Annotated in this window: 52 protein-coding genes and 1 rRNA gene (1 of these 53 running past the window's edge); 27 read left to right on the forward strand and 26 right to left on the reverse strand. The window is 54.2% G+C overall.

Annotated elements, in window-relative coordinates:
* Positions 1-101 precede the first annotated feature (101 nt).
* Positions 102-217 (forward strand): 5S ribosomal RNA (gene rrf / locus RW65_RS10700).
* A gap of 200 nt (positions 218-417) precedes the next feature.
* Here rrf and RW65_RS10705 read toward each other — a convergent pair.
* From RW65_RS10705 to msrP, 17 genes are all read right to left on the reverse strand, one after another.
* Positions 418-1,176: an amino acid ABC transporter ATP-binding protein gene (locus RW65_RS10705; protein WP_039056729.1), complete on the reverse strand. Its 759-nt coding sequence runs from the start codon at positions 1,174-1,176 to the stop codon at positions 418-420.
* Positions 1,177-1,184: 8 nt separating this feature from the next.
* Entirely contained in the window at positions 1,185-2,288 is a 1,104-nt protein-coding gene (locus tag RW65_RS10710) for an amino acid ABC transporter permease (RefSeq protein ID WP_039056730.1), read from the reverse strand.
* A gap of 9 nt (positions 2,289-2,297) precedes the next feature.
* Positions 2,298-3,479, reverse strand: coding sequence for an amino acid ABC transporter permease (locus RW65_RS10715; RefSeq protein ID WP_039056731.1), 1,182 nt, complete (start codon positions 3,477-3,479; stop codon positions 2,298-2,300).
* Between the two features lie 73 nt (positions 3,480-3,552).
* Complete coding sequence (locus RW65_RS10720) at positions 3,553-4,578, reverse strand: amino acid ABC transporter substrate-binding protein (RefSeq protein ID WP_039056732.1); 1,026 nt, start codon at positions 4,576-4,578, stop codon at positions 3,553-3,555.
* A 476-nt stretch (positions 4,579-5,054) separates the two neighbouring features.
* Complete coding sequence (locus tag RW65_RS10730) at positions 5,055-5,276, reverse strand: hypothetical protein (RefSeq protein ID WP_039056734.1); 222 nt, start codon at positions 5,274-5,276, stop codon at positions 5,055-5,057.
* Between the two features lie 329 nt (positions 5,277-5,605).
* A complete protein-coding gene (locus RW65_RS10735) occupies positions 5,606-7,684 on the reverse strand; it encodes a putative bifunctional diguanylate cyclase/phosphodiesterase (protein ID WP_039056735.1) in 2,079 nt (692 codons plus the stop codon).
* 165 nt (positions 7,685-7,849) lie between these two features.
* The gene (locus RW65_RS21885; RefSeq protein WP_039056736.1) at positions 7,850-8,011 is read right to left on the reverse strand and encodes a DUF2556 family protein; all 162 of its coding nucleotides are present in this window, start codon (positions 8,009-8,011) and stop codon (positions 7,850-7,852) included.
* Between the two features lie 164 nt (positions 8,012-8,175).
* Positions 8,176-8,472 (reverse strand): DNA-binding transcriptional regulator Fis, encoded by a 297-nt coding sequence (gene fis, locus RW65_RS10745; RefSeq protein WP_000462905.1) that lies wholly within the window; start codon positions 8,470-8,472, stop codon positions 8,176-8,178.
* Between the two features lie 25 nt (positions 8,473-8,497).
* Positions 8,498-9,463 carry a tRNA dihydrouridine synthase DusB gene (gene dusB, locus RW65_RS10750; protein WP_039056738.1) on the reverse strand — a complete coding sequence of 322 codons (966 nt, stop codon included), beginning with the start codon at positions 9,461-9,463 and terminating at the stop codon, positions 8,498-8,500.
* 367 nt (positions 9,464-9,830) lie between these two features.
* The gene (prmA, locus tag RW65_RS10755; RefSeq protein ID WP_039056739.1) at positions 9,831-10,712 is read right to left on the reverse strand and encodes a 50S ribosomal protein L11 methyltransferase; all 882 of its coding nucleotides are present in this window, start codon (positions 10,710-10,712) and stop codon (positions 9,831-9,833) included.
* Between the two features lie 11 nt (positions 10,713-10,723).
* The gene (panF, locus tag RW65_RS10760) at positions 10,724-12,175 is read right to left on the reverse strand and encodes a sodium/pantothenate symporter (protein WP_039056740.1); all 1,452 of its coding nucleotides are present in this window, start codon (positions 12,173-12,175) and stop codon (positions 10,724-10,726) included.
* Positions 12,165-12,407 (reverse strand): YhdT family protein, encoded by a 243-nt coding sequence (locus RW65_RS10765; RefSeq protein WP_039056741.1) that lies wholly within the window; start codon positions 12,405-12,407, stop codon positions 12,165-12,167. Before RW65_RS10765 ends, panF begins: the two co-directional genes overlap by 11 nt.
* Positions 12,408-12,515: 108 nt before the next feature.
* The gene (accC, locus tag RW65_RS10770) at positions 12,516-13,865 is read right to left on the reverse strand and encodes an acetyl-CoA carboxylase biotin carboxylase subunit (RefSeq protein ID WP_039056742.1); all 1,350 of its coding nucleotides are present in this window, start codon (positions 13,863-13,865) and stop codon (positions 12,516-12,518) included.
* 11 nt (positions 13,866-13,876) lie between these two features.
* Complete coding sequence (gene accB / locus RW65_RS10775; protein ID WP_039056743.1) at positions 13,877-14,347, reverse strand: acetyl-CoA carboxylase biotin carboxyl carrier protein; 471 nt, start codon at positions 14,345-14,347, stop codon at positions 13,877-13,879.
* A 21-nt stretch (positions 14,348-14,368) separates the two neighbouring features.
* Positions 14,369-14,821: a type II 3-dehydroquinate dehydratase gene (aroQ, locus tag RW65_RS10780; protein ID WP_039056744.1), complete on the reverse strand. Its 453-nt coding sequence runs from the start codon at positions 14,819-14,821 to the stop codon at positions 14,369-14,371.
* Positions 14,822-15,045: 224 nt separating this feature from the next.
* Positions 15,046-15,645, reverse strand: a complete 600-nt coding sequence (gene msrQ, locus RW65_RS10785; protein WP_039056745.1) for a protein-methionine-sulfoxide reductase heme-binding subunit MsrQ — start codon at positions 15,643-15,645, stop codon at positions 15,046-15,048.
* Positions 15,646-16,644 (reverse strand): protein-methionine-sulfoxide reductase catalytic subunit MsrP, encoded by a 999-nt coding sequence (msrP, locus tag RW65_RS10790; RefSeq protein WP_039056747.1) that lies wholly within the window; start codon positions 16,642-16,644, stop codon positions 15,646-15,648.
* Between the two features lie 294 nt (positions 16,645-16,938).
* On the opposite strand from msrP, the gene csrD reads away from it, so the two are divergent.
* From csrD to tldD, 8 genes are all read left to right on the forward strand, one after another.
* Positions 16,939-18,876: an RNase E specificity factor CsrD gene (gene csrD / locus RW65_RS10795; protein WP_039056748.1), complete on the forward strand. Its 1,938-nt coding sequence runs from the start codon at positions 16,939-16,941 to the stop codon at positions 18,874-18,876.
* Positions 18,877-19,180: 304 nt separating this feature from the next.
* Entirely contained in the window at positions 19,181-20,224 is a 1,044-nt protein-coding gene (mreB, locus tag RW65_RS10800) for a rod shape-determining protein MreB (protein WP_006818047.1), read from the forward strand.
* A 64-nt stretch (positions 20,225-20,288) separates the two neighbouring features.
* Positions 20,289-21,287: a rod shape-determining protein MreC gene (gene mreC / locus RW65_RS10805; RefSeq protein ID WP_039056749.1), complete on the forward strand. Its 999-nt coding sequence runs from the start codon at positions 20,289-20,291 to the stop codon at positions 21,285-21,287.
* A complete protein-coding gene (mreD, locus tag RW65_RS10810) occupies positions 21,287-21,775 on the forward strand; it encodes a rod shape-determining protein MreD (RefSeq protein WP_039056750.1) in 489 nt (162 codons plus the stop codon). The genes mreC and mreD overlap by 1 nt, the downstream gene beginning before the upstream one ends.
* A 7-nt stretch (positions 21,776-21,782) precedes the next feature.
* A complete protein-coding gene (locus RW65_RS10815) occupies positions 21,783-22,376 on the forward strand; it encodes a Maf family protein (RefSeq protein ID WP_039056751.1) in 594 nt (197 codons plus the stop codon).
* Positions 22,366-23,835, forward strand: a complete 1,470-nt coding sequence (gene rng, locus RW65_RS10820) for a ribonuclease G (protein WP_039056752.1) — start codon at positions 22,366-22,368, stop codon at positions 23,833-23,835. Before RW65_RS10815 ends, rng begins: the two co-directional genes overlap by 11 nt.
* 55 nt (positions 23,836-23,890) lie before the next feature.
* Positions 23,891-27,700, forward strand: a complete 3,810-nt coding sequence (yhdP, locus tag RW65_RS10825) for an AsmA2 domain-containing protein YhdP (protein WP_039056753.1) — start codon at positions 23,891-23,893, stop codon at positions 27,698-27,700.
* 83 nt (positions 27,701-27,783) lie between these two features.
* Complete coding sequence (tldD, locus tag RW65_RS10830) at positions 27,784-29,229, forward strand: metalloprotease TldD (protein ID WP_039056911.1); 1,446 nt, start codon at positions 27,784-27,786, stop codon at positions 29,227-29,229.
* A gap of 38 nt (positions 29,230-29,267) precedes the next feature.
* Here the strand turns inward: tldD and aaeR are convergent, their stop codons facing one another.
* Complete coding sequence (gene aaeR / locus RW65_RS10835; RefSeq protein ID WP_039056754.1) at positions 29,268-30,191, reverse strand: HTH-type transcriptional activator AaeR; 924 nt, start codon at positions 30,189-30,191, stop codon at positions 29,268-29,270.
* A 179-nt stretch (positions 30,192-30,370) separates the two neighbouring features.
* Between aaeR and aaeX the strand changes: the two genes are divergently transcribed.
* The 5 genes from aaeX to RW65_RS10860 all read left to right on the forward strand — a co-directional run bounded on the left by aaeX (position 30,371) and on the right by RW65_RS10860 (position 35,334).
* Positions 30,371-30,574 carry a p-hydroxybenzoic acid efflux pump operon protein AaeX gene (aaeX, locus tag RW65_RS10840; RefSeq protein WP_007369870.1) on the forward strand — a complete coding sequence of 68 codons (204 nt, stop codon included), beginning with the start codon at positions 30,371-30,373 and terminating at the stop codon, positions 30,572-30,574.
* A gap of 7 nt (positions 30,575-30,581) precedes the next feature.
* Positions 30,582-31,514 (forward strand): p-hydroxybenzoic acid efflux pump subunit AaeA, encoded by a 933-nt coding sequence (gene aaeA, locus RW65_RS10845; RefSeq protein WP_039056755.1) that lies wholly within the window; start codon positions 30,582-30,584, stop codon positions 31,512-31,514.
* 5 nt (positions 31,515-31,519) lie between these two features.
* Entirely contained in the window at positions 31,520-33,487 is a 1,968-nt protein-coding gene (aaeB, locus tag RW65_RS10850) for a p-hydroxybenzoic acid efflux pump subunit AaeB (RefSeq protein WP_039056756.1), read from the forward strand.
* An 82-nt stretch (positions 33,488-33,569) separates the two neighbouring features.
* Positions 33,570-35,024, forward strand: a complete 1,455-nt coding sequence (locus RW65_RS10855; RefSeq protein ID WP_039056757.1) for an NAD-dependent succinate-semialdehyde dehydrogenase — start codon at positions 33,570-33,572, stop codon at positions 35,022-35,024.
* 40 nt (positions 35,025-35,064) lie between these two features.
* On the forward strand, positions 35,065-35,334 hold the full coding sequence (locus RW65_RS10860; RefSeq protein ID WP_039056912.1) for a barstar family protein: 270 nt from the start codon (positions 35,065-35,067) through the stop codon (positions 35,332-35,334).
* Between the two features lie 61 nt (positions 35,335-35,395).
* Here RW65_RS10860 and yhcN (RW65_RS10865) read toward each other — a convergent pair whose 3' ends face one another.
* The 3 genes from yhcN (RW65_RS10865) to argR all read right to left on the reverse strand — a co-directional run bounded on the left by yhcN (RW65_RS10865) (position 35,396) and on the right by argR (position 36,874).
* A complete protein-coding gene (gene yhcN / locus RW65_RS10865) occupies positions 35,396-35,659 on the reverse strand; it encodes a peroxide/acid stress response protein YhcN (RefSeq protein ID WP_039056758.1) in 264 nt (87 codons plus the stop codon).
* Between the two features lie 100 nt (positions 35,660-35,759).
* On the reverse strand, positions 35,760-36,023 hold the full coding sequence (gene yhcN / locus RW65_RS10870) for a peroxide/acid stress response protein YhcN (RefSeq protein WP_039056759.1): 264 nt from the start codon (positions 36,021-36,023) through the stop codon (positions 35,760-35,762).
* 380 nt (positions 36,024-36,403) lie between these two features.
* Positions 36,404-36,874, reverse strand: a complete 471-nt coding sequence (gene argR / locus RW65_RS10875; RefSeq protein ID WP_039056760.1) for a transcriptional regulator ArgR — start codon at positions 36,872-36,874, stop codon at positions 36,404-36,406.
* Positions 36,875-37,281: 407 nt separating this feature from the next.
* Between argR and mdh the strand changes: the two genes are divergently transcribed.
* Positions 37,282-38,220: a malate dehydrogenase gene (gene mdh / locus RW65_RS10880; protein WP_039056761.1), complete on the forward strand. Its 939-nt coding sequence runs from the start codon at positions 37,282-37,284 to the stop codon at positions 38,218-38,220.
* 67 nt (positions 38,221-38,287) lie between these two features.
* Here mdh and degS read toward each other — a convergent pair whose 3' ends face one another.
* From degS to zapG, 3 genes are all read right to left on the reverse strand, one after another.
* Positions 38,288-39,355: an outer membrane-stress sensor serine endopeptidase DegS gene (degS, locus tag RW65_RS10885; protein WP_039056762.1), complete on the reverse strand. Its 1,068-nt coding sequence runs from the start codon at positions 39,353-39,355 to the stop codon at positions 38,288-38,290.
* 88 nt (positions 39,356-39,443) lie between these two features.
* The gene (gene degQ / locus RW65_RS10890) at positions 39,444-40,823 is read right to left on the reverse strand and encodes a serine endoprotease DegQ (protein ID WP_039056763.1); all 1,380 of its coding nucleotides are present in this window, start codon (positions 40,821-40,823) and stop codon (positions 39,444-39,446) included.
* 170 nt (positions 40,824-40,993) lie between these two features.
* Entirely contained in the window at positions 40,994-41,392 is a 399-nt protein-coding gene (zapG, locus tag RW65_RS10895; protein ID WP_039056764.1) for a Z-ring associated protein ZapG, read from the reverse strand.
* Between the two features lie 190 nt (positions 41,393-41,582).
* Here zapG and zapE point away from each other — a divergent pair, with 190 nt between their 5' ends.
* The 11 genes from zapE (at position 41,583) to nanQ (ending at position 50,732) form a co-directional block, all read left to right on the forward strand.
* Positions 41,583-42,707 (forward strand): cell division protein ZapE, encoded by a 1,125-nt coding sequence (gene zapE, locus RW65_RS10900; RefSeq protein WP_039056765.1) that lies wholly within the window; start codon positions 41,583-41,585, stop codon positions 42,705-42,707.
* Between the two features lie 261 nt (positions 42,708-42,968).
* A complete protein-coding gene (gene rplM, locus RW65_RS10905) occupies positions 42,969-43,397 on the forward strand; it encodes a 50S ribosomal protein L13 (RefSeq protein ID WP_004868222.1) in 429 nt (142 codons plus the stop codon).
* Positions 43,398-43,412: 15 nt separating this feature from the next.
* The gene (rpsI, locus tag RW65_RS10910) at positions 43,413-43,805 is read left to right on the forward strand and encodes a 30S ribosomal protein S9 (RefSeq protein ID WP_000829818.1); all 393 of its coding nucleotides are present in this window, start codon (positions 43,413-43,415) and stop codon (positions 43,803-43,805) included.
* Positions 43,806-44,115: 310 nt separating this feature from the next.
* Positions 44,116-44,754 (forward strand): stringent starvation protein SspA, encoded by a 639-nt coding sequence (gene sspA / locus RW65_RS10915; RefSeq protein ID WP_039056766.1) that lies wholly within the window; start codon positions 44,116-44,118, stop codon positions 44,752-44,754.
* A gap of 4 nt (positions 44,755-44,758) precedes the next feature.
* A complete protein-coding gene (gene sspB / locus RW65_RS10920; RefSeq protein WP_039056768.1) occupies positions 44,759-45,262 on the forward strand; it encodes a ClpXP protease specificity-enhancing factor in 504 nt (167 codons plus the stop codon).
* Between the two features lie 102 nt (positions 45,263-45,364).
* Complete coding sequence (nanR, locus tag RW65_RS10925) at positions 45,365-46,147, forward strand: transcriptional regulator NanR (protein ID WP_039056769.1); 783 nt, start codon at positions 45,365-45,367, stop codon at positions 46,145-46,147.
* Positions 46,148-46,269: 122 nt separating this feature from the next.
* The gene (gene nanA / locus RW65_RS10930) at positions 46,270-47,163 is read left to right on the forward strand and encodes an N-acetylneuraminate lyase (protein WP_039056770.1); all 894 of its coding nucleotides are present in this window, start codon (positions 46,270-46,272) and stop codon (positions 47,161-47,163) included.
* Between the two features lie 55 nt (positions 47,164-47,218).
* Positions 47,219-48,709, forward strand: a complete 1,491-nt coding sequence (locus RW65_RS10935; RefSeq protein WP_039056771.1) for an MFS transporter — start codon at positions 47,219-47,221, stop codon at positions 48,707-48,709.
* Positions 48,710-48,713: 4 nt separating this feature from the next.
* Positions 48,714-49,418, forward strand: coding sequence for an N-acetylmannosamine-6-phosphate 2-epimerase (locus RW65_RS10940; protein ID WP_039056772.1), 705 nt, complete (start codon positions 48,714-48,716; stop codon positions 49,416-49,418).
* Positions 49,399-50,268, forward strand: coding sequence for an N-acetylmannosamine kinase (nanK, locus tag RW65_RS10945; RefSeq protein ID WP_039056773.1), 870 nt, complete (start codon positions 49,399-49,401; stop codon positions 50,266-50,268). The genes RW65_RS10940 and nanK overlap by 20 nt, the downstream gene beginning before the upstream one ends.
* A complete protein-coding gene (nanQ, locus tag RW65_RS10950) occupies positions 50,265-50,732 on the forward strand; it encodes an N-acetylneuraminate anomerase (protein ID WP_039056774.1) in 468 nt (155 codons plus the stop codon). Before nanK ends, nanQ begins: the two co-directional genes overlap by 4 nt.
* Positions 50,733-50,768: 36 nt before the next feature.
* Here the strand turns inward: nanQ and RW65_RS10955 are convergent, their stop codons facing one another.
* Positions 50,769-52,187, reverse strand: a complete 1,419-nt coding sequence (locus RW65_RS10955) for a glutamate synthase small subunit (RefSeq protein WP_039056775.1) — start codon at positions 52,185-52,187, stop codon at positions 50,769-50,771.
* A gap of 9 nt (positions 52,188-52,196) precedes the next feature.
* Entirely contained in the window at positions 52,197-56,657 is a 4,461-nt protein-coding gene (gltB, locus tag RW65_RS10960) for a glutamate synthase large subunit (RefSeq protein WP_072037746.1), read from the reverse strand.
* 670 nt (positions 56,658-57,327) lie between these two features.
* Between gltB and mnmL the strand changes: the two genes are divergently transcribed.
* On the forward strand, positions 57,328-57,671 hold the 5' portion of the coding sequence (gene mnmL / locus RW65_RS10965; protein ID WP_039056777.1) for a tRNA modification radical SAM protein MnmL/YtqA. The gene runs 583 nt beyond the window's last position; the window shows 344 of its 927 coding nt (coding positions 1-344); it begins with the start codon at positions 57,328-57,330; the stop codon falls past the right edge of the window.

Below are 57,671 nucleotides of genomic sequence, written 5' to 3' on the forward strand. Positions count from 1 at the left end.
AGTTGGTAGAGCGCACCCTTGGTAAGGGTGAGGTCCCCAGTTCGACTCTGGGTATCAGCACCAGTTATAACGGTTAAAGTTCGGCATTTAAAAAGAATTTGCCTGGCGGCACTAGCGCGGTGGTCCCACCTGACCCCATGCCGAACTCAGAAGTGAAACGYCGTAGCGCCGATGGTAGTGTGGGGTCTCCCCATGCGAGAGTAGGGAACTGCCAGGCATCAAATAAAGCAAAAGGCCCAGTCGAAAGACTGGGCCTTTTGCTTTTCTACTCTCCAGCAATACAAACCACCGGTAACGTACGTGCACATTCACTAGCGGTAATTCGCCACCTAAAAGTCAAAAACCTTAAAAGACAAAGCAGTAACAAAAGCGATAAAAAAAGCCACTCCGAAGAGTGGCCCTGAATAGCGTTAAGGATCAATGAATAACCTGAGAGAGAAATGCGCGGGTACGTTCTGATTTCGGGTGCGCAAAGAACTCATCCGGCGCGGCCTGCTCAACGATTTCACCGCGATCCATAAAGATCACCCGGTCGGCAACGGTGCGTGCGAAACCCATTTCGTGGGTAACGCAGAGCATGGTCATCCCGGACTGCGCAAGGCCGATCATGGTATCCAGCACCTCTTTCACCATCTCCGGATCCAGCGCTGACGTTGGCTCATCAAATAACATGATCTTCGGTTTCATACACAGTGAACGGGCGATCGCCACACGCTGCTGCTGACCACCGGAGATTTGTCCGGGAAACTTATGGGCATGTTCGGCAATGCGCACACGCTCAAGATAGTGCATCGCCAGCGCTTCAGCCTCCTTCTTCGGCATCTTGCGTACCCAGATCGGGGCCAGCGTACAGTTTTGCAAAACCGTCAGATGGGGGAACAAGTTGAAATGCTGGAACACCATTCCCACTTCCTGACGGATCTTTTCGATATTGCGGATATCTTCGTTAAGCTCAATTCCATCAACGACAATCCGCCCCTGCTGATGCTCTTCGAGATGATTAATACAGCGGATGGTTGTCGATTTTCCGGAGCCGGATGGCCCGCAAAGCACGATACGTTCGCCCTGTTTCACATCAAGGTTAATATCCTTCAGGACATGAAACTGCCCGTACCACTTGTTCACATTTTCGAGCGTAATCATCGCGTCGCCAGTTTGCATAGTTGTATTACTCATGGGGATCCTCAGTGCGGTGTACGCCCGGTGTTAAAGCGCTTCTCCAGATGCTGGCTATAGCGCGACATGCTAAAACAGAATATCCAGTAAATTAAAGCAGCGAAAACATAGCCTTCCGTAGACATGCCAAGCCATGCGGGATCGACCGTGGCCTGCTGCACGCTGCTGAAAAGATCAAACAGGCCGATAATGATCACAAGGCTGGTGTCTTTAAACAGAGCAATAATGGTATTCACCAGCCCCGGGATCACCATCTTCAATGCCTGGGGTAAGATCACCAGACCTTGAGTTTTCCAGTACCCCAGCGCCAATGATTCTGCCGCTTCATATTGCCCCTTCGGTAGCGCCTGCAAGCCGCCACGAACTACTTCAGCAACGTAGGCCGACTGGAACAAAATTACCCCAACCAGCGCACGAATCAGCTTATCGATGCTGGTCCCTTCCGACATAAACAGCGGCAGCATTACCGACGACATAAACAGGACGGTAATCAGCGGGACACCGCGCCAGAATTCGATGAAAATCACCGATAACACGCGAACCACCGGCATTTTCGACCGTCGGCCCAGTGCCAGCAAAATCCCCAGCGGCAGCGCACCGGCAATACCCACCGAGGCAATAATTAACGTCAGCGTTAAACCGCCCCACTGACGGGTTTCAACACGTTCCAGCCCAAGAAACCCGCCAAACAGTAACCACCACACCACAATCGGGTAGATCACAGCCCAACAGGCAATGTAACGCCCGCGGCGCGGCAACCCTTTCCAGAACATCGGAACGATAGAAAGCAGACCTATAATCAGCGCCAGATTAATGCGCCAGCGCTGATCGTGCGGGTAAAGGCCATACATAAACTGGCCAAAACGTTCGTGGATAAATACCCAGCAGGCACCGGCTTTTGTACAATCGGCGCGGGTAGAACCTACCCAGTTCGCCTGGAATAGCGTCCAGTCGAGCAGCGGCGGTAGCAGTTCGTACATCAGCCACAGGCTAAACAGGGTTAGCAGCGAGTTTGACCAACTGGAAAACAGGTTTTTTCGTACCCAAAGCACGGCGCCATTGCTGCCTGCAGGCGTTGGGCGCGTGGCGGGAGACAGAATCGCTTTTGTCATCAGAGTTCCTTAGCGCTCAACCAGGGCAATACGGCGGTTATAGATGTTCATCAGCAGCGAAATAGAGAGGCTGATCAGCAAGTAAACCGACATAGTAATAGCGATAGTCTCAATTGCCTGGCCGGTCTGATTAAGCACCGTCCCGGCAAATAGCGACACCATATCCGGGTAACCAATCGCTGCTGCCAGCGACGAGTTTTTGGCGATATTTAAATACTGGCTGGTTAAGGGCGGAATAATCACTCGCAGCGCCTGGGGGATAATGACCTGTCGCAGCGTGACGGGATGAGGCAGGCCAAGAGATCGCGCGGCCTCATGTTGACCATAGGGCACCGACTGAATACCTGAACGGATAATCTCGGCAATAAACGCGGACGTGTAGACCGACAGGGCAAGCGTGAGCGCGGCAAGTTCAGGGATCAGCACCATTCCGCCCTGGAAGTTGAAACCGCGTAAATGTGGAATCTCCCAGTGCAGCGCTGCACCAAATATCCAGTGCGCCAGCAAGGGTAAGCCAATAATCAGCCCGAGGGCGGCAGGCCATGTACGGCGCAGCTGACCGGTTTTCATCTGGTGGGCTTTATTAAAGCGAAACAGACCGATGATAGTCACCACAGCGACAACGATCGCCCCGACAAACGCCAGCGCGCCTTCGCCCATTTGCGGGGAGGGGATATACAATCCGCGGTTACTCAAAAACACCAGTTCCATTGCGCTAACGGCCTGGCGAGGGCCCGGCAGGTTGCGCAGCACAGCAAAATACCAGAAGAAAATCTGTAGCAGCGGCGGGATATTACGAAACGTTTCGATATAGATAGTCGATAACTTCCGCAGCAGCCAGTTTTCCGATAGCCGTGCAAGCCCAAGAAAAAACCCCAGGAAGGAGGCGAATACAATACACAGCGCAGAAACCAGCAGGGTATTGAGCAAGCCAACAACGAACACGCGACCGTACGTGTCGCCTTGCTCATAATCAATCAGATGTTGAACAATGCCGAAACCTGCCGCGCGATCGAGAAAGGCAAAGCCGGAGGTAATTCCACGGTTGTTCAGGTTAGTAATCGTATTGTGTATCAAATAAATCGCGACGACGACCACGGCGATAATCGCAATTATTTGAAACAGCCAGGCACGAACCGCAGGGTTAGAAAGGGAGAGCGAGCCTTTCACGGTTGGGCGGCGATGGGACATAGAGAAAACCTCAGTAACCAGGACTCTGGGCTGGGCGCTACACACGCGTAGCGCCCGTTACAGCACTTACGGATTAGCGCACTGGCGGAGCGTATTGAATGCCGCCGTTATTCCAGAGATTATTCTGGCCGCGCTTAATTTTCAGCGGGCTTTCTGAACCGACGTTGCGTTCAAAAATTTCTGAATAGTTACCGACTTTCTTAATGATGTTATAAGCCCATTTATTATCGAGTTTCAGATCTTTACCAAAATCACCCTCTTTACCTAACAAATGTGCCATATCCGGTGTAGCAGGATTTGCGGCTTTCTCGTCGACGTTCTTCGAATTAACGCCCATCTCTTCGGCGTTCAGCATGGCAAACAGCGTCCAGCGAACAATCGAGAACCACTCTTCATCGCCACGGCGAACTACCGGGCCCAGCGGCTCTTTCGAGATCACTTCCGGCAGCACAATCCACTCAGCCGGATTACTCAACTTGATACGCAGCGCATACAGCTGCGACTGGTCAGAAGCGAGGGTATCGCAACGCCCGGATTCCAGCGCTTTTGCAGACTCATCGGAACGGTCAAATGTCACCGGGGTATATTTCATGTTGTTGGATTTGAAGTAATCCGCCACGTTTAGCTCGGTATCGGTACCCGCCTGAATACAGACGGTTGCGCCGTCCAGCTCTTTCGCGCTTTTCAGGCCCGCTTTGTTATGTGTCAGGAAGCCGATGCCGTCGTAATAGGTTACGCCGGTGAATGACAGGCCCATACCGCCGTCACGGGAAGAGGTCCAGGTGGTGTTGCGGGAAAGCATATCCACTTCGCCAGACTGCAGCGCGGTGAAACGCTCTTTGGCGGTAAGCGGGGTATATTTTACTTTCGTGTCGTCACCAAATACGGCGGCGGCAACACCACGGCATACATCCACGTCAATACCGGTGAATTTACCGTTCGCGTCCGCGTAGGAAAAGCCAGGCAGGCCGTCGCTGATACCGCATTGTACGAAACCTTTCTTTTTAACGGCATCCAGCGTTGTTCCCGCATGCGCCTGGTTTGCGACAGCAAACAGTACGCCGGCAGCGGCCAGGCTGGCGATCATCATCTTTTTCATAATGCATCCTGTGTGGCGAAAATTTATCGTTATAGAAGGCGTTCGGGAAACGCCTGAACCTGTCTGTGGCGATGGCCATACTCTTTAAAGCAAAGGGAGTGCCAGTTTTGCGCATGGCTATATTTGGCAGCCGGCGGCGCAATATTCAGAGTGTAGACAGGAAAAAATAAAACCATTGCCCCTTGTTGGTGCAAAAATACAACCTGCGCCACAAAATGGAGCAAAAAGATCGCCGCCATGACGTCGTTTAATCAATAAGTTGCCGCCGTGAATATAAGCAATATATTGAACGCGATAACATTGTGAAATGGGTCACGCAATAAAACGGAAGTGTTAAAATGAAGAGCGTCAAAAGAAGGATAAAACGTGTTTATTTTTAATTTTGCCCGTCTGCAGGGCCAAAATTTTACTTATGCTAAATTCACTGCACTTTAATAAAGCAAAAGCGCGGCGAACCGCGCTTTTAAAACGCTTCGCTATTTGGTCAGCGCGACAATACCCAGCGTCAGACCGGCCAACGCCGCTGCGCCGCCGGCAATAGCACCCGCAGTTTCCCAGTTATCCTGAGTCGTGCCTTTCATGCAGGTATTGGTATGTACCAGCCGACCCTGATCATCGTATACCGGGACACAAGGAGAATCGTGGGCACAACCGGCAAGAAAAGCCGAAAGCAATACTACGGACATGAACTTATTCATACTCTTACCTCGAAATAATAACGATCCCCGATATCAATAATGGCGATAGCTGGTCAGAATCGATAGGCGATATTTTATCATTCGCCGTCAGGGTTTCTTGCGGTGAATAATCTCAAAGTATGTGGTTTGTAAAAATGATGGAGATAAGGCAACTACACAGGATAGAAAATGCAGAAAAGATGGAGAGTAAAATAAAAAACGGCGGGCCCATTTACTAAGCCATTGATTAAATGAAAAAGTCTGTGATGATTATTTTTACAAGAATAATCTTATTTATCTCCGGGGTAAACTAAAAGCGTCCGTAGACGCTTTATTTACATGTTTATTCTTCAGGGAAGAGGCTCAGAAACCGCCAGACTTTCTCCATAAGCGGTAATAGACTCTGCGCTTACCGGTTTGCCAAGCAGATATCCCTGAAGCGTATTACAGCCCAGCTCGGTGAGAAACGTTTGTTGTTCCACGGTTTCTACGCCTTCCGCCACCACTTTCAGATTCAGCGTTTTTGCCAGCGCTACAATAGCCGACACAATGGTGGCATCTTCGCCCTCTTTACTCAATTCCCGGACAAAGGCGCGATCGATCTTTAACTCGCAGGCCGGTAGGCGTTTCAGGTAGAGCAGACTGGAGTAGCCGGTACCAAAATCATCAATCGAAGCCTGCACGCCCGCATTCGTTAGCTGTGTCAGCACGCGCACGCTCTCATCAGGATTGTTCATTGCGGTGGTTTCCGTCACTTCCAGAATCAAATTTTGCGGCGGCACGTCATGTTTTTTCAGCGCCTGAAGAATCGTTTGCACCAACGAACTCTGTTCAAACTGCAGGGTAGAAAGATTGACCGCAATTGACCACTCAAGATAGCCCATGCTGCGCCAGACGCTGAGCTGGCGGCAGGCTTCATCCACCACCCAATTCCCCAGCGGCACAATCAGGCCGGTTTTCTCCGCCAGCGGTAGAAAAACATCCGGCGATAACACACCTTTCGAAGGATGATGCCAGCGAAGCAGCGCTTCAAAGCCGATAACCGGTCCCGACGGCGCGTTAAATTTGGGCTGGTAGACCAGCCGGAACTCCTGGCGCTCCAGCGCCATCCATAAGTCGTTCAGCAGCTGTAGCTGGGTTTGCGCCAGCGCGTTCATTGATGGCTGAAAGAAGTGATAACCGTTACGACCCATATGTTTGGTGTGGTACATCGCCGCATCGGCATTGAACATCATTTCGCGCTCGTTCTTGCCATCGTGGGGATAGATAGCAATACCGACGCTCAACGTCACCATTACGTCATAGGGATCGATAGTGAAGGGTTTATCAATTGCCCGCACCAGCGAACTGGCAAGGGTCGCCGCTTCGTCCGGTGCGCTGATTTCTGCCAGCAGGACGAACTCATCCCCGCCAATGCGCGCTAAGGTATATTGCCCTTTTAATTTCTGCGTCAAACGTTCGGTGACGGCGACCAACAACTTATCGCCGACATCGTGGCCCCAGGCGTCATTAACCGTCTTGAAGCCATCCAGGTCCATAAACATCAGCGCAAAGTAGCTTCCTTCGCGGTTAGCTTTATTAATGGCCTGTTCAAGGCGATCTTCCAGCAAGACGCGGTTTGGCAAGCGCGTTAACGTATCGTGTAAAGCCAGCCGCGCCAGTTCGCGGTTCGCCGCCGCCAGAGACGTTGCCAGCAGCGAAGTTTGTGCCTGCAGGCGCGCATCAAACATCGAGACCAGTAACGTAATGCCCAGCACCGAAAAGGCCATCATGCCAACCAGCACCGCCAGCCAATTATTGTTAAAGCCGTTGTGGCCTGTTAGATGCTGGTGGGGGATATGGGCCGCCATCATGCCGGTATAGTGCATGCCGGCAATAGCCAAACCCATTAATATCGCGGCGCCAAAGCGTCTAAACGCCACTTCGGTGGCTTGATGACGCAGACGGAAAGTGAGCCACAGTGCGGCAAAGGAGGCAACCAGCGCAATCACTACCGACAAAGCGACCCAGTAGAGATCCCACACAACCGATGGCGAGACCTGAAGCGCCGCCATCCCGGTATAGTGCATCGCGGTAATGCCCAATCCCATCACCACCGCGCCCGGTATCAGCCGCCGCAGATGTAAAGAGGGGGCGCTGACCAGCCAAAGCGCGAACAGCGACGAGCCGATAGCGATAGCCAATGAAAGTGCGGTGAGCAGCGGTTCGTAGCGCATGTTCATTGACATGTTCATCGCCAGCATGCCGATGAAGTGCATCGCCCAAATGCCGATACCCATCGCGACGCCGCCGCCGCTAAGCCAGATCCATGATGAGACGCCGCTATTGGTGGAAACACGGCCTGCCATATTCAGGGCAGTATAAGAAGCCAGAATGGCTACAACAAAAGAAACAACGACAAGGATATAGTCGTATTGGCTATCCAGCATGGTGTCATCAACTCATTCACTTAGGGCGTTACGCATTGCTACGATCGGACTGGCGAAAAGGGCTGAGACATTAGCATCGAATGAAGATGGCTCAAAATGATTTAAATCCCCGCTATATCGAGGGTGATAGCTGCGATTTCGCGATTTTTCGCGACAAGCAATCACTTACAGGACATCGCAGTTAACTAATTTGAGCGGATTTACGGAATCCATATTGCGGCATTTATCGATTTCGGTAGTGAGATACTCAATCCAGAACATGATTAAGCTATCCAGCATCAGAACCGACAGGGCAAAAGCGACCAGCCACCAATATTTTCGAATCATTCCGTATCTCCCTTACTTGCAACCATTTGTTGGAAATATACACGAAACCGTTTCTCTTAAAAGTCAGGGAAAGGGAGGGTTTTTAGCGTCATTTCCGGCAATAAAAAAGGCGCTTTCCCATGCCGGTTAGCGCCTTTTTATCAATACAACTCACCGATTCAAAATCAGTTCATGCCGTATTTTTTCAGTTTTTTACGCAGCGTACCGCGGTTGATGCCCATCATCAGCGCCGCGCGGGTCTGATTACCACGGGTGTATTGCATCACCATGTCCAACAGTGGCTGTTCTACTTCAGCCAGTACCAGCTCATACAGGTCATTAACATCCTGACCGTTCAGTTGAGCAAAATAGTTCTTCAGTGCCTGTTTTACCGAGTCACGGAGCGGTTTTTGGGTTACCTGATCCTGAGAGTTAACGGTAGAAACGGTCAGTACGTCAGAATTTACGCGTTGTTCGAACATAGTTCTGTCAGCTCTTTATTTCTGTTTACGCAAAATTTTCGAAGTATGCCTCCAACGCCTCCAGCTGTTCGCTGGCATTCTCAATGGCGTTGAATGTGCGCCGAAACTGGTCATCTGGAGCATGCTCCTGGAGATACCAGGAGACGTGTTTACGTGCGATTCGGTAACCTTTTGCGTGACCATAAAAGTCATGCAGTTCCCGAACGTGCGCGCAAAGCAAGCGCTTAACCTCTGCCAAAGGCAGCGGAGCCAGCAGCTCCCCAGTGTCCAGATAATGCTGGATTTCCCGGAAGATCCAGGGTCTTCCCTGAGCTGCGCGGCCTATCATCAGGGCATCCGCCCCCGTATAGTCGAGCACAGCTCTGGCTTTAAGCGGGTCAGTAATGTCGCCATTCGCGATAATCGGAATGGAAACTTTCTGCTTAACTGCCCGAATAGTGTCGTACTCAGCATCTCCGTTGAACAAACAGGCGCGGGTGCGTCCATGAATGGTCAGAGCCTGGATACCACACTCTTCAGCCAGTTGGGCAATCTCTACGCAGTTACGGTGTTCAGGAGCCCAACCCGTGCGAATCTTCAGCGTGACAGGAACTTCCACTGCGTTAACCACCGCGGTCAGGATAGACTTCACCAGATCCGGGTATTGCAACAGGGCGGAACCTGCAAGCTTGCGATTCACCTTTTTAGCCGGGCAGCCCATATTGATATCAATAATCTGGGCGCCGCTTTCCACGTTAATGCGTGCGGCTTGAGCCATTTCATCCGGGTCGCTGCCGGCAATTTGCACGGTGCGAATACCGGGTTCATCGATGTGCACCATCCGCAGTCGGGACTTGTCGCTTTCCCACACCTGTGGGTTAGAAGACATCATCTCGGATACGGTTAAACCGGCTCCCATCTCGTAGCACAACGTCCGGAATGGTCTGTCAGTAATGCCAGCCATGGGCGCTGCGATCAGGCGATTTCTGAGCTGGTGGTGTCCGATGCGCATGAGTTAAGAAATGACCATACTGTGACTGCAAGGCGGCGTATATTACGCATTTTTCGCATCAGATGAAAGGCCAAACTTTGAGCAATCCTCTGTTGTAGATCAAGGAATAGCCAGTACGCGCCACTATGTAAGTCATTAATTCATATTTTTCATGCGGTTATGCAAAAGGTAAAAATTTCACATTACGCATAAATTCACGCAAGTTATCGTTTTTTGACAGTCAATAAGCGCCTGAACTGCTGATTTTTCACACAAAATAGCTGGTTTTTGCGAAGCGGCTCGCAATTTTCCACCCGGCATTTTTGCTGCTATGTGGCCGTTCAGCGCGCAGGTACGGCAAAGCGCGGCCCGCTGGCCGCGTTAAATATTACTTTTTCTGACCGGTAATCCGGCACCACTCTTCTTTCTCAACCACCGGATCGAGCGTAAAGAGCGGCGCGTAGGCTTCACAGACGCTGTCAGCCTGGCTGGCAAGGATACCGGAAAGCCCCAGTAAACCGCCTGCAACGGGCAGTACGCTGATTAACGGTGCCAGTTCGCGTAAAGGGCCAGCAAGGATATTGGCGACCACCACATCGGCTTTCATCGCCGCGGGTTGGTCTTGCGGCAGATAGAGTTCAAGACGCTCGGAAACGCCGTTGCGTTCGGCGTTGTCGCTGCTGGCCTGGATGGCCTGCGGATCGATATCGATCCCGATCGCTTTTGCGGCGCCCAGTTTCAACGCGGCGATGGCGAGGATCCCGGATCCGCAGCCAAAGTCGATCACCGTTTTACCTGCCAGATCCAGCCCATCGAGCCACTGCAGGCACAGCGAGGTGGTTGGATGGGTACCGGTACCGAATGCCAGGCCCGGATCAAGCATTACGTTCACCGCATTGGCATCCGGCACGTCGCGCCAGCTTGGGCAGATCCACAGGCGTTCGCCAAAGCGCATCGGGTGGAAGTTATCCATCCATTCGCGCTCCCAATCTTTATCCTCAAGCTGTTCAATCTTATGGGCGAAACCTTCCCCCAAAAGCGGGTGAGCGGCAAGCTGGGCAACCACGTCCGCCATCTCCGTTTCCGCGTCGAACAGACCGATAACATCAGTATCACCCCACAGGCGCGTTTCACCCGGCAGCGGCTCAAACACCGGCGTATCGTGGGTATCCTGAAAAGTAATGGATACCGCGCCCGCTTCCATCAGAGCATCGCTCAGATCTTCCGCATTCGCGCCGGTGGTGTTCAATTTCAATTGGATCCATGGCATGACGTAACTCTTTATTCATTAACAGAAAGGGTCGAAGCCTGCGGCGCGGGGCGACCGAAACGGTTCCCGACGACAAAGGCCAGCAAACTAAACAGTAGCGAGGGCACAATTGGATGGAAGCCCATGTACTGAATACTAAAGGTGGCGAGCACGGCATACAGCGCGCCGCCGACAATCATCGCGCTGAGCGCACCGGCGGCATTGGCGCGTTCCCAGTACAGGCCCAGCACCAGCGGCCATAAGAACACCGCTTCCAGCCCGCCAAAGGCCAGCAGGTTTAGCCAGATGATCATCTCCGGAGGACGCCATGCTGCCAGCATCATTAAGATGCCGAGCACCAGCGTGGTAACGGTGGAAATACGCTTTAAACGTGGCTCATGACGAATTTTAGTCGGCTGCGCGCTTAACCACAGATCTTTGATGATGGTGGCAGAGGCTTGCAGCAGATGTGCATTGACGTTTGACATGATCGCGGCCATCGGCGCGGCGAGGAACAGACCTGCGGCCCACGGCGGCAGCACCTCCACCATCAGCGTCGGGATCACCTGATCCGGCACGGAGAGATTCGGCAGCACGGCGCGGCCGAGTGCGCCCGCAAGATGCATTCCCAGCATTAACAGCGCGATGACGATGGTGCCGATAATAATGCCGCGGTGCACCGATTTACTGTCTTTATAGGAAATACAGCGAACGGCAGTGTGCGGCAAACCAACCACGCCAAAACAGACCAGCACCCAAAACGAGGTCATAAATGCCGGGGTGAGAAAATCGTTCGCGCCGTGCGGGCTGACCAGTTTCGGGTCGATATGCTGCAGTGTTTCCACGGCATTGTGTAAACCGCCTGCTGCATGGATCACCCCGACCAGTAATACCAGCGTACCCACCAACATCACCATGCCCTGCATTGTGTCGTTCAACACGCTGGCGCGGAAACCGCCAAACGCCGTGTAGAGCGCAATGGTAATGCCAAAGATCAGCAGCCCGGATTCGTACTTGATACCGGCCGCCGTTTCCAGCAGGCGCGCGCCGCCAATAAACTGCACGGCAATAGCGCCGACAAATGCCACCAGCAGGCTAATACTTGCAATCCACACCACCGCGCGGCTTTGATAGCGTGCCATTAGCATGTCATTTAGCGTAATGGCGTTATAGCGACGTGCCAGAATGGCGAATTTCTTGCCAAGAATGCCCAGCGACAGCCAAATAGTCGGCACCTGGATCATCGCCAGCAGTACCCAGCCAAGGCCGAACTTATACGCGGCACCTGGTCCGCCAATAAACGAACTCGCGCTGACATAGGTCGCCGTTAGGGTCATTGCCAGCACGAAGCCGCCCATTGAACGGCTACCGAGGAAGTATTCACTCAGGAACGTGCCGCTGCTGCGCTGACGCATCGCGTAGAAAGAGAGGCCGAAAACGACGATTAAATAGACAATCAGCACGGCGATAATTTCATTTTGCATCGCTATCCTCCAGGGAGATATCGCGGAAGATAAAGCGCACCATCGCCCAGCAGAGCAACACAAACACCAGCGGTGTGAGAAGACAGGCCAGCTCAAACCAGCGCGGCAGGCCGGTAAAGCCCTGTTCAGAGCCAGGAAAGTAAGCGCACACTAACCATGCGGCAAGATAGAGAAGGGTCAGCCACAGCGCCCAGCGGGCTTCTTTGTGAGCCTGAACAAAACGGTTGTCCATTTTTGTCCCTTGTAGATGAAGAAAGCGGGGATTGTACCCTAAGGCCATCTTGAGGAGAGAGAAAAACAAAAAAGGCCGGAATATCCGGCCTTTTTGAACAGATGCAGATTATTTTTCCTGCAAACCGAGTTTTTTCTCCAGATAGTGGATGTTGGTACCACCATGATGGAAATTTTCGTCGCTCATAATACGCATCTGCAGATCAACATTGGTTTTGATACCGTCGATAATCAGCTCCTGCAACGCATTTTTCATGCGCGCAATGGCCACATCGCGGCTCTCGCCGTAGCAGATAAGCTTGCCGATCATGGAATCGTAATACGGCGGTACGGTGTAACCGGCGTAGATATGCGATTCCCAACGCACGCCAAAGCCGCCAGGCGCGTGGAAGCGCGTGATTTTGCCCGGGCTTGGCAGGAAGGTGTTCGGATCTTCGGCGTTAATACGGCATTCCACCGCATGGCCTTTCACTACCACTTCATCTTGCGTAATGGACAGCGGCTGACCTGCGGCAATGCGCAGCTGCTCTTTAATCAGGTCGACGCCGGTGATCATTTCGGTCACCGGGTGTTCAACCTGAATACGGGTGTTCATCTCGATAAAGTAGAACTCACCGTTTTCGAACAGGAACTCAAACGTACCCGCACCGCGATAGCCGATATCAACACAGGCTTTCGCGCAACGCTCGCCAATATAGCGACGCAGTTCCGGCGTAATACCCGGTGCCGGCGCTTCTTCAACCACTTTCTGGTGACGACGCTGCATGGAACAGTCGCGCTCTGCCAGATAGATAGCGTTGCCCTGACCATCAGCCAGTACCTGGATCTCGACGTGACGAGGATTTTCCAGGTATTTCTCCATGTACACCATGTCGTTGTTGAAAGCGGCTTTCGCTTCCGCACGGGTCATGCTGATGGACTGCGCCAGGTCGGCATCTTTACGCACGACGCGCATACCGCGACCGCCGCCGCCGCCGGAGGCTTTGATGATAACCGGGTAACCAATGCGTTTAGCATGGGCACGGTTCGCATCCATATCATCGCCCAGCGGGCCGTCTGAACCCGGAACGGTCGGTACGCCGGCTTTCTTCATCGCGGTAATGGCCGACACTTTATCGCCCATCAGGCGGATGGTGTCTGCGCGCGGACCGATAAAGATAAAGCCGGAGCGCTCAACCTGCTCAGCGAAGTTGGCATTCTCAGAGAGGAAGCCGTAACCCGGGTGAATCGCCACCGCGCCGGTAATTTCGGCGGCAGAGATGATTGCCGGGATATTCAGATAGCTTTTTACCGATGGCGCAGGACCGATACATACGGTCTCGTCCGCCAGCAGTACGTGTTTTAAATCGCGGTCCGCAGTGGAGTGCACAGCGACGGTCTTAATGCCCAGCTCTTTGCAGGCACGAAGAATACGCAGTGCAATCTCGCCGCGGTTGGCGATAACAATTTTATCCAGCATGTGCGCCTCGTTTACTCGATGACGACCAGCGGCTCGTCAAATTCAACCGGTTGGCCACTTTCAACCAGAATGGCTTTCACCACGCCTGCTTTATCGGCTTCAATCTGGTTCATCATTTTCATGGCTTCAACGATGCACAGGGTATCGCCCACGTTAACTTTCTGGCCGATTTCGATAAACGCTTTCGCTTCCGGGCTCGGTGTGCGATAGAAGGTTCCGACCATCGGGGAACGTACGATGTGACCACTGATTTCCGCTGCAGCTGCAGGGGCTTCCAGCGCTGCGGCAGGTGCGACAGCGTTAGACAGGGCGGGTTGCTGTTGCATCATCGGCGCAGCATAAGCCTGCTGCATCATCGGGAAACCAACATTCGGCGCGCTGCGGCTGATGCGCACAGACTCTTCGCCTTCAGAAATTTCCAGTTCGGAGATGCCTGATTCTTCAACCAGCTCGATCAGTTTCTTAATCTTACGAATATCCATGAGTGGGTTCCGTACTCTTGTTTAGTGTGATTGTGACAGGCGTTTTACCGCCGTCTGTAAAGCGTATGAATAACCTTCCGCCCCCAGCCCGCAAATAACGCCGACGGCGATATCCGAAAGATAGGAGTGGTGACGGAACGGCTCCCGCGCATGCACGTTGGAAAGATGGATCTCGATAAACGGGATATCCACCGCCAACAATGCGTCGCGGATGGCGACACTGGTGTGCGTAAACGCGGCCGGATTAATCAGGATGAAGTCAGTAACGTCTTTAGCCTGATGAATACGGTCGATGAGTGCGTACTCCGCGTTTGACTGAAAATGCGCCAGTTCCACATGCAGCGCAGCCGCTTCGGCGCTTAAACCATTAACAATTTCGTTAAGGGTTAGCGTGCCGTACTTCTCCGGCTCACGGGTGCCGAGCATGTTTAGATTCGGTCCGTTCAAAAGTAGTATGTGGAACTTGTCAGCCATTATGCCGCTATCTCCAGCGATTTTCGGGTAAAAGACAAAATATACCTTCGTTTCGCAGTTGTCACCTTTTCAGAGGCGAAAAACCCCTGTCAGGAAAACCGAAGTGGCACATTATAACGATTTCGTAGCAATTGGCAGCTAAATACTGGTCTTATCAGAGAAGATTATCAACCCGCTCCAGCAAACTTGCGGCAATTAACGGAAGTTACGCACATAATGCGGAGTTAATGCCACCAATGGCGAAACTTCTTATATCGACACGCCAGCAGCACAATCGCGACGGCTGCATACAGGATGGGCTGCGGTGACAAAATTTTGACGGACCAAAGGTAGTGAATCGGCGCGAGGATCGCTACCAGATAGACGAAATTGTGCAGTTGTTGCCAGCGTCTACCCAGTTTACGCTGCGCCCACTGCGTAGACGTCGCCGCCAGCGCCAGCAGAATCAACCAGCTTATCGCGCCCAGGGTTAAATAGGGACGACTAACCAACTCCTGGCCTAACAAGGAGAGATTATTGATGCCAAGCTCCAGCAGGGTATAGCTGGTCAGATGCAGCGTGGCCCAGGCAAAGCACCAAAGCCCCAGCAAGCGGCGGGTGCGGATCAACAACGGTTGTTTGCCGTAACGGGCGAGCGGCGTTATCAGCAGGCTGGCGAGGAGAAATTTTAGCGCCATTCTGCCGGTAAAATGCTGGATATCTTTTGCCGGGTCGGCGCTGAAATAACCCTGGCTTGCCGCCCAGAAGAGCCAAAGAAAAGGCAGCAGGCCCGCCAGATGTAATGCAACCTTTAACCAGGTCACCTGTTTAGCCGTTAAGCGCACTTAGAAATTCTCCCGTAGATCCAGCCCGTGATAAAGCGAGGCTACCTCTTCAGCGTAGCCATTAAACAGCAGCGTCGGCTGACGTTTCACATCCAGCGCGCCACCGGAGCCGATAAACCGTTCCGTCGCCTGCGACCAGCGTGGATGATCGACATGAGGATTCACATTGGCGTAAAAACCATATTCGTTAGGTGCGCCGAGGTTCCAGGTTGTCGGCGGTCGTTTGCTGGTCAGCTTAATGCTCACTATCGATTTAATGCCTTTAAAACCATATTTCCACGGTACGGTCAGGCGAATTGGCGCGCCATTTTGCGGCGGCAAGGCTTTGCCGTACACACCCACCGTTAACAGCGTCAGCGGATGCATCGCTTCATCTATACGCAGTGCTTCCACGTAGGGATATTGCAGACCGCCGCCAATGAACCGATCTTTTTGCCCCGGCATCTCATCAGGGGAGTAAAGCGTCTGGAACGCGACATATTTCGCGTTGCTGGTGGGTTCAACCAGCGCCAGCAATTTATGCAACGGGAAACCTATCCACGGAACCACCATCGACCAGGCTTCAACACAACGCATGCGGTAGATACGCTCTTCCAGCGGGAAGCGCGAGGTAAGCGCTGCGTGATCGAGGGTTAACGGTTTCGCCACTTCGCCTTCAATGGTTAAGGTCCAGGGATCGGTTTTCATGCTGCCGGCATTGGCGGCAGGATCGGCCTTATCCAGGCCAAATTCATAAAAGTTGTTATAGCCGGTGACCTTCTCTTCCGGCGTCAGCGGAAGTTGTGCTTTCCACTGTGCCGGTTGGGTAAAATCGAGAGGCTTGCCGGAAGGCGCTTTGGGACGATCGTGGCCTTTAAACCAGTCCAGCAGATCCGCCTGCGCAGCGGAGGAAAGCGTTAGCGCCGACGCGCCAATGCCCAGCATTTTTAGCACCTGTCGGCGCTGCAACATAAAGACAGATTCGGCAGTCACATCGGCTTCGGTCAGTTTCTTCTTCATTGCAATCTCCGGTGGTTTCAGGCCAAGCATGCTGTAAGCGTAGCGTGAGCGCGAGTAAGAGTGTGTTACCAAACATTGTAAATAAACCGGTTAAAAACATTTTTCAGGATTATTGATCGTTGGCAAAAAATTTCTGAGGACTATACTCGCTGGGATGAAACGCAGGACCAGTTTTCCTCTGCCGCCTGTAAGCTATCCCGGGACGCGGGTAGAGATAAAAGTTAGCACTCACTTCGATGGCTTTACCCAGAGCGGTAGCCTGTCGTTCTTTTTACCAGCGGAGTTAGCACAGGGATGCGATTAACGACGAAATTCTCAGCTTTTGTAACTCTGCTCATGGTACTGGCGGTTTTCGTCACCCTGATTGGTTGTTCGCTGAGCTTCTATAATGCCATTCAAAATAAGGTCGCTAATCGCGTGCAGGCGGTAGCGGCGATTATCGATACGCGACTTATCAGCACGCCCCTTACGCGGCTCCCCCCACAGCTCAATGAGCTTATGGTGCCGGTAGATATCATCGCGATAGAGATAAAACAGGGGCAAAAAACCCTGCTTAGCTATACCCATAAGGCCAGCTATCGTCCTGCGGGCAGCAATTATCAATATCGGGAACTTCACGTCCCGTCTCTGAAACTCCCGGGTTTTAATTTCACGCTGATCTATCAGGATCCGATGGCGAGTTACGTTCATTCGCTGCTGACGACCGCGCCGCTGACGGTGGCCATCGGCTTTTTGATCATAGCTCTCTTTCTTTCGGTGCGTTGGTTACGGCGGCAGCTCTCCGGACAGGAGTTACTGGAGACGCGGGCGACGCGGATCCTCAACGGCGAGCGCGGGCCGCAGGTACGCGGCAGCATTTACGAGTGGCCATCGCGTACCAGCAGCGCGCTGGATATGCTGTTAACGGATATACAGTTCGCCAGCGATCAGCGTAGCCGTATGGATACGCTGATTCGTTCCTATGCGGCGCAGGACAAGCGTACCGGGTTAAACAATCGCCTGTTTTTTGATAACCAGTTAGCTACCTTGCTGGAAGATCAGGAGAAAGTCGGTTCCCACGGCGTGGTAATGATGATTCGCCTGCCGGACTTTGATCTGCTCCACGATAGTGGAGGAACCCCTGCCGAAGAGTATCTCTTTACGTTAATTAATCTGCTTTCTACCTTTATTATGCGTTACCCCGGCGCGTTGCTGGCGCGCTATCACCGCAGCGACTTTGCCGTGCTGCTGCCGCATCGCACCTTAAAGGAAGCGGAAAGCATTGCCGGACAGATCCTGAAAGCGGTGGACGGTTTACCCCCTAATAAAATGCTGACGCGTGAAGATATTATGCATATTGGTATCTGTGCCTGGCGTAGCGGACAATCCTGTGTGCAGGTGATGGAGCATGCAGAGGCTGCCACACGCAACGCGGTGCTGCAGGGCGGAAACAGCTGGACAGTCTATGATGACACGCTCCCGGAGCAAGGGCGCGGAAACGTGCGCTGGCGAACGCTTATCGAACAGATGCTCAGCCGTGGCGGGCCGCGCGCCTATCAGAAACCGGCGATCAACCGTGACGGACAAGTTCACCATCGCGAAATGGTCTTTCGCGTTTTCGACGGCGAGCAAGAAGTGCTGGCTGAAGAGTATATGCCGATGGTGCTGCAATTTGGCCTTGCTGAAGAGTATGACCGCTTACAGATAACGCGTCTGATCGCCTTTATTGGTTTCTGGCCCGACGAAAATCTGGCGTTACAGATATCCGTAGAGTCGTTAATCCGTCCGCGTTTTCAGCGCTGGCTGCGTGATACCTTAATGCAGTGCGAAAAATCTCAACGTAAACGGATTATTTTTGAACTTGCAGAGGCAGATGTCTGTCAACATATCAGCCGGTTACATTCGGTGGTGCGTTTAATTAACGCTTTAGGCGCGCGAGTCGCGGTAAATCAAGCGGGCCTGACGTTAGTGAGCACCAGTTGGATTAAAGCGTTGGATGTTGAATTATTAAAGCTGCATCCGGGTCTGGTCAGGAACATTGAAAAGCGCACCGAGAACCAACTGCTGGTGCAAAGCCTCGTGGAAGCGTGCAAAGGCACGAAAACACGCGTTTTCGCGACGGGCGTTCGCTCCCGAGGTGAATGGCAGATGCTGGTTGAACGGGGCGTTGTGGGTGGACAGGGCGATTTTATCTCGCCTTCCCAACCGCTCGATAGCAATGTGAAAAAATATTCGCAAAGATATTCGGTTTGAACTGCTGTTTGAGTCGTTTTCACGTAGAATAACGCGCGCTGCCGTATTTGGGGGTGTGCCTGCCTGCCCGCTGGATTATCGCAGTACGAAAAGCCGGTTTGTCCTTTAAGATGCTGCAAATGCAACATACTGGAAGTTGAGCTTTTTTAACTTCCTGGCGAATTCATGTCGTTTTGCAACAAAGGAAACAAACTGCACTAATTTTCACCGTAGCAGACGGTTCTTACGCCTTGTCGCTGCTGCGTGTGGTTGGTAAAGTAAGCGGATTTTGTTTCCGCCCCAGCTTTCAGGATTATCCCTTAGTATGTTGAAAAAATTTCGTGGCATGTTTTCCAATGACCTGTCCATTGACCTGGGTACCGCGAATACCCTGATATATGTAAAAGGACAAGGCATCGTACTGAATGAGCCTTCCGTCGTGGCCATTCGCCAGGATCGTGCCGGTTCACCAAAAAGTGTAGCCGCAGTCGGTCACGAAGCGAAACAGATGCTTGGCCGTACGCCGGGCAATATCGCTGCTATCCGACCGATGAAAGACGGCGTTATCGCTGACTTCTTCGTCACCGAAAAAATGCTGCAGCACTTTATCAAGCAGGTGCACAGCAACAGCTTTATGCGTCCAAGCCCGCGCGTGCTGGTGTGTGTACCGGTGGGTGCGACTCAGGTTGAACGCCGCGCTATTCGTGAATCTGCGCAGGGCGCGGGTGCTCGTGAAGTCTTTCTAATCGAAGAACCGATGGCCGCCGCGATTGGCGCAGGTTTGCCGGTTTCAGAAGCGACGGGCTCAATGGTGGTCGATATCGGTGGTGGTACCACGGAAGTTGCCGTTATCTCCCTCAATGGCGTGGTTTACTCCTCTTCTGTTCGTATCGGCGGTGACCGCTTCGATGAAGCGATCATTAATTATGTGCGTCGTAACTACGGCTCGCTGATTGGTGAAGCGACCGCAGAACGTATCAAACACGAAATCGGCTCAGCTTACCCGGGCGATGAAGTGCGTGAAATCGAAGTACGCGGCCGTAACCTGGCAGAAGGTGTTCCGCGTGGCTTCACCCTGAACTCCAACGAAATTCTGGAAGCGCTGCAGGAACCGCTGACCGGCATCGTCAGCGCGGTAATGGTTGCGCTGGAACAGTGCCCGCCGGAGCTGGCTTCTGATATCTCCGAGCGCGGTATGGTATTGACCGGTGGTGGCGCGCTGCTGCGTAACCTCGATCGCCTGTTGATGGAAGAAACGGGTATTCCAGTTGTAGTTGCAGAAGATCCACTGACTTGCGTAGCGCGCGGCGGCGGCAAGGCGCTGGAAATGATCGATATGCACGGCGGCGACTTGTTCAGCGAAGAGTAGTCCGCGCCAGATGCGAGGCGCGTTGCCGCTTCGCATCTGTCTGGCCTGAGAATACGCAAAGCCTATGAAGCCAATTTTTAGCCGTGGCCCGTCACTGCAGATTCGCCTTTTTCTGGCGGTTGTGGTGGCGCTCGGAGTTATTATTGCCGACAGCCGCCTCGGTACGTTCAGTCAAATCAGAACGTACATGGATACTGCCGTCAGCCCCTTCTATTTTATTTCCAACGGTCCCCGCGAACTATTAGATAACGTTTCTCAAACGCTGGCCTCGCGCGATCAGCTTGAGCTTGAAAACCGGGCGCTGCGTCAGGAACTGCTGTTGAAAAACAGCGAGATTTTGATGTTAGGGCAGTACAAACAGGAGAACGCGCGTCTGCGTGAACTGTTGGGATCGCCGCTGCGTCAGGATGAGCAGAAAATGGTCACCCAGGTCATCTCCACGGTTAACGATCCCTACAGCGATCAGGTGGTCATCGATAAAGGCAGCGCCAACGGTGTTTATGAAGGCCAGCCGGTGATCAGCGATAAAGGCGTTGTCGGCCAGGTGGTTGCGGTGGCGAAGCTGACCAGCCGCGTACTGTTGATTTGCGATGCCACTCACGCGCTGCCGATTCAGGTGTTGCGTAACGATATTCGCGTCATCGCTGCCGGTAATGGCTGCACCGACGACTTACAGCTGGAACATTTGCCGGCTAATACCGATATTCGTGTCGGTGATGTGCTGGTGACATCGGGCCTCGGCGGACGTTTCCCGGAAGGGTATCCGGTTGCGGTGGTCTCATCGGTGAAGCTGGATACACAGCGTGCTTATACCGTGATTCAGGCACGCCCGACGGCTGGTCTGCAACGTTTACGTTATCTGCTGCTGCTGTGGGGCGCAGATCGTAACGGGACTAACCCAAGAACTCCGGAAGATGTGCATCGTGTCGCCAACGAACGTCTGCTGCAGATGATGCCGCAGGTACTGCCTTCTCCTGATGCGATGGGGCCGCCTGCGCCGATGCCTGCTCCGGCGACCGGCATTTCGCAGCCGCCGCCGCAGACCTCTGCGGGAGGGCACTAGTGGCAAGTTATCGTAGCCAGGGGCGCTGGGTTATCTGGCTCTCCTTTTTAATTGCCCTGCTGCTTCAAATTATGCCCTGGCCGGATGACATTATTGTCTACCGGCCAAACTGGGTATTACTCATTCTGCTGTACTGGATCCTCGCGCTGCCGCATCGCGTAAATGTTGGCACGGGTTTCGTGATGGGTGCCATACTGGATCTCATTAGCGGATCTACCCTCGGCGTACGCGCGCTTTCATTAAGCATCGTCGCCTATCTGGTCGCACTGAAATTTCAGTTGTTCCGTAATCTGGCGCTCTGGCAACAAGCGCTGGTGGTGATGCTGTTGTCGCTGGCGACAGAAGTGATTGTCTTTTGGGCCGAGTTTCTGGTGATTAACGTTTCGTTTAAGCCGGAAATTTTCTGGAGCAGCCTGGTGAATGGCGTGCTCTGGCCGTGGCTTTTCCTGTTAATGCGCAAGATCCGCCAGCAGTTCGCGGTGCAATAAGGCTTCTATGACAGATATCTGGCTTGCTTCCGGTTCTCCCCGTCGCCAGGAGTTGCTGACGCAGCTCGGCGTCTCATTTGAGCGTATTGTTCCCGGCATTGAGGAGCAGCGCCAGCCGCAAGAAAGCGCCCGCCAGTACGTTTTGCGGTTAGCGCGTGAAAAAGCGCAGGCGGGCGTGGCGATGGCGACGCGCGATCTGCCGGTGCTGGGCGCCGACACGATTGTGTTATTTAATGGCGAAGTGCTTGAAAAACCGAAAGACTCCTCGCATGCTGCCAGTATGCTGCGCCTGCTTTCCGGACAAACTCATCAGGTTATGACCGCGGTCGCGCTGGCGGATAGCCAACATCTGCTCGATTGTCTCGTGGAAACAGAGGTCACTTTCCGCGTGTTATCGGAAAAGGATATTGCCGATTACGTTGCCAGCACAGAACCGCTGGATAAAGCGGGTGCGTACGGTATTCAGGGCCTGGGTGGCTGTTTCGTGAGAAAAATAAACGGTAGTTATCATGCCGTTGTGGGTTTACCGCTGGTAGAAACCTGGGAATTGCTGAGCAATTTTAACGCATTACGCGAGGGAAAAGATAATCATGACGGCTGAATTGTTGGTCAACGTTACCCCATCGGAAACACGCGTCGCTTATATTGACGGCGGCATCCTGCAGGAAATTCATATCGAGCGCGAAGCACGGCGCGGGATAGTAGGCAATATCTACAAAGGTCGGGTCAGCCGGGTACTTCCCGGAATGCAGGCGGCTTTTGTAGATATTGGTCTGGAAAAGGCGGCGTTCCTGCACGCCTCCGACATTATGCCGCACACCGAATGCGTCGCCGGGGAAGAGCAGAAAAACTTCACCGTCCGCGATATCTCCGAACTCGTCCGTCAGGGACAGGATTTAATGGTGCAGGTGGTGAAAGATCCCCTCGGCACTAAAGGCGCTCGCCTGACCACGGATATCACGCTGCCCTCCCGTTACCTGGTGTTTATGCCCGGCGCTTCTCATGTTGGCGTCTCACAGCGTATCGAGAGTGAAGCCGAGCGTGAACGTTTAAAGCAGGTGGTCGCGGCGTACTGCGATGAGCAGGGCGGTTTTATTATTCGTACGGCGGCGGAAGGCGTGTGCGAAGAGGATCTTGCTGCTGATGCGGCGTATCTCAAACGCGTCTGGACGAAAGTGATGGAGCGTAAGAAGCGCCAACAGTCCCGCTATAAGCTGTACGGCGAGCTGGCGCTGGCGCAGCGCGTCCTGCGCGACTTCGCCGATGCCCACCTGGATCGCATTCGTGTCGACTCGCGACTGACCTTTGAAGCGCTGCTTGAGTTTACCGCCGAGTATATTCCGGAGATGACCAGCAAGCTTGAGCACTACAGCGGACGCCAGCCGATTTTCGATCTCTTTGATGTCGAGAACGAAATTCAGCGCGCGCTGGAGCGTAAAGTGGAGCTGAAGTCCGGCGGTTATCTCATCATTGATCAAACGGAAGCGATGACCACCGTCGATATCAATACCGGCGCGTTTGTCGGCCATCGCAACCTCGACGACACTATCTTTAATACCAACATTGAAGCCACACAGGCCATCGCTCGCCAGCTGCGCTTGCGCAACCTTGGCGGCATTATCATTATCGATTTTATCGACATGAATAATGAAGATCACCGCCGCCGCGTGCTGCACTCGCTGGAACAGGCGCTGAGCAAAGATCGGGTTAAAACCAGTATTAATGGTTTCTCCCAGCTTGGCCTGGTAGAGATGACGCGCAAGCGGACGCGCGAAAGCGTGGAACATGTGCTTTGTAATGAATGCCCCACTTGTCATGGCCGCGGTACTGTAAAAACCGTGGAAACCGTGTGCTATGAAATCATGCGCGAGATCGTTCGCGTGCATCATGCCTACGATTCCGATCGTTTCCTGGTCTATGCTTCACCGTCGGTGGCGGAAGCCCTGAAAGGTGAAGAGTCACACGCGCTGGCGGAGGTGGAAATCTTCGTGGGCAAGCAGGTTAAAGTGCAAATCGAGCCGCTCTATAATCAGGAGCAGTTCGACGTAGTAATGATGTAATTCGCAGCGTGCGACGACACGCGCGAGTCTGGGTTTAGTTGACAAGGAGAGAGGCGTGAGGCGACTGCCGGGGATTTTGCTGCTTACAGGGGCGACGCTGGTTGTGATAGCGGCGCTGCTGGTAAGCGGGCTGCGCCTTGTGCTGCCCCACCTGGACCGCTGGCGTGGGGACATTCTGTCGCAAATCTCCGCGCAAGCCGGCGTGCCTGTCTCAGCAAGCCAAATTCAGGCGCGCTGGGAAAGCTTCGGTCCCGATCTTGATGTTCGCGATATCAAAGTGACCCTCTCCGACGGCGGCGATCTGTCGATAAAACGCGTGACGCTGGCGCTGGATGTCTGGCAAAGCCTGCTGCACATGCGCTGGCAGTTTCGTAATCTCACCTTTTACCAACTGGTTGCCCACAGCAATACCCCGCTGCAGCGTAATGATAGCGGTGAATCCATCACCCGGGATCGCATTAGCGATCTATTCTTGCGCCAGTTCGATCACTTCGATCTGCGCGACAGTCGTATCAGCTTTTTGACCCTCTCCGGGCAGCGGGCCGAACTGGCGATCCCGCAGCTTACGTGGCTCAACGGCAGCGATCGCCACCGTGCGGAGGGGCAGGTTAGCCTGTCGAGCCTGACCGGGCAGCACGGTATTATGCAGGTGCGGATGGATTTGCGCGACGACAATGGCCTGCTGAACAACGGCCGTGTGTGGTTGCAGGCGGACGATATCGATGTCAAACCGTGGCTCGGTAAATGGATGCAGGATAAGGTTGCGCTCAATTCTGCCCGCTTTAGCCTTGAAGGCTGGATGACGCTGAATAAAGGCGAGATCGAAAGCGGCGATGTGTGGCTGAAAAAAGGCGGTGCCAGCTGGCAGGGAAATAACACCGAACATCGCATGACGGTGGATAACCTCACGGCGCATGTCTCGCGCCAGCAGCAGGGCTGGCAATTCGATGTACCGGTTACGCGCATTGCAATTGATAACCATCCGTGGCCGCAGGGCGCGCTCAGCTTCGCCTGGGTCCCGGCGCAGGAAGCGGGCGGGCCTAAAGACCTGCGCAGCGACGAGCTGCGCGTGCGCGCGAGCAATCTTGAACTCAGCGGTTTAGAAGGTCTGCTGCCGATTGCGCAGAAGATTTCGCCGGAGTTGTACGACATCTGGCATACCATGCAGCCGCGCGGCAAGCTGAATAAACTGGCGCTGGATATTCCCCTGCAGGCGACGGATAAAACGCGCTTCCAGGCCCAGTGGCAGGATATTGCCTGGCAACAGTGGAAATTGTTACCAGGTGTCGAACACCTTAGCGGAACCCTTGCCGGCAGCATGGAAAACGGGCGTTTAACCGCCGCCATCGCCGAGGCGAAGATGCCTTATAAAACGGTTTTCCCCGCGCCGCTGGAGATCGAAAAGGGCGATGCCGTACTGAACTGGCAGCAAAACGAACAGGGTTTTCAGCTTGATGGGCACAATATAGATATTCAGGCCACAGCCCTGCGCGCCCGCGGTGATTTTCGCTATCTGCAACCCAAAGACGACGAACCCTGGCTGGGGATTCTGGCGGGGATTAACGTTACTGATGCCGGGCAGGCCTGGCGTTACTTCCCGGAAAATTTGATGGGCAAGGAGCTGGTCTCCTACCTTAGCGCGGCCATCAAAGGCGGGCAGACGCAAAACGCCACCCTGCTGTTTGGCGGCGATCCGAAGCTTTTCCCGTTCAAGCATAACGAAGGGCAGTTTGAAGTTTTCGTGCCGCTGCGTAATGCGACCTTTGCTTTCCAGCCCGACTGGCCCGCGTTGCAAAACCTCGACATCGATCTGGACTTCCTCAATGACGGCTTGTGGATGAAGAGCAATAAGGTGGCGCTGGGCGGCGTAACCGCCAGCAATCTTGCTGCCACCATCCCGGATTATGTCAAAGAGAAGCTGGTGATTGATGCGGACATTAACGGGCCAGGCAAAGCCGTAGGGCCCTATTTTAAAGAGACGCCGCTAGATGATTCCCTCGGCAGCGCGCTGGATGAACTGCAGGTCGACGGCGATGTCAGCGCTCACTTACATCTGGATATCCCGCTGGATGGCAAGCCGACCGTCGCTAAAGGTGATGTGACCCTTAACAATAACAGCCTGTTTATCAAGCCGCTTAACAGCACCTTAAAGAATCTTAGCGGCAAATTTAGCTTCAATAACGGGACGTTGAAAAGCGAACCGCTGCAGGCCAGCTGGTTTAACCAACCCGTGAATATCGATTTTTCCACCACCGAAGGGGAGAAAGCCTATCAGGTAGCGGTGAATCTCAACGGTAACTGGCAACCGGCGCGCACCGGCGTACTGCCCGCACAGCTAAATGAAGCGCTGCGCGGCAGTATCGGCTGGAAAGGTGATGTCGACGTTGAACTGCCGCACCGGGGTGGAACAACCTATAAGGTAAATCTTGAGGGTGATTTAAGTCATCTTGCCAGCACCTTGCCGCCGCCGCTGGATAAACCCGCAGGAAAAGCACTGCCGGTAAAAGTGAATGTCGATGGAGATCTGCACAGTTTCGCGCTAACGGGTAACGCTGGCGGCAATAACCACTTTAATAGTCGCTGGCTGCTGGGTAATAAACTGACGCTCGATCGCGGGATCTGGACGTCAGACAGCCGTACGCTGCCGCCGCTACCTGAGCAGGCCGGGCTTGAGCTGAATTTACCGCCAATGAACGGTGCCCAGTGGCTGGGGCTGTTCAAACAGGGCGTGGCGAACAACGTTAGCAGCACAACTTCGTTCCCGCAGAGCATTACGCTGCGTACGCCAGCGTTAACCCTCGGCGGACAACAGTGGAATAACCTGAGCATCGTTTCGCAGCCGCAGAGCGCGGGCATGAAAATCGAAGCGCAGGGGCGGGAAATCAGCGGGATGTTGACGACACACGATCATGCACCGTGGCAGGCGGCGATTCGTTATCTCTACTACAACCCATCAAGCGCGGCACCGGATGAGAACGATATTTCATCTCCTTCCACGTTGTTGCGCGGGCAAACACGGATCGATTTTTCCGGTTGGCCAGATCTGCAGCTGCGCTGTGCAGAGTGCTGGCTCTGGGGACAAAAATATGGCCGCATTGACGGTGATTTTGCCATCCAGGGCGACACGCTGACGCTGGAAAAAGGGCTTGTTGATAGCGGCATTGCTCGCCTCACCGCCGACGGTGAATGGGTTAACCGCGAGGGGGCGGAGCGCACCTCGCTTAAAGGCCAGTTGCGTGGGGATAAAATTGATTCGGCGATGGGCTTTTTTGGCGTGCCGACGCCGGTTCGCGACGCATCGTTTGATGTTAATTATGACCTGCACTGGCGCAGCGCGCCGTGGCAACCGCAGGAAGAGTCCCTTAACGGCATTCTGCGCACCCGTCTTGGCAAAGGCAAAATCACCGATATCAGCACCGGCCACGCCGGACAGCTGCTGCGTCTGTTCAGCGTCGATTCGCTGCTGCGTAAGCTGCGTTTAGACTTTAGCGACACCTTCAGCAGCGAGGGTTTCTGGTTTGATTCGATTCGCAGTACCGCATGGATCAAAGATGGCTTATTGCATACGGACGATACGCTGGTGGACGGGCTGGAAGCGGATATCGCTATCAAAGGTTCCGTTAATCTGGTGCGCCGCGAACTGGATGTCGAAGCCGTAGTGGCACCGGAAATCTCAGCAACCGTCGGCGTGGCGGCGGCGTTTGCCGTTAACCCAATTGTCGGCGCGGCGGTATTCGCCGCCAGTAAAGTTCTGGGGCCGCTGTGGAACAAAGTTTCGATTCTGCGCTACCGCATTACCGGTCCGGTTGACCAGCCACAAATCAATGAAGTCCTGCGCCAGCCGCGTACGGATAAAAAGCAATGATTTGACGGCATCGGCGAATTGCCTCAAGCTCCTTTATATCGCACCTTTATTGCCCGAAGTGGCGGCAACGACGAGAAAAAATGATGAGTCTTAATCTGGTAAGTGAACAACTACTGGCAGCGAATGGCCTGAATCATCAGGATCTGTTCGCTATTCTCGGTCAACTGACCGCACGTCGTCTTGATTACGGCGATCTCTATTTCCAGTCGAGCTATCACGAATCCTGGGTTTTAGAAGACAGCATCATTAAAGACGGCTCTTACAATATCGACCAGGGCGTGGGTGTTCGCGCAATTAGCGGTGAGAAAACCGGTTTTGCTTACGCCGACCAAATCAGCCTGCTGGCGCTGGAGCAGAGCGCACAAGCCGCGCGAACCATCGTACGTGACGAAGGTGATGGTAAGGTTAAAACCTTAGGCGCGATTGAGCATCAAAGCCTCTATACCAGCATCGATCCGCTGCAGAGTATGAGCCGTGAAGAGAAGCTCGATATTCTGCGTCGCGTGGATAAAACGGCGCGCGCCGAAGATAAGCGCGTGCAGGAAGTCACCGCCAGCCTGACCGGCGTGTATGAGCTGATTCTGGTGGCGGCAACGGACGGTACGTTGGCGGCGGATGTGCGCCCCTTAGTGCGCCTTTCCGTCAGCGTGCAGGTGGAAGATGATGGCAAACGCGAGCGCGGCTCCAGCGGCGGCGGCGGTCGTTTCGGCTACGACTGGTTCCTGCAGGCTGAAGACGGCGATGTGCGTGCCGATGCGTGGGCGAAAGAAGCGGTGCGCATGGCGCTGGTCAATCTTTCTGCGGTCGCCGCACCTGCGGGCACGCTGCCGGTCGTATTAGGCGCGGGCTGGCCGGGCGTGCTGCTGCATGAGGCGGTCGGACACGGGCTGGAAGGGGACTTCAACCGCCGTGGCACCTCCGTATTCAGCGGCCAGATGGGCCAACTGGTAGCCTCAGAACTTTGTACCGTTGTCGACGATGGTGCGATTAACGATCGTCGCGGATCCGTGGCGATTGATGATGAAGGGACTCCGGGCCAGTACAATGTGCTGATCGAAAACGGCGTACTGAAAGGCTATATGCAGGACAAGATGAACGCGCGTCTGATGGGCGTGAAGCCAACCGGTAACGGGCGTCGTGAATCCTATGCCCATCTGCCGATGCCGCGCATGACCAACACTTATATGCTGGCGGGCAAATCTACGCCGCAAGAGATTATTGAATCCGTCGAATACGGTATCTATGCGCCGAACTTTGGTGGCGGCCAGGTAGATATCACTTCCGGCAAATTCGTATTCTCCACTTCCGAAGCCTACCTGATTGAAAAAGGGAAAGTGACGAAAGCGGTGAAGGGCGCAACGCTGATTGGTTCCGGCATCGAAGCGATGCAGCAGATCTCAATGGTCGGTAACGATCTCAAGCTTGATAACGGCGTCGGCGTCTGCGGCAAAGAGGGGCAGAGTCTGCCGGTAGGTGTGGGTCAACCGACCTTGAAAGTGGATAACCTGACCGTCGGCGGTACCGCTTAAACTCTTCTCACCCTCTTCGCCAGAAGAGGGTGAATCTCTTACACGCTGCGTCCCTGCATTCCCTGATATACCTTCGCCACGCCAATAAAGTAATCCGTCAGATAGTTAATACAGACCTGCACTTTCAACGGCAGCTTATCCTTTTCGGTGTAAAGAGCGTAAACCGGGCGCGGATCCGACTGGTAGCGCGGGAGCAGGATCTCAAGCTGGCCGCTGTTGATCTCGTCGATTACCCACATCAACGGCACGAAGGCGATCCCGGCGCCCGCTGTCAGCCAGCGCGTCAGCGTCATCGGATCGTTGGTCACAAAGCGCCCCTGCGGGATCAAGCGCGTGGCGATGCCTTCCGGTGCAACAAGTTCAAACTCATTGTCCGGGCGCACGCTATATTCAAGCCACGAGTGATTGACCATATCGGCGGGCTTTTCGGGGACACCAAACTGGGCGAGATAGCTTTTGGCTGCGCATACCACCATCGGCATGGCGCCAAGACGGCGGGAAAAGAGGCTGGAGTCCTGCAAAGTACCGACGCGGATCACCAGGTCCAGCCCGTCGGCAATCAGATCCGGCGCGGGAATACCCGTTACCAGGTTGACCGACAGGCCAGGATGCTCTTTCAGCATGTCGGCGGTCATTTTTGCCAGCACATTTTGCGCCATGGTTGAAGAACTGCCGATGCGCAGCGTACCGATCGGCGTATTGTTAAAGGCGTAAAGCTGTTCATGAACATCCTGCACTTCATGCAGCATCCGACGGCAGCCCTGGTAGTAAATCTTGCCCGCTTCCGTAAGCCCCAGGCTGCGCGTGCTGCGGTTTAGCAGCTTTACCTGTAGTTCATCTTCTAACTTTGCGACCGTCTGGCTAATCGAGGAAACACTCATTTGTAACTGTCGGGCGGCGGCGGTAAACGAACCCAATTCCACCACTCTGGCAAACACCGACATGCGCTTTAGTCGTTCCATTATTCACTCTGGGTTAAAAGTGATTTAGATCACATAATATAGATAACAGCATAACAGTTACGTTAATATACTATCCATTAAGAAAATTCACGTCACTCTCGCCTGGCTCTCCTTGCCCCTTACTTCTGCGGTGACGTTATAAAGAACTTTCATCTGCACGCGCTCTTATCAAGGTCAACATGAGTCTGTTTCCCGTTATCGTGGTGTTCGGTTTGTCGTTCCCACCGATTTTTTTCGAGTTAATTTTGTCACTGGCGATCTTTTGGCTGGTGCGCAGAGTGCTGATCCCCACCGGGATTTATGACTTTGTCTGGCATCCTGCGTTGTTTAACACCGCGCTGTATTGCTGCCTTTTTTATCTGCTGTCGCGCCTGTTTGTTTGAGGTAGAAGTGAAAACACTAACAAGAAATCTCTTTCGCACCGCTATCACCGTGGTGCTGGTTATCCTCGCGTTCATCGCTATCTTCCGCGCCTGGGTTTACTACACTGAGTCGCCGTGGACGCGCGATGCGCGTTTTAGCGCCGACGTTGTCGCCATCGCGCCGGACGTCACCGGCCTGGTCACTGCCGTAAATGTCCATGACAACCAACTGGTTAAACAAGGCGATGTGCTGTTCACTATCGATCAACCGCGTTATCAAAAAGCGCTGGCTGAAGATGAAGCCGATGTCGCCTATTACGAAGCGCTGGTGGCGGAAAAACGCCGTGAAGCCGGGCGGCGTAATCAGCTCGGTATTCAGGCCATGTCGCGCGAACAGATTGACCAGGCGAACAATACTCTGCAAACGGAACTGCAGCAGTTAGCCAAATCGCAAGCTACCCGCGATCTGGCGAAGCTCGATCTGGAGCGCACCATTATTCGCGCTCCAGCTGACGGTTGGGTTACTAACCTCAACGTCTATGCCGGTGAGTTTATTACCCGCGGTTCCACGGCGGTGGCGTTGGTCAAGCACAATACTTTCTACGTGCTGGCGTATATGGAAGAGACGAAGCTGGAAGGCGTGCGGCCGGGCTATCGTGTGGAAATTACCCCGCTTGGCAGCAACCAGGTGTTGAAAGGCGCGGTAGATAGCGTCGCCGCAGGGGTAACGAACGCCAGCAGCAGCAACGGCAGCAAAGGGATGGCGACAGTCGATTCCAACCTTGAATGGGTGCGGCTGGCGCAGCGCGTGCCGGTGCGTATTCGACTCGACAAACAGCCGGGCAACCTGTGGCCTGCGGGCACTACCGCGACGGTGGTGGTCACGGGTCAGGCCGATCGTGATGAAAGTCAGGACTCCTTTGTGCGCAAAATAGTGCATCGACTGCGTGAGCTGGGGTAAAGGCTATGGGGCTGTTTACAATTGCCAGCCAGCATTTGCGCTTTGCTTTCAAGTTGGCCTTTGCGGTGGTGCTGGCGCTGTTTGTCGGCTTTCACTTTCAGCTTGAAACCCCGCGTTGGGCCGTGCTGACTGCGGCCATTGTCGCGGCGGGCCCGGCTTTCGCCGCCGGGGGCGAACCCTATTCCGGGGCGATTCGTTACCGCGGCATGCTGCGTATTGTCGGCACCTTTATCGGCTGTATCGCCGGGCTGACAATTATCATCATGCTGATCCGCACGCCGCTGCTAATGCTGATGGTGTGCTGTATCTGGGCCGGTTTTTGTACCTGGGTTTCGTCGCTGGTGCGCGTTGAGAACTCTTATGCCTGGGGGCTGGCGGGTTATACGGCATTAATTATCGCCGTTACCATCCAGGTCGATCCGGTGCTGGCCCCACAATATGCCGTTGAGCGCTGTAGTGAAATCGTGATGGGTATTCTCTGCGCTATTGTTGCCGATCTGCTCTTCTCCCCACGCTCCGTGAAACAGGAAATTGACCGCGAACTGGATAGCCTGCTGCTTGCCCACTATCAACTGATGCAGCTGTGCATTAAGCATGGCGATAGCGAAGAGGTGGATAAAGCCTGGGCCGCGCTGGTGCGCCGTACCGCCGCGCTTGATGGTATGCGCAGCAACCTGAAAATTGAGTCGTCCCGCTGGGGACGTGCCAACCGCCGTCTTAAAGCTATTAATACCTTATCGCTGACGCTTATTACACAAGCGTGTGAAACCTATCTTATCCAGAACACGCGCCCGGAGTTGGTTACAGATACGTTTCGCGAGCTGTTCGAGGAGCCTGTCGAAACTGTGCAGGAGATGCATAAGCAGCTGAAAAGAATGCGGCGGGTGATTGCCTGGACCGGCGAGCGGGAAACGCCGGTCACTATTTATAGCTGGGTGGGTGCGGCAACACGCTATCTGCTGTTAAAACGCGGCGTTATCGGCAACACGAAAATCAGCGCCGTCGAAGAAGACGTGTTGCAGGGCGAAGTGGAGGTCAGAGCGGAATCGGCCGAGCGCCACCATGCTATGGTTAACTTCTGGCGAACCACGCTGTCATGCATGCTGGGCACGCTGTTCTGGCTGTGGACCGGCTGGACATCGGGTAGCGGCACGATGGTGATGATCGCGGTGGTCACCTCGCTGGCGATGCGTTTGCCCAACCCCAAAATGGTGGCGAAAGACTTTATCTACGGCATGCTGTGGGCGCTGCCGATTGGATCGTTTTATTACCTTGTGGTGCTGCCTTCTACGCAACAAAGCATGCTGCTGCTCTGTATTAGCCTTGCGGTGCTGGCTTTCTTCATCGGGATTGAGGTGCAAAAGCGCCGGCTGGGATCAATGGCAACGCTTGCGGGCACGATAAATGTTCTGGTGCTGGATAATCCGATGACCTTTAAATTCAGCCTGTTCCTCGACAGTGCGCTGGGACAACTGGTTGGGGTGATCCTCGCCATGGTCGTGCTATTGCTGATACGCGATAACACGCAGGCACAAACCGGGCGCATGCTGCTTAACCAGTTTGTCTCCGCCGCGGTTTCGGCGATGACCACTAATACGGCGCGGCGCAAAGAGAACCACTTGCCCGCCCTCTATCAACAGCTCTTTTTGTTGCTGAATAAATTTCCCGGAGATGTGGCGAAGTTCCGCCTCGCTCTGACGTTGATCATTGCTCACCAGCGACTGCGCGATGCGCCGGTGCCCGTCAATGACGATCTTTCGGCGTTCCACCGCCAGCTACGGCGCACGGCTTCGCAAGTGATTGCTGCGGGTAGCGACACCAAACGTCGTCGGTATTTCACCCAGTTACTGGAAGAACTGGATATCTATCAGCATAAACTGCATCACTGGAACGCGCCGCCGCAGGTGACGGAACCGGTTCACCGGTTAACGGGCATGCTGCATAAATACCAGCATGCGCTCACCAGCAGTTAATGCAAAACCGACGCCCGAAGCGTCGGTTTTTTTATGGCTATACTTTGTAAAAGCTTTTAAAAACTGACGAGTGGGAGAAGTAATGACAACGCAGGCACTGCAGGACAATACGCTATTCCAGACCGGCTATTTCGTTGACGGTGTCTGGAAAACACTGGATACCACTTTCGATGTGTTGAATCCGGCTACCGGTGAAACCATCGCCAAAGTCGCCAAAGCCGGCAAGCGCGAGACCGAAGAAGCGATTGCCGCCGCCACGCGCGCCTTTCCCGCGTGGCGGGCAACCACCGCTAAACAGCGCTCCGCTATTTTGTATCGCTGGTATGAACTGATTATTGAGAACAAAAGCTGGCTGGCAAGGCTGATGACCAGCGAACAGGGCAAGCCGGTAAAAGAGGCCGAAGGCGAAGTGGAGTACGCTGCCAGCTTTATTCAATGGTTCGCGGAGCAGGCGAAACGCGCTAACGGTGAAATTATCCCACCGGTTAAACCCGGCTCGCGCATCCTGGCGACCCGTGAACCCGTGGGTGTGGTCGCGGCGATAACGCCATGGAACTTCCCGATGGCGATGCTGACGCGCAAGCTCGGGCCCGCGCTGGCTGCTGGCTGTACCGGCGTGATTAAACCGGCGAATAACACGCCCCTGAGCGCTTTTGCGCTTCTGGCGCTGGCGAAAAAAGCCGGCGTGCCGGACGGTGTACTGAACGCGGTCGCCGGGAACACGTCAGAAATTAGCGATGCGATTATGGCCAGCCATGAGGTGCGTAAAATCTCCTTTACCGGTTCAACGGCGGTGGGGAAAACCCTGGTGCGCAACGCGGCGGAAACCATGAAGAAAGTATCGATGGAGCTGGGCGGCAACGCGCCTTATATCGTTTTTGATGATGCCGATATTGATGCCGCCGTGCAGGGCGCAGTGGCGAATAAATTCCGTAACGCCGGGCAAGTTTGCGTCAGCGTTAACCGCTTCTTTATTCACGAATCTGTCTATGACACGTTTACACAAAAACTCGCCGACGCCGTCAGTGCGTTGAAAGTCGGCAACGGGCTTGAAGAGGGCGTAGTGGTCGGGCCGCTGATTGAGCCATCGGCAGTGGATAAAGTGCGCGAGCATGTGGATGATGCGGTGGCGAAAGGGGCAAAAGTGTTAGCCGGCGGCAAGGCGCACAGCCTGGGTGGTAATTTCTGGCAGCCCACGGTGCTGGGGAACTGCAGCGATGGTATGAAACTGGCTCAGGAGGAGACTTTCGGCCCGGTAGCCGCCTGTTTCCGTTTTACCAGCGAAGAGGAAGTGGTGAAACGGGCTAATGCGACGCCATTTGGTCTGGCGGCCTATTTCTACACCCAAAACTTACAGCGGGTTTTCCGCGTTTCGCAGGCGCTGGAAAGCGGCATGATCGGGATTAACGAATGTGCGGTATCCACGGAACTGGGGCCGTTCGGCGGGGTGAAGGAGTCGGGGCTTGGGCGGGAAGGTTCTGTGCTGGGTCTGGAAGAGTTTCTGCAAGTAAAAACTCTGCACCTTGGGGGATTGTAATCAGGCGGGCGGCGTTTGCCGCTCCGTTGGACTAATGGACATGAATATCTATACCTTCGATTTTAAAAATATTGACGACCAAAATGCTTTTTACAGCGAGTTTTGCCACCGGTTCGCGCTGCAGCGCGAGAAAATTCACGATCTGGATTCCCTTTGGGACACGGTGATGGCTGGGGCGTTGCCCCTGCCGCTGGAGATTGAATTTATTCATCTGCCAGAGAAAAAACGTCGGCTCTTTGGCGCGCTTATTTTACTGTTTGATGAGGCGGAAGAGGAGCTGGAAGGGGAACTGCGTTTTAACGTCCGCTGAATGAAGGTAAAAAAAAGCCCCTGATGGCCAGGGGCAAGTCGTCGGACAAGACGACGAGGGTTTATTTATACATTTCAGCGGTAATGTGGGTGCTATCACCCGTACGCGCTTCGATAATACGGTAGCTGCTGGCACCTGCCCGATCGGCTTTATCAGAGATCTCCTGACGGATGTCCATAGGTACACCCGCTTTTTGAGAAACGGTAATATTACCCATAGATTGCAGGTTACTGGCCTGATCGTTCGTTACAAGCGTTGCAGCACCGGCAGCAAAAGAAACCAGCGATGCAAAGCCAAGGGATGCGATGATGAGATTACGTTTCATTGTTTGTCTCCTTTAAGAGCGGCTCAACGGCGAGATGGAGTGAAGGGCTATTTTTATGCCTGAGCCGTTGAGTAACGATTCATAGGGTTTTCGGTAAAACTTATTTGTACAGTTCAGCCGTTGCGTGCCACTGGTCGCCGCTGCGCGCTTCGATAATGCGATAGGCTGATGCGCCTTTTTCTTCCGCTTTTTTGCTCAGCTGTGCGTTCATGTCCATCGGAGAAGCGTTAACGCGACCAATGGAGACGGTACCCAGCGACTCGCGGGATTGTGCCTGGTCGGCGTTAATAGAATCTGCAGCGAAAGCGCCAAATGACAGTGCTGAAAGAACGCTCAGTGTTGCGACAGTTGATTTAATATTCATTTCTCTTACCTCGTCGTATTCTTTTCTTTAATTTTTCGCAGGATCGTTTTTAGTGATCTGCATCACAAAATCAAGTATACACTAATCACCCAAAAAATTAATACCAGGCTAATTATAACCATATATAAAGCAAATAAGTGGAGCAGGCTTTTATTCCAAAAAGGCATAAAAGGAGGAGTGTTGCGGCAGAATTAAGTACGCATAGGTAAGCAATTCAGTAGGTTATGATGATTTGATTTTTTGTGCGGTAGTATGCCCTGCGAAAGGTTTAACAAACCATGGATCGCACTAACTGCTAACTTTTCGGCAGGGGAAAAATCGACGTTTTGGGTAAATAACCGAACATCCCCCCGCGACCGAAGCCGGGGGGAAGGGGCGGATTAGAGCTCTTGTTCGAACAGCACCAGAATGGCTTCGTACAGATCTTTCACCGTGAAGCCTTTCGCCGGGGTGGTGAAAATCGTGTCATCGCCGGCGATGGTGCCAAGGATGCCTTCGGCCTTGCCCAGCGAGTCCAGCAGGCGTGCAATCAGCTGTGCAGCGCCGGGGCTGGTATGGATAACCACCACCGCATCGTTGTAATCAATATCCAGCACCAAATTTTTCAGCGGGCTGGAGGTAGTAGGCACGCCCAGTTCAATTGGCAGGCAGTAGACCATTTCCATCTTCGCATTGCGGGTGCGTACCGCACCGAATTTGGTCAGCATGCGCGAGACTTTAGACTGATTGATATTGTCGAAGCCCTCTTCTTGCAGAGCCTGAACAATTTCGCCTTGAGAACTGAATTTCTCTTCTTTAAGCAGCGCTTTGAACGCTTTGATTAATTCTTCTTGTTTTGCCGAGCTTCGCATAAGTCACCCGTAATATGGCCGTGAAAACAACATTATTATGCATATTGATGAATTTTTATGCAAACAATCTCGCGAGGAAAAGTTGAAAACTGCTGAGAAGTCGCGAAGTTTAACAAATCCTGGGCGCAAGCACAGCCACATGTGTCCTGGTTCGCAAATAAGATTAAAAAGTAAATTAAATGTTATAAAGTTGATGTTATTTTGGTGAATAACCCAGCTATATTATAAACTCTGAGTGTTAGTTGCTTAGATTGCCGATCTGACGGTCATATCTACCCTTTATAAAATCGTAACAGTGGGCTGTGCCGCACTATTTTGGCGCGCTTATTGTCATAATTACCAGGGTGGATTAAGGTCGCCGCAACGGAGTAACGAAATATTTAGCTAACCATAATAAGGAGTTTAGGATGAAAGTCGCAGTCCTCGGCGCGGCCGGCGGTATCGGTCAAGCGCTCGCCCTACTACTGAAAACACAACTGCCTTCAGGTTCAGAACTCTCCCTCTACGATATCGCACCTGTGACCCCCGGGGTTGCTGTTGACCTCAGCCACATCCCTACCGCAGTGAATATCAAAGGATTCTCCGGCGACGATGCAACGCCTGCGCTGGAAGGTGCGGATGTGGTGCTGATTTCTGCTGGGGTGGCGCGTAAACCGGGTATGGATCGCTCCGACCTGTTTAACGTTAACGCCGGTATCGTCAAAAACCTGGTCGCTCAGGTGGCAAAAACCGCACCGAAAGCCTGTATCGGCATTATCACCAACCCGGTAAACACGACGGTGGCGATTGCCGCAGAAGTGCTGAAAAAAGCCGGCGTTTACGATAAGAACAAACTATTCGGCGTCACCACGCTGGACATCATTCGCTCGAATACCTTCGTGGCGGAACTGAAAGGCAAACAGCCTACGGATATCGAAGTTCCGGTTATCGGCGGTCACTCAGGCGTGACAATCCTTCCGCTGTTGTCGCAGATCCCAGGCGTGACTTTCAGCGAGCAGGAAGTGGCCGATCTGACCAAACGTATTCAGAATGCCGGTACCGAAGTGGTGGAAGCCAAAGCCGGTGGCGGGTCTGCGACGCTGTCTATGGGCCAGGCCGCCGCGCGTTTCGGTTTATCGCTGGTGCGTGCGATGCAGGGCGAGAAAGGCATTGTTGAATGTGCCTATGTTGAAGGCGACGGCGAATACGCGCGTTTCTTCTCACAGCCGCTGCTGCTGGGTCAAAATGGTATCGAAGAGCGTCATGCTATCGGTAAGCTCAGCGCCTATGAACAGCAGGCGCTGGAAGGCATGCTGGACACGCTGAAAAAAGACATTGAGTTGGGTGTCGATTTCGTCAATCGTTAAGCCTGATTAGCCTGCTGCGCAGGAAAAAAAACCGGAGCCTGCTATTGCTCCGGTTTTTTTATGCCGGTCAGTTGGTGGCCGGATATTCCTGAATGGTGACCTTGAAGGTGAGTTTCTTATCGTCACGCATCACTTCGACCGGGATGTCGGAGCCGGGGCGAATTTCCGCGACCTGATCCATGGTCTCAAGAGCAGAAACGGCAGGTTTACCGTTCACCGAGGTGATCACATCATTGACCTGCATGCCCGCGCGCGCTGCCGGGCCGCCAGGCGAAACTTCGTTGACGACAATCCCCTGAATCGGATCGATACCGCCGCCCTGCGTATGCAACGGGGCTATCTCCCGGCCGCCAATACCGATATAACCACGGATGACGCGACCGTCACGGATAAGCTTATCCATAATTTTGGTGGCCAGCTGGAAGGGGATGGCGAAGCCAATCCCTTCCGGCGTTTCGCCGTCGTTACTTTTATCAAACGAAAGGGTATTAATCCCCATCAGTTCACCCAGCGAATTTACCAGCGCGCCGCCGGAGTTACCGTGGTTAATGGAGGCATCAGTCTGGAGAAAGTTTTGTCGCCCGCTGGGGTTCAGGCCAATACGGCCGGTGGCGCTAATAATACCCTGGGTGGTCGTTTGGCCCAGGTTGTACGGGTTACCGATCGCCAGCACCACATCGCCGATATGCGGCGTGCGTTTGGTGTTGATCGGGATCACCGGAAGACCGCCGTTGGCGTTGATCTTCAGTACCGCCAGATCCGTCAGCGTATCCGAGCCAACCAGTAACGCTTCAAACACCCGGCCATCCTGCAGCGCAACGATGATTTGGTCGGCATCGTTGATCACATGCTTGTTGGTGATGATATAGCCACGTTGATCCATGATAACGCCGGATCCGAGGGTGCGAATTTCGAGGCGATCGTGCGTGGAGCTATTCAGGCTACGGTTATAGACGTTCACTACCGCAGGCGCAGCGCGACGAACCGCCGGATTGTAACTGGCTGGCGTTTCATCGGCGCTGTCAATATGCGGCGTCGCGAGCGGAATATTTTTACGCAGCGAAGGCATGGCGGCGATGATCAATCCACCAACAACCAAACCGATTGCTACGGAACGTAAAAGCTTCACATACATGATGGGATAGTCATTAAAAGAAGTGCGCCAAGCATAACATGAGTTTTCCGGACATCACACGTAAGGTGATGCCCGGCGTGAGAAGGGCCTAGCGCAGCAGGAGGTAGATGCTGTCGTTGCCACGCATGATATGCAGTGCCATGACGGCAGGCTTCGCTTCCAGCACTTTGCGCATTTCCGCAATCGACTGTACGCGATCCCGATTGACGCCAATGATCACATCATCTTTATGCAGACCGGCCTGCGCTGCGGCGCTACCTTTCTCTACATTACCCACGATAATGCCTTTGGTGCCGTCTTTAAGCTGGCCGTCGCTGAACTCTGCGCCCTGCAGTGAAGGCGAGATCAGCTCGGCGCTGGCGGACGATGAGGTGCTTTTATCAAGGGTCACGTCGACATCCAACGGTTTACCGTCGCGCAGCAGACCCAGCTTAACTTTCGAGCCTGGTTCCGTGGTGGCGATACGCGAACGCAGTTCGGCGAAGCTGCTCAGCGGCTTGCCGTTCAGGCTAACAATCACATCGCCTGATTTAATCCCCGCTTTCGCCGAGCCAGAGTTCGGCAGCACTTCGCTGACAAACGCGCCGCGCTGCACGTTCAGATTAAAAGCTTTGGCGATATCCGCGCTCATTTCCATGCCTTTAATACCCAGCAGGCCGCGTTTGATTTCGCCAAACTGAATCAGCTGACGGGAAAGGGTTTGCGCCATATTGCTTGGGATAGCAAAGCCGATACCGACGCTGCCGCCGGCGGGGGCGAGAATGGCGGTGTTAATACCAATCAACTCGCCGTTGAGATTGAGCAGCGCGCCGCCGGAGTTTCCGCGATTGATAGAGGCATCGGTCTGGATAAAGTTCTCCAGCCCTTCAAGATTCAGGCCGCTGCGGCCCAACGCCGAGACAATCCCCGATGTGGCGGTTTGGCCAAGGCCGAAGGGATTGCCTACCGCCACAACGAAATCGCCAACGCGCAGCTGATCGGAATCGGCGACGGCAATCTGCGTCAGGTTGCTGGCGTTTTGTAACTGCAGCAGGGCAATGTCGCTCTGATCGTCACCACCAATTAATTTGGCATCAAATTCACGCCCGTCATTTAACTGCACGCTGATTTTCTGCGCCTGGTTAATAACGTGGTTATTGGTCAGCACGTAGCCTTTGGCGGCGTCGATAATCACCCCGGAACCGAGGCCTTCAAACGGCTGTGGCTGCTGTGCCTGTGGCTGATCCGGTGCCTCTTCGCCGAAGAATTTTTTCAGCTCTTCGGGGACTTTTTGACCCTGCACCGCCGTACCTTCTACCTGCACGCTAACCACTGCCGGCAACACCTTTTCCAGCACCGGCGCAAGGCTGGGCAGCGCGCCCTGGCCGGGAACCTGTGACGGCATTGCCGCAACGCTTTGAAAGGGGGCCGAGAGAGTTAACCCGACACTTAACGCCAATGCACTCAACAGCTGGGTTTGCTTCTTCATTGATCCTGGCTCTCGTAACCTGAAGTGGAAGGAATGACGCCACAAAGACAATTTGATGTTATTGAAATTTCAACCGGGTAACAATGAGGCGGTGACTAAATAATCGCTGTGATGCTAAAGAAGGGACGGGCGCCACGAGCACGCCCGCAAAAAATATGAGATACGGTCGATTATTTGCGGCCGGCAGCGCCGCGCAGCAGACCGGAAGCGCCTTCTGAATAGTCGCGCGGGATCTGCACCGGCGCCTGATCGTTACCGGCTTCAGACTCGGCCAGACGGTTGCGGAACGGGTTCTCTTCCGCCGACATTTCCGGCAGCAAGCTGCTCGAACTCTTCGCCATATGCTGATACAGCTGGCGGTAATCGTGAGCCATGTTATCCAGCAGCTCAGCGCTCTGGGCAAAGTGGCTTACCAACTCTTCGCGGTACTCTTCAAGCTCCGCTTTATTCTTCTCAAGTTCGTACTGCAAGGCCTGTTGTTGGCGCAATTTACGGTTTCCGAAACGCATACCCACGGCACCAATGATAATGCCGACAACCAAACCAATTAGCGCGTATTCCCAGGTCATGAACATCTCCCGTTGTTATTAATTTCCGTAGGGTGTTGGGCTACAAGCTCCTGCCTGCGCCTGATTGTGCCACTATAACCGCTAATTGTGCAGAAGTGGAATCCTGACGCAGCATCGCGTAGTGTAGAACGGCCTTTTTTTCGTCAACCCTGTGGGGGCGGATCGATTTTCAAGGAATAACAATCACACCATGCAGAGCCTTTCCCCAACATCGCGATATTTAAATGCCCTGAACGAGGGTAGCCATCAACCGGATGATGTGCAAAAAGAAGCTGTCTCACGCTTAGACACTATTTACCAGCAGCTGATCGCCCACCGCGAACCCGCCGCGCCGCAAAGCGGCTTGCTAGCAACTTTTAGCAAACTGCTCGGTAAACGCGAGCCCAAAGAGGTCGCACCCGTGCGTGGCCTTTATATGTGGGGCGGCGTGGGCCGGGGTAAAACCTGGCTAATGGATATGTTTTATCAAAGCCTGCCCGGCGAGCGTAAACAGCGTCTGCATTTTCACCGCTTTATGCTGCGGGTGCACGAAGAGTTGACCCAATTGCAAGGGCACAGCGATCCGCTGGAGATTGTAGCGGACCGGTTTAAAGCCGAAACCGACGTGCTCTGTTTTGACGAGTTCTTTGTGGCGGATATTACCGACGCCATGCTGCTTGGTGGGCTGATGAAAGCGCTGTTTGCCCGCGGCATTACGCTGGTGGCAACGTCGAATATTCCCCCTGATGAACTCTATCGCAACGGGTTACAACGGGCGCGCTTCTTACCGGCTATCGATGCCATTAAGCAGTTCTGTGACATCATGAATGTTGATGCCGGTGTCGATTATCGCCTGCGTACGCTCACCCAGGCGCACCTGTGGTTAACGCCGTTAGATACTGAAACGACATCAAAGATGGATAAGCTGTGGCTGGCGCTGGCGGGTGCGGCACGAAAGAACGCACCGGCGCTGGAAGTTAACCACCGCCCGCTGCCAACGCTGGGAGTGGAAAACCAGACGCTGGCGGTATCGTTCGCCACGCTGTGTGTGGATGCGCGCAGCCAGCATGATTACATTGCGCTCTCGCGGCTTTTCCATACGGTGATGTTGTTTGATGTTCCGGTGATGACGCCACTGATGGAGAGCGAAGCCCGGCGCTTTATCGCGCTGGTGGACGAGTTCTACGAGCGCCACGTTAAGCTGGTGATCAGCGCCGCTGCGCCGCTGCATGATATCTATAAAGGTGAGCGGCTGAAGTTTGAATTCCAGCGCTGCTTGTCGCGCCTGCAGGAGATGCAGAGCGAAGAGTATTTGAAGCGCGCACATATGCCTTAACCCGCCGCTCTGCTCTTTGTGCAGCATGCATGCCCCGCGACAAAACCTGCCTCAAATCACGAAAAGGGGTCGATCTTTGACCCCGACTTCTCTATAATCCTGCGACCCCACGTTACAAGAAGGTTTTTTTCCCGAAACTTTCTCTGTGCTGGCATAGGCTATTCGAAGGGGTAGGTTTGCCGGACTTTGTCGTGTGAGCCTCAACTGACTAAACGTTTGGGTGTTCACCAACGTGTAACTAATTATTTGGGTAAGCTTTTAATGAAAACTTTTACAGCTAAACCAGAAACCGTAAAACGCGACTGGTATGTTGTTGACGCGACCGGTAAAACTCTGGGCCGTCTGGCTTCCGAACTGGCTCGTCGCCTGCGCGGTAAGCACAAAGCGGAATACACTCCGCACGTTGATACTGGTGATTACATCATCGTTCTGAACGCAGAAAAAGTTGCTGTAACCGGCAACAAGCGTGAAGACAAAATGTATTACCACCACACCGGCCACATCGGTGGTATCAAAGAAGCGACCTTTGAAGAGATGATTGCCCGCCGTCCTGAGCGTGTGATTGAAATCGCGGTTAAAGGCATGCTGCCAAAAGGCCCGCTGGGTCGTGCTATGTACCGTAAACTGAAAGTTTACGCTGGCAACGAGCACAACCACGCGGCACAGCAACCGCAAGTTCTTGACATCTAATCGGGATTATAGGCAATGGCTGAAAATCAATACTACGGCACTGGTCGCCGCAAAAGCTCCGCCGCTCGCGTGTTTATTAAACCGGGCAACGGTAAAATCGTTATCAACCAGCGTTCTCTGGAACAGTACTTCGGACGTGAAACTGCCCGCATGGTAGTTCGCCAGCCGCTGGAACTGGTTGATATGGTAGAAAAACTGGATCTGTACATCACCGTTAAAGGTGGTGGTATCTCCGGTCAGGCAGGTGCGATCCGTCACGGTATCACCCGCGCTCTGATGGAGTACGACGAATCCCTGCGTTCCGAACTGCGTAAAGCTGGCTTCGTCACTCGTGACGCGCGTCAGGTTGAACGTAAAAAAGTCGGTCTGCGCAAAGCACGTCGTCGTCCGCAGTTCTCCAAACGTTAATTGCTTTCTGCTTCGGCAGAACAATTGGCGAAAAACCCGGTGCGAGCCGGGTTTTTTTATGGATAAAAATCGTTTTATCCACAGCAATTCATTGATTATTTCTTCTTTTTCAGCATTTCCAGAATCCCCTCACCACAAAGCCTGCAAAATCTGGTAAACTATCATCCAATTTTCTGCCCAAATGGCTGGGATTGTTCATTTTTTGTTTGTTGTTGAACGAGAGTGACAGTACGCGCGGGTAGTTAACTCAACATCTGACCGGTCGATTAAGTCCGGTAGCAGTAAATTCTGAATATACCTGGAGGTTTTCATGGCTGTCGCTGCCAACAAACGTTCGGTAATGACGCTGTTTTCTGGTCCTGTGGACATCTATAGCCATCAGGTCCGAATCGTGCTGGCCGAAAAAGGTGTCAGCTTCGAAATTGAGCACGTGGAAAAGGATAATCCTCCTCAGGATCTGATTGACCTCAACCCGAATCAAAGCGTACCGACATTAGTAGATCGTGAACTCACTCTGTGGGAATCACGCATTATCATGGAATATCTGGACGAGCGCTTCCCGCACCCGCCGCTGATGCCGGTTTATCCGGTGGCGCGCGGTGAGAGCCGTCTGTACATGCACCGCATTGAAAAGGACTGGTATTCGCTGATGAATATCATCCAGAACAATAGCGGCGCGCAGGCTGACGCGGCGCGTAAGCAGCTGCGTGAAGAGCTGTTGGCGATTGGCCCGCTGTTTACCCAGAAACCTTATTTCCTGAACGACGAGTTCAGCCTGGTGGATTGCTACCTCGCTCCGCTGCTGTGGCGTCTGCCGGTACTGGGCATTGAACTGAGTGGTACCGGTGCGAAAGAGCTGAAAGGGTATATGACGCGCGTTTTCGAGCGTGATTCCTTCCTCGCTTCTCTGACAGAAGCCGAGCGCGAAATGCGCCTGGGCCGGGGTTAATTGCATGGATTTGTCACAACTGTCTCCACGCCGCCCGTATTTACTGCGGGCTTTCTACGAATGGCTGCTGGATAACCAGCTGACGCCGCATCTGGTAGTTGATGTGACGTTGCCGGGCGTACGCGTGCCGATGGAATATGCACGTGACGGGCAAATCGTATTGAACATTGCACCGCGCGCGGTAGGCAATCTGGAGCTGGCGAACGACGAAGTGCGTTTCAACGCGCGTTTCGGCGGCGTTCCGCGTCAGGTTGAAGTGCCGATGGCCGCTGTGCTGGCGATATATGCCCGTGAAAACGGTGCCGGAACGATGTTCGAACCGGAAGCCGCGTACGATGAAGAGGCCGTCAGCCGTAACGATGACGACAACGATTCAGTGCAGGAAAACGAGACGGTAATGTCGGTTATCGACGGTGATAAACCCGATCATACGGACGATCAGGATAACAGCCCTGATGACGATCCGCCGCCGCGCGGTGGGCGTCCATCGCTGCGTGTGGTGAAATAATTAAACAGGCCCGATGGGCCTGTTTTGCTTTCTGCCCCTTTTCGCTACCTTAAATTTCCTATGTTATGATGAATTGTTCTCCCCTTTCGGCACTGGACTGCTATGAAACCAATTGATCTCAAAGCTGAAAACTCAACGGACACTTTAGGTCGCGCGCTGCGACGTCGTCCGCTTGCGCGTAAAAAGCTCTCCGATATGGTGGAAGAAGAGTTGGAGCAAATGATCCGTCGTCAGGAGTTTGCCCAGGGTGAGCCGTTACCTTCCGAGCGTGAACTGATGGAGTTCTTTAACGTCGGCCGCCCATCGGTGCGTGAAGCGCTGGCCGCGTTAAAGCGCAAAGGTCTGGTGCAGATTAACAACGGTGAACGTGCGCGTGTCTCGATGCCCTCAGCCGATACCATCATCAGTGAACTCTCCGGCATGGCAAAAGATTTCCTGACCCAGCCCGGTGGTATTGCCCATTTCGAGCAGCTGCGTTTGTTCTTCGAATCCAGCCTGGTGCGCTATGCCGCCGAATTTGCCAGCGACGAGCAGATCGATCGCCTGACAAAAGCCCTGGAGATCAATAGCCAGTCGCTGGATGATAACGCGCTATTTATTCGATCCGATGTCGATTTTCATCGTGTGCTAGCAGAGATCCCCGGTAATCCGATCTTTAATGCTGTCCACGTCGCGCTGCTTGACTGGCTGATTGCTGCCAGACCTAAAGTCGCGGATGACGCGCTTTATAAGCACAACGAAGTAAGCTACCGGCAGCATATTGCGATCGTTGACGCGATCCGCCGCCGCGATCCCGACGAAGCCGATCGCGCCTTACAGAGTCATCTCAATAGCGTATCCGCGACCTGGCACGCCTTCGGCAAGCCCTCAAAAGCAAAAAAATAACGATCCTTTAGTGAGATAGATCGCAATATAAGCCTTCTGTAGTGACCTGCTGCTTAATTGCTCTGGTATAACAGGTATAAAGGTATATCGTTATAACAAACAAATGAGCAACTGAGGTATCTATGGCAACGCAATTACGCGGCGTAATGGCCGCACTCCTGACGCCGTTTAACGCGCAGCAGCAGCTTGATAAAGCGAGCCTGCGCCGTCTGGTGCAATTCAATATTGCCCAGGGCATCGATGGTCTGTACGTCGGCGGTTCAACGGGTGAAGCCTTTGTGCAAAGCCTTGCTGAACGTGAGCAGGTAATGGAGATCGTCGCGGAAGAGGCGAAAGGGAAGATCGCGTTAATCGCCCACGTTGGCTGTGTCAGCACGGTGGAAAGCCAACAGCTGGCAACGTCAGCCTCCCGCTTCGGCTTCGATGCGGTTTCCGCCGTCACCCCGTTTTATTACCCCTTTAGCTTCGAAGAACATTGTGATCACTACCGTGCAATCATTGATTCTGCCGACGGTTTGCCGATGGTGGTCTACAACATTCCGGCATTGAGCGGCGTAAAACTTACGCTCGATCAAATCAATACCCTCGTAACGCTCCCGGGCGTGGGCGCGCTGAAGCAAACCTCTGGCGATCTCTTCCAGATGGAGCAGATCCGCCGCGCGCATCCGGATCTGGTGCTCTACAACGGTTACGATGAGATCTTTGCCTCTGGTTTGCTGGCGGGGGCAGATGGTGGGATTGGCAGCACCTATAACATCATGGGCTGGCGCTATCAGGCCATCGCCCAGGCGATTCGTGAAGGGGATAACGCGCGCGCGCAGCAGTTACAAAGTGAGTGCAACAAGGTTATCGATCTACTGATCAAAACCGGTGTGTTCCGCGGCCTGAAAACGGTACTGCACTATATGGATGTGGTCGCCGTGCCCCTTTGCCGTAAGCCATTTTCTCCCGTTGATGAAAAATTCCTGCCTGCGCTGAAAGCCCTGGCGGAGCAGTTAATGGCGGAAAAACCTTAACGCATTGCCGGATGGCGCTTGCTTATCCGGCTACAACCCTTTTCGGGAGAGTGTCATGAGTGTGACGACCCAAAGCATCCCGTGGTACCGCCATCTTAGCCGCCCACAGTGGCGAGCTTTCTCTGCCGCCTGGCTGGGATATCTGCTCGATGGCTTCGATTTTGTGCTCATTGCCTTAGTTCTGACTGAAATTAAAAGCGAATTTGCCTTAACCACCGTGGAAGCGGCCAGCCTGATCTCGGCGGCTTTTATCTCCCGCTGGTTCGGTGGCTTGCTGCTTGGAGCCATGGGCGATCGCTATGGACGTAAGCTGGCGATGATCACCAGTATCGTGCTGTTCTCCGTTGGCACCCTGGCCTGCGGGTTTGCGCCTGGCTATGTCACTCTCTTTATCGCCCGCATGGTAATTGGCATGGGGATGGCGGGTGAATACGGATCCAGTGCTACCTATGTCATAGAGAGTTGGCCGAAGCACCTGCGCAATAAAGCGAGTGGATTTTTGATCTCAGGTTTCTCCGTCGGTGCCGTGGCGGCCGCGCAGGTTTACAGCCTTGTCGTTCCCGTCTGGGGCTGGCGTGCGCTGTTTTTTATCGGCATTTTGCCGATTGTGTTTGCCCTCTGGTTGCGTAAAAACATCCCGGAAGCGGAAGACTGGAAAGCGAAGCACGCAGATAGAGCACCGGTTCGAACGATGGTGGATATCCTCTACAGAGGTAAATACCGCGCCCTCAATATTCTGATGACGCTGTTTGCCGGTACGGCTTTGTGGTTCTGTTTTGCCGGTGAACTGAATAATGCAGGGCTGGTAGTGATTCTCGGCCTGTTATGCGCCGTCGTTTTTATCAGCTTTATGGTGCAAAGCAGCGGCAAGCGCTGGCCTACCGGTGTGACGCTGATGGTTGTGGTGCTGTTTGCCTTCCTCTATTCATGGCCGATTCAGGCGTTATTACCCACTTACCTTAAAACGGAACTGGCCTATGACCCGTCAACGGTAGCCCGTGTGCTGTTTTTCAGCGGCTTCGGTGCGGCAGTAGGCTGCTGCGTGGGCGGCTTCCTTGGCGACTGGCTGGGCACGCGCAAAGCCTACGTCTGTAGCCTGCTGGCCTCGCAACTGTTGATTATTCCCGTATTTGCGATCGGTGGCGCAAATGTCTGGGTGCTGGGTTTACTACTCTTTTTCCAGCAGATGCTGGGGCAGGGGATCTCCGGCATCTTACCCAAACTCATCGGCGGTTATTTCGATACCGACCAGCGTGCTGCCGGATTGGGCTTCACCTATAACGTCGGGGCGCTGGGTGGCGCAATCGCCCCGGTAGTCGGCGCTTTGCTATCGCGGGACATGGCGCTGGGCACGGCACTGGGTTCGCTCTCCTTTGGCCTGACGTTTGTGGTGATCCTGCTCATCGGTCTGGACATGCCGTCTCGCGTGCAGCGCTGGATCAGACCTGAAGCGCTGCGCACTCATGATGCCATCGACGGCAAACCATTCAGTGGTGCAGTGCCATTCAGGGCGGATAAAAGCGGCCTGATTAAACACAAGGGATAAGCTGATGTCATTGATTGAAACCTTAAGTCACAAGATTACAACCACCGGTGCCTTGATCGTCTCATGTCAGCCGGTGCCGGGAAGCCCGCTCGACAAGCCGGATATTATCGCCGCGATGGCGCTGGCGGCAGAGCAGGCTGATGCGCTGGCGGTGCGCATTGAGGGCATCGCTAACCTCCGCGCTGCGCGTGCGCTGCTCTCAATTCCGCTTATCGGCATCGTTAAACGCGATCTGCCCGACTCACCGGTGCGCATTACCCCTTTTCTACAGGATGTCGACGATCTGGTGCAGGCGGGTGCGGATATTATTGCTTTCGATGGCACCGATCGCCTTCGTCCCGCCACCCGTGAAGCCATTGTGTCCCGGATCCATCATCACGGACGACTGGCGATGGCGGACTGTTCTTCACTGGAAGATGGCGTTTATTGTCAGCGCCTTGGGGCCGAATTTATTGGTTCGACGCTCTCCGGCTACCTGACGGCGCAGACGCCGAAGCAACCCGATCTGGCTCTGGTGCAGGCCCTCAACGAGGCGGGCTGTCGGGTGATTGCCGAAGGGCGCTATAACTCACCCGCGCTGGCGGCAGAAGCGATGCGTCATGGCGCATGGGCCGTCACGGTAGGCTCGGCCATTACCCGCCTTGAACATATCTGCCAGTGGTTTAATGAGGCTATGCGCGAGGTGCAAGATGACGACGCTGGCCATTGATATCGGTGGCACCAAGTTAGCGGCGGCGCAGGTTGCGGGGCAAACGATCATAGCTCGTCGTGAATGTCCAACCCCCGCCAGTCGAACACCGCGGGCGCTGCAGCAGGCATTGCAATCGCTGATTGCGCCGCTGATGGAAGAGGCTCAGCGGGTCGCAGTGGCGTCGACCGGCATTCTGAATAATGGCATCCTGACGGCGATTAACCCCGCCAATCTGGGCGGGCTGGCGCAGTTTCCGTTGGTCGGGTTTCTCTCTGAGATCACTCATCTGCCGGTAATGGCGATAAACGACGCGCAGGCCGCTGCCTGGGCAGAATTCTGCGCACTGCCCACCGCTGGCGATATGGTGTTTCTGACGGTTTCAACCGGCGTGGGCGGCGGCGTGGTGCTCAATGGCAAATTGCAGATGGGCAATGGCGGGCTGGCCGGGCATCTTGGTCACACGCTGGCCGATCCTGCCGGGCCCCTGTGTGGCTGCGGTCGAAGAGGCTGCGTTGAGGCCATCGCATCCGGGCGCGGCATTGCCGCTCAGGCGCGCGGCGAGCTGGCTGGACTGGATGCAAAAGCGATCTTCAGCCTTGCCGCACAAGGCGCGATACAGGCCCGCGAATTAGTGGCGCAGTCTGCCCAGACCCTGGCACGTCTTATCGCCGATGTTAAAGCCGTTACCGACTGTCAAAGCGTGGTGATTGGCGGCAGCGTTGGGCTGGCTGAAGGCTATTTAGCGCAGGTTGCGAACTTTCTCTCGCGCGAACCGCAGGTATATCAGGTGGCGCTGCGGGCAGCCCATTATCGCCATGATGCCGGGCTATTAGGTGCGGCGTTGTTAGCACAAGGAGACGTCTCATGATGTTGGCAGAGTTACAATCACTGGCGTCGTCAGGCCTGCCAGCAGCCCTGGTCAATGCGCTTAGTCTTGCCCTCGCGGCACGGCCAGAAGAACGAACACCGGGTCAGTATGCCTTGCAGGGTGAAGAAATCTTTATGAACGTGATGCAGTTTGCCACGCAAGAGCCGGAGCAGAAGAAGGCGGAGCTGCACGAGCAATTTATTGATATTCAACTGCTGTTAGCCGGAGAAGAGCGCATTCTGTTTGGCGTTGCGGGTTCCGCACGGGAGTGTGAGCAAATGCATTATGCCGAGGATTACCAGCTGTGCCGCGCTATTGAGGGCGAGCAATCCATCGTACTCAAACCCGGGATGCTGGCGGTATTTATGCCCGGAGAGCCGCATAAACCAGGTTGCGCGGTGGAATCGGCAGGGGAGATTAAAAAAGCGGTGGTAAAAGTTCGCGCCAGCTTGCTGAGAGCATAAAAAAAGCCGGAGGGTGTTGCCCATCCGGCTTTTTTCTTACACTTCGAGGTAGTTCAGAATACCGTCCGCCGCTTTACGGCCTTCGGCAATCGCCGTGACCACCAAATCGGAGCCGCGAACGATATCGCCGCCGGCAAAGATTTTTGGATTGCTGGTCTGGAAGGCATTGTCGCTGCCTTCCGGTGCGATAACGCGGCCCTGGGAATCGAGCTCAACGCTGTGTTTCGCCAGCCACTCCATGCTGTGGGGACGGAAGCCAAAGGCCATCACCACCGCATCCGCCGGCACTACATGTTCGGAACCGGCGACGATTTCCGCACGACGACGGCCTTTCGCATCCGGGGCACCCATTTCAGTACGTGCCATCTTCACGCCGCACACTTTGCCGTTGGCATTCACTTCAACGCCCAGCGGCTGCACATTGAACTGAAACTCCACGCCCTCTTCGCGCGCGTTTTTCACTTCGCGTTTCGAGCCCGGCATATTCTCTTCGTCACGGCGATAGGCACAGATAACGTGGGTCGCGCCCTGGCGAATGGAGGTGCGTACACAGTCCATCGCCGTATCGCCGCCGCCCAGCACCACCACACGCTTGCCTTCCATACTGATATACGGCTCATCCGGCGTTTCGCCGAAGCCCATAATCTGTTTGGTATTGGCAATCAGGAACGGCAGCGCGTCGAATACGCCCTGTGCGTCTTCATTTTCCAGCCCGCCGCGCATCGACTGATAGGTCCCGACGCCGAGGAATACGGCATCGTACTCTTTCAGCAGATCATCGATCTGTACGTCGCGGCCCACTTCGGTATTCAGTTTGAACTCAATCCCCATGCCGGTGAAGATTTCACGGCGACGCGTCATCACCTCTTTTTCCAGCTTGAAAGCCGGAATGCCAAAGGTGAGCAGGCCGCCAATTTCCGGATGGCGGTCAAAAACCACCGCTTTAACGCCGTTACGGGTCAGCACATCGGCACAGGCGAGGCCCGCCGGGCCAGCGCCAATAATTGCCACGCGCTTATTGGTCTGTTTAACGCCCGTCAGATCCGGGCGCCAGCCCATCTCAAACGCTTTATCATTGATATAGCGTTCGATATTGCCGATGGTCACCGCGCCAAACTCATCGTTCAGCGTACAGGAGCCTTCACACAGCCGGTCCTGTGGGCAAACGCGGCCGCACACTTCCGGCAGGGTATTGGTCTGGTGCGACAGTTCGGCCGCTTCAAAAATACGCCCTTCATTCGCCAGCTTCAGCCAGTTCGGGATGTAGTTATGTACCGGACATTTCCACTCACAGTAAGGGTTGCCGCAGGAGAGGCAGCGATCTGCCTGCGCTTTGGCCTGGCCTTCTGAAAACGGCTCATAGATTTCAACAAATTCAATTTTACGGATCTTCAGCGCTTTCTTCGGCGGATCAACACGCTGCAAGTCGATAAACTGGTATACGTTCTGACTCATTGCTACCCCTTACTGCGCCTGCACACGCAGCTCTGCTGCGCTACGACTACGGTGACCCAACAGTGCTTTCACATCGCTGGACTTCGGCTTAACCAGTGCGAATTTGCTTGAGAAGGCTGGCCAGTTCGCCAGAATCTCTTCGCCGCGCTGAGAACCGGTATGCTGCACATGCTCGGTAATCAAACCGCGCAGGTGCTCTTCATGGATCGCGAGGTCATCGACGCTCAGCACTTCCACCAGTTCCGGGTTGACGCGTTTACGGAATTCACCGTCTTCGTCCAGTACATAGGCGAAGCCGCCCGTCATCCCCGCGCCAAAGTTAACGCCGGTTTTGCCTAACACGCAGACAATCCCGCCGGTCATATATTCACACCCGTTGTCGCCAATGCCTTCCACCACGGTGATAGCACCGGAGTTACGCACCGCGAAACGCTCGCCCGCGCGGCCAGCGGCATATAAACGCCCACCGGTTGCGCCATACAGACAGGTATTGCCGATAATGCTCGCTTCATGGCTACGAAATGCGGAGCCCACCGGCGGACGCACCGCCAACAGACCGCCAGCCATCCCTTTACCCACATAGTCATTCGCATCGCCAGTGAGATATAGCTCCACGCCGCCCGCGTTCCACACGCCGAAGCTTTGGCCTGCGGTACCGCTGAAGTGGGCCTTGATCGGATCCGAGGCTAAGCCTTGATCGCCGTGCGCCTGAGCAATATAGCCAGAGAGCAGCGCGCCCACAGAACGGTCGGTGTTGCGGATATCAAACCAGAAGGTTTTGCTCTGCTTCGCATCAACATAGGGTTTAGCCTGTTGCAGCAGCTGCGCGTTCAGCACGCCATTATCAAACGGCGGGTTGTTTTCCGTGCAGTACAGCGCTTTACCCGGATGCGGCTCTGCCGTCTCCAGCAGTTTGGTTAAATCGAGTTTCTGCTGTTTGGCAGTAAACCCGTCCAGCTCTTTGAGCAGATCGGTACGGCCAATCAGATCCACCAGACGTTTCACGCCCAGTTGCGCCATCAGTTCACGGGTTTCGCGGGCAATAAATTCAAAGTAGTTAGTCACTTTGAACGGCAGGCCATGATAGTGATTTTTACGCAGCTTCTCATCCTGGGTGGCCACGCCGGTTGCGCAGTTGTTCAGATGGCAAATACGCAGATATTTACAGCCCAGCGCCACCATCGGGCCGGTACCGAAACCAAAGCTTTCCGCACCCAGGATCGCCGCTTTGATAATGTCCTGGCCGGTTTTCAGGCCGCCGTCCACCTGCAAACGGATTTTATGACGCAGACCGTTAGCCACCAGCGCCTGCTGGGTTTCCACCAGACCCAGCTCCCACGGACAACCGGCATATTTCACCGACGACAGCGGGCTGGCACCGGTACCGCCGTCATAACCGGCAATGGTGATCAGGTCCGCGTACGCTTTTGCCACACCGGTGGCGATAGTACCGACGCCCGGTTCGGAGACCAGCTTGACGGAGATCATCGCTTTCGGGTTGACCTGTTTCAGGTCAAAAATCAGCTGCGCCAGATCTTCGATAGAGTAAATATCATGATGCGGCGGCGGGGAGATCAGCGTTACGCCAGGGACGGAATAGCGCAGTCTGGCGATGTACGGTGTGACTTTATCGCCCGGCAACTGGCCGCCTTCGCCTGGTTTTGCTCCCTGCGCCACTTTAATCTGAATCACGTCGGCATTAACCAGATAGGCAGGCGTTACGCCGAAACGACCGGAGGCCACCTGTTTGATACGTGACACTTTATTGGTGCCATAGCGCGCCGGATCTTCGCCGCCTTCACCGGAGTTAGAGAAGCCGCCGAGGCTGTTCATCGCTTCGGCCAGCGCTTCGTGAGCTTCCGGGCTCAGCGCGCCGATTGACATCGCGGCGGTATCGAAGCGTTTAAACAACTCCGTTGCCGGTTCGACATCTTTAATATCGATCGCTTCGTTACCCGGGGTAATCGCCAGCAGATCGCGCAGCGTTGCCGCCGGGCGCTCATTCACCAGCTTCGCGTATTGCTGATAATCGCTGTATTCACCGCTCTGTACCGCCTGCTGCAACGTGCGCACCACATCCGGGTTGTAAGCGTGATATTCGCCGCCGTGGACATACTTCAGCAAGCCGCCTTGATCCAGCGGTTTACGCGCCAGCCAGGCACGTTTGGACAGATTCAGCAGATCCTGCTGGAAGTCAGCAAACCCGGCACCGCCAATACGGCTAACCACGCCCTGGAAGCACAGCCCGGAGACTTCGTCATGCAGACCAACGGCTTCAAACAGCTTAGAGCAGCGATAGGAGGCGATAGTCGAGATGCCCATTTTGGACATGATCTTATACAGCCCTTTATTGATGCCGTTACGGTAGTTCAGCATCACCGCGCGGTAATTCTTCTCGATAGCCTTGGTGTCTACCAGTTTCGCCAGCGTTTCATACGCCAGATAAGGGTAGATTGCCGTCGCGCCGAAGCCCAGCAGCACTGCGAAGTGATGCGGATCGCGGGCGCTTGCGGTTTCGACAATAATGTTGGCGTCGCAGCGCAGGCTCTTATCCACCAGCCGCGTCTGGATCGCGCCCACCGCCATCGGTGCCGGAACCGGCAGACGGTTTTTGGCGATGTTACGATCGGAAAGTACCAGCAGTACCGTGCCGTTACGTACCATCTGCTCGGCTTTGTCGCACAGCCCTTTAATGGTCTCTTCCAGCGTCGTTTCCGTGGTATCGAAAGTGATATCCAGCGTATCGGCGCGGTAGTGTTCCTCGGTCATCGTCGTGAGCTGTTTGAAATCGGAGTAGAGCAGAATCGGCGATTTAAAGCTTAAACGGTGCGCCTGGCCTTCCGCTTCGCAGAAGACGTTCATTTCACGACCGATGCTGGTGGCCAGCGACATCACATGGGCTTCACGCAGCGGATCGATGGGCGGGTTGGTCACCTGCGCAAACTGCTGGCGGAAGTAGTCATAAATAATACGCGGCTGGCTGGAGAGTACGGCGAAAGGCGTATCGTCGCCCATCGAACCGACGGCTTCCTGACCATTTTCGCCCAGCACACGAATCACTGAATCCAGCTCTTCGAAGCTGTAATTAAACTGTTTCTGGTAGCTCGACAGCAGATCGTCATCCATTTCGCGAGTGCCGACTTCTTCATCGGGCAGATCTTCGAACGGTACCAGACGGCGAACGTTTTTCTCCATCCACTCTTTGTAGGGATGGCGGCTTTTCAGATCGTCATCGGTTTCTGCGGAGTGCAAAATGCGCCCGCCTCGGGTATCGATAACCATCAATTCGCCGGGGCCAACGCGGCCTTTTTCGACCACTTCATCCGGCTGATAATCCCAGATGCCCACTTCAGAGGCGCAGGTGATCAGCTTGTCTTTAGTGATGACGTAGCGTGCCGGACGCAGACCGTTACGGTCGAGGTTACAGGCGGCGAAGCGGCCATCGGACATTACGATGCCCGCCGGGCCGTCCCACGGCTCCATATGCATGGAGTTAAAGTCAAAGAAGCTACGCAGATCCGGATCCATTTCTGGATTGTTCTGCCAGGCTGGCGGCACCAGCAAACGCATGGCGCGCACGATATCCATCCCGCCCGCCAGCAGCAGTTCCAGCATGTTATCCATGGAACTGGAGTCGGAGCCGGTTTCGTTGACGAACGGTGCGGCATCATGGAGATCGGGAATAAGCGGCGTCTGGAATTTATAAGTACGCGCGCGCGCCCATTGGCGGTTACCGGTAATGGTGTTGATCTCACCGTTGTGCGCCAGATAGCGGAACGGCTGCGCCAGCGGCCAGCGCGGTACGGTGTTAGTAGAAAAGCGCTGGTGGAACAGGCAAATGGCCGATTCCAGACGCAGGTCCGCCAGGTCCAGGTAGAAGCGCGGCAAATCCGCCGGCATACAGAGACCTTTATAGATGTTCACCAGATTAGAGAGGCTACAAACATAAAACTCTTTATCTTCCTGCAGGCGCTTTTCAATGCGGCGACGGGCGATAAACAGGCGACGCTCCATATCGCGCGGACGCCAGCCCGCAGGGGCGTTAACAAAAATTTGCTCAATACGAGGCAGCGAGGAGAGGGCGATTTCACCGAGTACCCCTTCGTTGGTTGGCACGTCGCGCCAGCCGACAATCGACAGGGTTTCACGTTGAAGTTCTTCTTCAACAATGCGGCGTGACGCGCTGGCTTTGTCAGGGTCCTGATTAAGGAATAGCATGCCAACGGCGTAGTTTTTTGCTAAGCGCCAGCCGCGCTCTTCCGCAACGATACGGAAGAAGCGATCGGGTTTTTGCAGCAGCAGACCGCAGCCATCGCCGGTTTTACCGTCGGCGAGGATCGCGCCGCGGTGCTGCATTCGGGCCAGTGCGTGAATAGCAGTACGCACTACCTTGTGGCTAGGTTCGCCTTCTATGTGGGCGATCAGGCCGAAACCACAGTTATCTCTCTCAAGAGATTTATCGTACAACATATCAGTGAACCTCCCCAGGCTCTACGAGAGCCCCTCCCGATCGTTACGCACAGGCGTAAAAAGAGCATGGCGACGGGGCAATTGCCTCGCATGTCGCCCTCTCTAATTTCCTTTTCGCATCGATTCACAAGTGTTGAGGACTTGCTTAAGAGGGAATCTCAATTACTGCATAAATATGATGAGCAGACTGCTCATCCAGAAAGCTTCCAGCGGATTCCCAACTTATCGGGAATCCGTACCCAGGTCAAATGCCGAGCTTATTTATACAAAAATGTGCTAAAACACGTTTATCCAATTGATAAATAATATTATTTAATGTTTTTTACATTCTATGAGCGTCGCGTTAAGCGGCAGTCAACTGTGATCTGACTCACTATCTAAAAGCACTGTTTCTGATGTTCTATTCTGAACAGGGATTTTATAGCAGTGTTTTATTCTGCTGCGACCGCTGGCTCTGCATCAACGCACTGTTTTTCAATAACGCCTGTATTTCTGCAAATTAACGCTGCGCCATAAGCAAAAGTAATTGCCCGGAAGGTGAATGAAATTGCGATTATATTGACTGATTATGCAATGGATAAAAGCCTTCCCGGGCGATTGATCCAGGTCATCGCCGATGAAAGCTAAAAGTGGCAGGCTACGCCCTTTCCTCAGGGCGGCCATTCAGATTATGCAGTTACAGAAATTAGTCAATATGTTTGGTGGGGATCTTGCGCGCCGCTATGGCGAAAAGGTTCATAAACTGACATTGCATGGCGGTTTTAGCTGCCCTAACCGCGATGGCACCATTGGCCGCGGCGGCTGCACCTTCTGCAATGTCGCCTCCTTCGCTGATGAAGCGCAGCAGCATCAATCCATTGCCGCACAGCTCGCCCATCAGGCGCAACGGGTGAACCGTGCCCGGCGTTATCTCGCTTATTTCCAGGCCTATACCAGTACCTGGGCGGAGGTGCAGGTGCTGCGCTCGATGTACCAGCAGGCGGTGAGCGAGGCCAATATTGTTGGGCTGTGTGT

The organism is Enterobacter sp. Bisph1 (genome assembly GCF_000814905.1).
Taxonomy (GTDB): Bacteria; Pseudomonadota; Gammaproteobacteria; order Enterobacterales; family Enterobacteriaceae; genus Kosakonia.

Coding starts and splice junctions, on each gene's coding strand:
- RW65_RS10940 (WP_039056772.1), top strand. CDS start 48,714: ATGTCATTGATTGAAACCTTAAGTCACAAGATTACAACCACCGGTGCC.
- aroQ (WP_039056744.1), bottom strand. CDS start 14,821: ATGGCTGACAAGTTCCACATACTACTTTTGAACGGACCGAATCTAAAC.
- RW65_RS10735 (WP_039056735.1), bottom strand. CDS start 7,684: ATGCTGGATAGCCAATACGACTATATCCTTGTCGTTGTTTCTTTTGTT.
- RW65_RS10710 (WP_039056730.1), bottom strand. CDS start 2,288: ATGACAAAAGCGATTCTGTCTCCCGCCACGCGCCCAACGCCTGCAGGC.
- rpsI (WP_000829818.1), top strand. CDS start 43,413: ATGGCTGAAAATCAATACTACGGCACTGGTCGCCGCAAAAGCTCCGCC.
- RW65_RS10730 (WP_039056734.1), bottom strand. CDS start 5,276: ATGAATAAGTTCATGTCCGTAGTATTGCTTTCGGCTTTTCTTGCCGGT.
- mreC (WP_039056749.1), top strand. CDS start 20,289: ATGAAGCCAATTTTTAGCCGTGGCCCGTCACTGCAGATTCGCCTTTTT.
- gltB (WP_072037746.1), bottom strand. CDS start 56,657: ATGTTGTACGATAAATCTCTTGAGAGAGATAACTGTGGTTTCGGCCTG.
- argR (WP_039056760.1), bottom strand. CDS start 36,874: ATGCGAAGCTCGGCAAAACAAGAAGAATTAATCAAAGCGTTCAAAGCG.
- prmA (WP_039056739.1), bottom strand. CDS start 10,712: ATGCCATGGATCCAATTGAAATTGAACACCACCGGCGCGAATGCGGAA.
- RW65_RS10720 (WP_039056732.1), bottom strand. CDS start 4,578: ATGAAAAAGATGATGATCGCCAGCCTGGCCGCTGCCGGCGTACTGTTT.
- aaeX (WP_007369870.1), top strand. CDS start 30,371: ATGAGTCTGTTTCCCGTTATCGTGGTGTTCGGTTTGTCGTTCCCACCG.
- RW65_RS10855 (WP_039056757.1), top strand. CDS start 33,570: ATGACAACGCAGGCACTGCAGGACAATACGCTATTCCAGACCGGCTAT.
- RW65_RS10715 (WP_039056731.1), bottom strand. CDS start 3,479: ATGTCCCATCGCCGCCCAACCGTGAAAGGCTCGCTCTCCCTTTCTAAC.
- RW65_RS21885 (WP_039056736.1), bottom strand. CDS start 8,011: ATGATTCGAAAATATTGGTGGCTGGTCGCTTTTGCCCTGTCGGTTCTG.
- tldD (WP_039056911.1), top strand. CDS start 27,784: ATGAGTCTTAATCTGGTAAGTGAACAACTACTGGCAGCGAATGGCCTG.
- rplM (WP_004868222.1), top strand. CDS start 42,969: ATGAAAACTTTTACAGCTAAACCAGAAACCGTAAAACGCGACTGGTAT.
- RW65_RS10955 (WP_039056775.1), bottom strand. CDS start 52,187: ATGAGTCAGAACGTATACCAGTTTATCGACTTGCAGCGTGTTGATCCG.
- msrP (WP_039056747.1), bottom strand. CDS start 16,644: ATGAAGAAGAAACTGACCGAAGCCGATGTGACTGCCGAATCTGTCTTT.
- zapG (WP_039056764.1), bottom strand. CDS start 41,392: ATGACCTGGGAATACGCGCTAATTGGTTTGGTTGTCGGCATTATCATT.
- dusB (WP_039056738.1), bottom strand. CDS start 9,463: ATGCGCATCGGACACCACCAGCTCAGAAATCGCCTGATCGCAGCGCCC.
- yhcN (WP_039056758.1), bottom strand. CDS start 35,659: ATGAAACGTAATCTCATCATCGCATCCCTTGGCTTTGCATCGCTGGTT.
- rng (WP_039056752.1), top strand. CDS start 22,366: ATGACGGCTGAATTGTTGGTCAACGTTACCCCATCGGAAACACGCGTC.
- RW65_RS10935 (WP_039056771.1), top strand. CDS start 47,219: ATGAGTGTGACGACCCAAAGCATCCCGTGGTACCGCCATCTTAGCCGC.
- yhcN (WP_039056759.1), bottom strand. CDS start 36,023: ATGAATATTAAATCAACTGTCGCAACACTGAGCGTTCTTTCAGCACTG.
- accB (WP_039056743.1), bottom strand. CDS start 14,347: ATGGATATTCGTAAGATTAAGAAACTGATCGAGCTGGTTGAAGAATCA.
- sspB (WP_039056768.1), top strand. CDS start 44,759: ATGGATTTGTCACAACTGTCTCCACGCCGCCCGTATTTACTGCGGGCT.
- aaeB (WP_039056756.1), top strand. CDS start 31,520: ATGGGGCTGTTTACAATTGCCAGCCAGCATTTGCGCTTTGCTTTCAAG.
- fis (WP_000462905.1), bottom strand. CDS start 8,472: ATGTTCGAACAACGCGTAAATTCTGACGTACTGACCGTTTCTACCGTT.
- RW65_RS10705 (WP_039056729.1), bottom strand. CDS start 1,176: ATGAGTAATACAACTATGCAAACTGGCGACGCGATGATTACGCTCGAA.
- RW65_RS10815 (WP_039056751.1), top strand. CDS start 21,783: ATGACAGATATCTGGCTTGCTTCCGGTTCTCCCCGTCGCCAGGAGTTG.
- csrD (WP_039056748.1), top strand. CDS start 16,939: ATGCGATTAACGACGAAATTCTCAGCTTTTGTAACTCTGCTCATGGTA.
- nanQ (WP_039056774.1), top strand. CDS start 50,265: ATGATGTTGGCAGAGTTACAATCACTGGCGTCGTCAGGCCTGCCAGCA.
- nanR (WP_039056769.1), top strand. CDS start 45,365: ATGAAACCAATTGATCTCAAAGCTGAAAACTCAACGGACACTTTAGGT.
- mdh (WP_039056761.1), top strand. CDS start 37,282: ATGAAAGTCGCAGTCCTCGGCGCGGCCGGCGGTATCGGTCAAGCGCTC.
- RW65_RS10860 (WP_039056912.1), top strand. CDS start 35,065: ATGAATATCTATACCTTCGATTTTAAAAATATTGACGACCAAAATGCT.
- panF (WP_039056740.1), bottom strand. CDS start 12,175: ATGCAAAATGAAATTATCGCCGTGCTGATTGTCTATTTAATCGTCGTT.
- zapE (WP_039056765.1), top strand. CDS start 41,583: ATGCAGAGCCTTTCCCCAACATCGCGATATTTAAATGCCCTGAACGAG.
- accC (WP_039056742.1), bottom strand. CDS start 13,865: ATGCTGGATAAAATTGTTATCGCCAACCGCGGCGAGATTGCACTGCGT.
- nanA (WP_039056770.1), top strand. CDS start 46,270: ATGGCAACGCAATTACGCGGCGTAATGGCCGCACTCCTGACGCCGTTT.
- sspA (WP_039056766.1), top strand. CDS start 44,116: ATGGCTGTCGCTGCCAACAAACGTTCGGTAATGACGCTGTTTTCTGGT.
- aaeR (WP_039056754.1), bottom strand. CDS start 30,191: ATGGAACGACTAAAGCGCATGTCGGTGTTTGCCAGAGTGGTGGAATTG.
- nanK (WP_039056773.1), top strand. CDS start 49,399: ATGACGACGCTGGCCATTGATATCGGTGGCACCAAGTTAGCGGCGGCG.
- mreB (WP_006818047.1), top strand. CDS start 19,181: ATGTTGAAAAAATTTCGTGGCATGTTTTCCAATGACCTGTCCATTGAC.
- degS (WP_039056762.1), bottom strand. CDS start 39,355: ATGTATGTGAAGCTTTTACGTTCCGTAGCAATCGGTTTGGTTGTTGGT.
- RW65_RS10765 (WP_039056741.1), bottom strand. CDS start 12,407: ATGGACAACCGTTTTGTTCAGGCTCACAAAGAAGCCCGCTGGGCGCTG.
- degQ (WP_039056763.1), bottom strand. CDS start 40,823: ATGAAGAAGCAAACCCAGCTGTTGAGTGCATTGGCGTTAAGTGTCGGG.